Below are 56,512 nucleotides of genomic sequence, written 5' to 3' on the forward strand. Positions count from 1 at the left end.
ACGACGTGCGTAAAGGGCCCTCCGCTGGCAACGCCGGTGCGGACTTATCCGGTCAAGATTGAAGACGGCAGGGTGTTTGTAAGGATCGAGTGAGGCGAGGCTGCGACATGACTCGGGTGTCGCAGTGTGGTCACGGTGGCGGACTGTGGATCGGATAGAGCGCCGGACCGCCTGCTCCCTCCAGTCGAGAGCTGGTTGAGTGCTGCCTGTGTGCCGAGCGATACCCCGTTGAAGGAGAAAATTATGGCTTTACTCCGCAGATGCCTCCTTGAGCTCCGAGCCCGGCAAGGCGACTACGACTCGCATCAGCAATTGAGCTGTGTTTCCAGTATCTATTTGCCTACCGGCATGATGCCTGTCTACGAGGCCGAAACTGGTTGTGCACCCAGCGTGGGCCCAGATTTGTCTACGCGCCAGCGGGCGGCTGAGTGGAAGCGCGAGCAAGCCCTCTTCGGTCATTGACGCTGTTCAGGTGAGGGATGTGGCGGCTCTGCTGGGCCCACACGCCGACTCCTCAGACTCCTTGGGGGAACATTGGGCGCCGGACTCAATTCATCGTGGCCGTCAGCGCAGCGAATCGACGAGGCTGACGAATTGCTGGGACAGCACGGAGATGCGGCGCACGAGCGTGTTGAGCGCGGGCGCGCCGAGCCGCGTCTTGTAGTCGTTGGCCACGAGCGCCTGGTCAACGTCGGGTGGCAGTTCGCTGACCAGGCCGGCTTCGGAATCCTCGTCCGCTTTGCGCGCCGCGTGGTCGACGATGAACTGGATCACCACGGGCACCGGCAGGCGCAGCGCGCGGCCATAGCGCGCGGCGTACCAAGCGCACCCGTAGCGCATGGCCGAGGCGTAGGACGCGCGCGTGTTGGCCGACTCGCCCTCGGGGTAGTAGTATTTTTTCGTCAGATTGACACGGTCGACCCAACAAACACCAATTACCTCGCTCGGCGGCGTGATGTACGAAGGCACCGAGCGCGAGATCGTGATCCAGGAATCGGTCTTCTCGCGCCACGGCACCGACCGCGTGCTGAGGTACGCCTACGAACTCGCCCAGGCGCGCAGGAGAAAGCACCTGACGGTGGCCACAAGAGCAACGGCATCGCGATCAGCATGCCCTGGTGGGACGGCCGCGCCGTGGCGTGCCGGATCGGGGAGGGCAAGCCGGAAGAAGTGATGCGGGCTATCTGGCCCTACATGGCCGCGCTGCTGGTGAGCGTGGTCGTGATCGCGACCGTGCCGTGGCTTTCGACCGTCGCCCTCTAGGAAATATCGTAGTGAAACTCTTCATGACCGGCGCCGCCGGCTACACCGGAGGCAGCATCGCCGCATGCCTCGTCGCCCGGGGCCACACCGTGCGCGGCTTGCTGCGGAACGATTCGAAGGCCTCCGCGCTTCTCGCATGCGGCATCGAACCCGTGATCGGCAGCCTGGACGATGCGCAGGTGCTTGCCCGCGAGGCGCGCGAGGCCGACGGCGTGGTCAATACGGCCAACGCGGATCATCTCCCGTCGCTGCAAGCCATGATCGCGGCGCTGGAGGGCTCCGGAAAGCCGTTGATTCACACCAGCGGATCGAGCGTTGTCGGCGACGACGCCCATGGCGACCGGCTCTCGGAGCGCGTCTTCGACGAAGACACGCCCTTCGTCGTCGCGCCCGCCAAGCAGGCGCGGCACGCGCTGAACGGCACGGTCCTCGCTGCCGCGGCGCGCGGCGTGCGCTCGGTCGTCGTCTGTCCCACGCTGACCTATGGCGTGGGCGCGGGTTTGAACACGCGCAGCATCCAGATCCCGTTTCTTGTGGAGCAGGCACGCGCAAATGGTGTGGTACGCGTTGTCGGCAAGGGCATCAACCGCTGGTCGACCGTCTACATCGACGACTTGGCGGATCTGTACCTGCTGGCGCTCGACAAGGCACCAGCGGGTGCCTTCTACTTTGCCGAGAACGGCGAAGCGTCGTTCGTCGAAATCGGCGAAGCCATTGCCCAGCGCCTCGGACTGGGCCGTGTCGAGTCGCTGCCCGCGGACGAGGCCGCGGCGATGTGGGGTCAGGCTCGTGCCTACTACTCCTACGGAAGCAACAGTCGGGTCCGCGCGACGCGTGCGCGGCGCGAACTGGGATGGTCGCCGCGCCACGAATCGGCGGTTGCTTGGATCCAGAAGGAAATGCCCCTTTGAACACGAGGACGAAACAATGATCTTGGAACTTGCAGATATACGCATCCATCCCGGCCGGCAGGACGAATAGGCCGCGCGACGCGGCTTGGACACCGTGCTTTCCAAGGCACCGGAATTTCGCAACTACGAAGTGCGGCGCAGCATCGAGTCGGCTGAACGCTACGTGCTGCTGATCCACTGGGCCAGCCTGGAAGACCACACGGTCGGCTTCCGGAACTCGCCAGCCTATGGGAAATGGCGCGCCATCGTGAGGCCTTTTTTGCGCAGCCGCCGGTGGTGGAGCACGTTGAGTTCTGCCGGCGTCCAACGCGGTGGGCGAATGAAAAATGCACAGGGGGCTTCCGAAGATCCAAGGATCACGCCGGTCTGAACGGCCCCCGAGCCTAGGCTTTCGATCTCAAGAGTCGTTTTGGTTTTGCGCGAGCATCTGACGCAGGAGGGTTTTCGATTGAAGCGAAAGTGCGAACATTGCACGGGCAACGGAGCACAAGATGAAAGACGACAAGAACGAGGTGGCCATGGTCGCCGAAGCAGAAGGTCGGCTGTACACGGCGCCTGCGCTGGAAAAGAGCCTCGACATTGTCTTTGCAGGTCTGGCGGTGAGGAGCGATTGACACATTTCCTGCGGAATCGCGCAAACCCTTACTGCACGCGACTTTGCCCCCAATCGGGTCTGTGTCAAAAAGACGAGTGACACATTTGCCTGCGCAAGAGTGACACAGTTGGTTTTTGCTACGACCGTCTCGATCTACTGGAGCCGCCGCTTCGAGTCGGATCCGGCACACCAGTGGATGCGGAATCTCTTCGTCGGCCTCTTCAAGGACAAAGGACGCTGATGGCACGGTGATGCGTCCTCGTCGAGGAATACTGCAGCTGTTGCAGGAGCGTTCGGCCAGAGGCGCGAGACCTGCGCGATCGGCGTGCCCATACACCACGAAGTCGGGCCGCGTCAGAACGACGTCCGCGCCCAGTGACTCCAGAAGGCGAACGTAGACGTCGTCCGCAGCCAGCGCACGATCACTGGCCTTGGCTGAGACTTGCCGAAGATTCTGCCGCTACCCATTGCTCCACCAGCCCACGAAAATGCCCAAGCGCGCCATCGAACGGCGGCACGGCATGCATCTTCATTCCCGGTGTTGCCTGCAACGCCCGATATTGCGCCGTGATGGTGTCCTGATCCTCATGGAAGGCCCGAACAAGGGTGGCATACATGCGGTCGACTGTCTCTGGCGCGCGTTCAAAGTCTGCGCTCTGGCAGGACTGTTGGAAGAAGTAGTGGGTGCTGGTCTCGGTCTCCGGCGTGAGGGTCTGGCAACTCAGCAGCCGGACGGTGCGGGCTTCGTCGTCGGGTGCCGCGATGGGACGTCCACCCGAGTCCATCAACAGCGTTCCGGGCAACACGAAGTCATAGTCGAACCACCGCTCGTACATTTCGTCTCGCAGGCCATCGCGAAAACTCTTCCAGTAGGGTGAGGGCGGCACATCGCTGACCCGGCGCGTCACCTTCAACCCGACCTGGCGGCCGTCTGGAACGAAGACCCGATCGATCTTCTGCCGCGATCGCGCGATCTCCGGAGAGCCCCCGAGGGTGTTGGCGTGCACGTAGCTCAGATGCGAGAAATCCAGCAGGTTGTCGCATATCAGCAGGTAGGGGACCTCGTAGTGCATGTAGCCCGGCTTGTTGCACCATTGCGGATCGTCGTTGGCGAAGTTGTCCGGCAACAGCGCCTCGTCTGCGCGCTCCGGGTCACCCATCCAAACGAAGATCCAACGGTTCTTCTCGACCACCGGGTAGCTCTTGATTTTCAGGTACGAGGGCACCCGCTCCATCCCGGGGACCTCGACGCACTGGCCGCCGCAATCGAACTTCAGCCCGTGGTAGCCGCAGCGCACCGCGTCGCCCTCGCGGGCACCGCGCGACAATGGCAGCAGGCGATGGCAGCAACGGTCCTGAAGAGCGCTGAGGCTGCCATCCTGCTTGCGCATCAGAAGAATGGGCTCGCTCAGCACCGTGCGCGTGAACAGCGCGTCGGCGCCTACTTCGTGGGACCAAGCGATGACATACCAGAGGTTGCGGATAAACACGCTCGCTTCTCCTTTGGGTCTTATTGCGGCTCGATGCCGATCTCTCGGATGCGGCGCGTGATGATGTCGAACTCGCCGCGATAGCTGGTGCGGAATTGCACCGGCGTGGTGGCCATCACTTCCAGGCCGCGATCGACGACGGCGGCATCCACATCCGGCAAGGCCAGGATGGTCCGGATCTCTTGAATGAGCTTTTGCAGCACCGGCTGCGGCGTCTTGCCTGGGGCGATGAAGCAGATCCATACCGCTGCATCGAAGATCGGATCGTCGATTCCCTGTTCCCGCAAGGTAGGGACGCCGGGAAGTGCCTTCGAACGCTCCCGTCCCAGAATGGCTAGGGGCGTGATCTTTCCCGCGAGTACGTGCTGCTTGGCCAGACCGGCCGAGCTCAGGCCGAGGCTGATCGTCTTGGACAACAGATCCTGCAGCACGGGGCCTTCGCCGCGCTGGGGAATATGAACCATGTTCGCACCCAGGCGCTGACTCAAGGCCTCGCCGGCAATGTGACCGAGGCTGCCTATCCCCCACGAACCGTAGCTCAGCTGCCCCTTGTGCTGCGCAGCGTATTGGCGCAGTTCGGCGATGTTCTTGACCGGCAGATCCGTGTTGGCGCTGATGAGTGCGGGACTGAACACCGCCTGCGTCATCAGAGCCAAGTCGCGCTGGGGGTCGTATGGAAGCGCCTTGAACAACGCCACGTTGTTGATCAGCGAATCGCCGAGGGTCACGCCGAGCGTGTAGCCGTCGGGCGGTGCCTTCGCCACTTCGGACACACCCAGCGCACCCGATGCGCCGGTGCGGTTGTCCACCACGACGGGCTGGCCGAGTGTCTTGGACAGGCGGTCACCCACCATGCGGGCGATGAAGTCCGAGGCCCCACCTGCAGGATAGGCCACGACGATGCGTATAGGGCGTGTAGGAAAGCTCGGCTGGGCGCTTGCGGCCAGTGGCGCCAGGGCGGCGGCGGCGAGCATCTGGTTCATCGTGCGGCGGTCCATGGGGATGTCTCCTCTTGCCGTCGGAGGGCGGCGTCCCGGAACTCTAGGCGTCGTCACTGCGCGCGTCTGTACCCAGCGATTGGGACGGGGAATCCCCTATATCAAGCCCCCACGCCAAAGTCATCCGACTGTGGACGTTCAGCTTGGCATAGGCGCGCTTTCTCAGCGTGAGCACCGTCGAGGTGGCAATGCCCAGATCCTGGGCGATGCCGTCCGTGCTGAGGCCCGCCGCAATGCGCGCCGCGACTTCCAGTTCGCGTTTCGAAAGTCTGTCCGACTGCTGCCCCAGGCGGATGGACGCCATCGCCACGCGATTCGCATCCGAAGTCCGGGACTTCGAATCCAGCCGCGGCTGCAGCACAGCCCTCACGATCGGCGCCACCGTGCGCAGGCGAGCGAGTTCATCGGATTCGAATTCGCCGGCCGCTGTGTGCCTGTACAGGTTGAGCGCGTAGGCTCGATGGTCAGCCCCTGCGAAGACCAGGCTCACCCGTCCGGCCAATCGTTCGCGCACGAAGATCTCGTTGCGCCAGTCCCGGTTGGGAATGTCGCGCTGGCGGTAGTGGAACATGTCCACTCTAGGCGCTTTCTCGCTCATAGAAGCCAGTTCGCCGGCCAACGCGGTGACCTCGTCTTCACGGAAGAAGGCGAACCGGTACAGCGAAAAGCAACGCGCCGTGGTGTCCTGGACTTGTGAACTCCGCGCATGCCCTTCGAGCTGCCTTGGCGCGCCGCCGCCCGCGTACTCCACCAGCGAGATGTACTCCACCGGCACCAGATGCGCGATGAATCGCAATGCAGCAAGCGCGGGCGGCCCGGCGCGAAGTTGGTCGAGGAGGGCAATCATCGCCGCGGACGGCACCGTGCTGTCTTCGTCGATACCGACTCGCGCCCAGTGCTTTGCCATGTGGCGGCTCCGACCTATGTGAATGTCTTGAGTGCCGTCGCCGGGTTGCAGGCGGCCGCCGGTGCCGGTGAATGTCCTGCCTCGAGCAACTTGCGCGCCGCCATGTGGTCCTGGGGCGCGTTCACGCTCTCCACACAGGCCAGTCGCCCCTGCGGTGTGTAGTGCAGGATGGAGAATGCGTCCCCCCGCGCGCCAGGACGCAGGTGCCGCACCGACTGCGCGGGCATGCAGCCCGCCATCTGCAGGCGCATGCTGCCCTGTTCAGACCAGAACCAAGGAAGCGCTGCATACGGCGCTGGCCGATCAAGCACCGTGGCCACCGCGGTGCGTGCCTGGTCGTGCGCATTCTGTACCGACTCCAGTCGGCGATCGCTCCCTTGTCCCGACAGCGGGAAGCGCGCGCAATCTCCTATCGCCAGGATGCGCGCGTCGCTGCTGCGCATGAACGCATCGACCACGACGCCATCTCGGCAGTCCAGGCCTGCCGCCTGCGCCAGCGTGGTTTCGGGCCTGGCGCCAATGCCGATGATCAGCAGGTCCAGCGGCACCCGCTGCGCGCCCAGATGGATCGCCCGCAATCTCGCCTGAGCAACCTCGAAGTCGCTCACCTTCTCGCCCAGGCGGATGTCCACGCCCGCGGCGCGATGGCTGAGCAGCACATGCTCGGCCATCTCCGGCGACAGCGAGCGCGAGAGCAGGCGCGGCGCGGCCTCCAGCACGGTCACCTGGCGGCCCAGGGCCTGCGCGGTGGCGGCGATCTCCAGACCGATGAATCCGCCCCCCAGCACCACCACCTGCCGGGCCTCGCCCAAATGCGTGCGCAGCGCGCGGGCATCAGCGGCGGTGCGCAACAGCACTACGTTGCTGAGCCCGCTGGGCAGGCCCGGCAGCACGCGCGCACGCGTGCCGGTGGCCAGAACGACCACGCCGTAAGGCAGGCTGCGGCCGCCGGCCAGGCGCACAACACGCGCCTCCCGATCGATCGCTTCAGCGGCCGTACCGAGGTGGAGCTCAATGCCCGCTTCGGGGTACCAGGCTTCGCCGCGAATGGACTGGGCTGCCTCGTCTGGTCGCTTGAGGAAGCTCTTGGATAGCGGCGGGCGCTGGTAGGGCAGGTCCGGCTCCTCGCACACCAGATGCACCCGCGCGCCCTGTCCGGCCTCGGCCATGCCGGCGCAGAACTGCGCCGCCGCATGGCCGCCGCCAATGACCACGATGTCGCGTTCCATGTTAGTTCAGGATTCAGTAGTGGACGACCGCGCGAATCGACTTGCCCTGGTGCATCAGATCGAAGGCATCGTTGATGCCGGTGAGCGGCATCGTGTGCGTGACGAAGGGTGCGAGCTGGATTCGTCCGGCCATCGCGTCCTCCACCATGCCAGGCAACTGGCTGCGGCCCTTCACACCGCCGAAGGCAGTCCCCAGCCACCGGCGGCCGGTCACGAGCTGGAAGGGGCGGGTGGAGATCTCCTGTCCCGCGCCGGCAACGCCGATGACGACCGATTGGCCCCAGCCGCGGTGCGCGCACTCCAGCGCCGCGCGCATCACCTGCACATTGCCGATGCACTCGAAGCTGTGATCCACGCCCCAGCCAGTCATCTCGACGATCACCTGCTGGATGGGCTTGTCGTGGTCCTTGGGGTTCACGCAGTCGCTGGCGCCGAAGGTCCTGGCAAGCTCGAACTTCGACGGGTTGGTGTCGATCGCGATGATGCGGCCGGCCTTGGCCAGCTTGGCGCCCTGGAGCACGGCCAGGCCGATGCCGCCGAGGCCGAAGACCGCGACCGTGTCGCCCTCCTGCACCTTGGCAGTGTTCTTCACCGCGCCCAGGCCGGTGGTCACGCCGCAGCCCAGCAGGCAGACCTGTTCGGGATTGGCGTCGGGGCTGATCTTCGCGAGCGAGACCTCGGCCACCACCGTGTACTCGCTGAAGGTGGAGCAGCCCATGTAGTGATAGACCGGCTGCCCGTTGTAACTGAAGCGCGTGGTGCCGTCGGGCATCACGCCCTTGCCCTGGGTGGCGCGCACCGCGACGCACAGTTCGTCTTGCCCGATTTGCAGAACAGGCATTCACCGCATTCGGCGGTGTAGAGCGGGATGACGTGATCGCCCGGCTTGACGCTGGTGACGCCTTCGCCGACCTCGACCACGATGCCGGCGCCTTCGTGGCCCAGCACGGCGGGGAACAGGCCTTCCGGGTCGTCGCCCGAGAGCGTGAAGGCATCGGTGTGGCACACGCCGGTGTGGGTGATCTTCACCAGCACTTCGCCCTTCTTCGGCGGCGCGACGTCGATCTCGACGATCTGCAGGGGCTTGCCGGCTTCAAAGGCAACGGCGGCTCGGGATCTCATGGGATGGCTCCTGGGAATGAAAAAAAGACGATGGAGTGCCTCGCGAGAACGCTCAGGCCCTGCCGGCCTGAGGTCGCACCCTGCGCTTGATCGGCGCTTGCATGCGTGCCACATAACGGTCGGTCGCAGCTTCGACCTCGGGCAAGTTCTCGTGCAGTCGGCGCAGCAGGGCGATCAGCACTTCGCGTTCCTCACGGTTGAGTACCGAGAGCAGGGCCCGTTCACGCTCCAGCGCAACGCCGATGATCTGGTCATGCAGCGCCCGGCCTTCCTCGGTGAGCGTGGCCACGCGCGCACGGCCGTCCGCCGGATCGGGTGCGATGCGAATCAGGCCCTGCGCCTCCATGCCGGAGAAACAGCGGCTCACGGAGGCCTTGTCCATCCCGATGATGCGACACACCTTGTTGGCCGAGATCGTGGGTTCGATCGCCAGCAGCACCAAGCAGCGCCAAGTCTCGATGCCGACGCCGAAGCTGCGCAGGTAATGCTGCGAGGCGCCGCGCGAGAGCTTGTTGGCGATCCAGGTGAAGAAGGCCGGAACGTAGCGTTCCAGGTCGATGGAAACGTGCTGCGCAGAGCTGGGGCGAGTAGAAGGCATGCGCGTCAGTGTGGCCCATGTCGCGACGACCGGAGCGGAGCGCATTGCTGCGCCTCGGGCAGATGCAGCACGAGTCCGTCCAGCGCGTCGTCCAGCCGGATCTGACAGGACAATCGACTGTTCGGCAGACGCTCGGCGGCGGTGCATTCGAGCATCTCCAGCTCGTTGGAAAGAGCCTTGGGCAGCCGGGCCGTCCAGGCTTCGTCGACGTACACATGGCACGTGGCGCACATGGCCGAGCCGCCGCACTCGGCGATGATGCCGGACAGGCCGGCACCCGTGGCAACCTGCATCGCGGTGTGGCCGACTGGCGCCTGAATATCGCGCTCGCTGCCATCGGCCAGGATGAATCGGATCGTGGGCATGGGATCTCCGTTCGAATGTCTGCGTCAATACGCTCTCAGACCGGGATAAGCCGCAGCGGCAGCGTGTCCAGCGCGCGCAGCGTGTTGTTGAGCCGGCGGGTGTGCGAGCCGGTGATCTCGATCGCCTTGACGCGGCGCGCGAGTGCCTGCAGTACCACCTCGCCTTCCAGCCGGGCGATGACTTGCCCCACGCAGCCGTGGATACCCGAGCCGAAGGCCATGTGCCCGGTGGGTCGGCGACCGATGTCGTAGCGGTCCGGCTCAGGCCACTTGCGCGGGTCCCGGTTGGCCGAGGCGAGCATGCACAGCACCTTGGTGTCGGCCGCCAACGCAACACCGGCAATCTCGCAGTCGCGCGAGGCCGTACGAAAGAAGGTTTGCGCAGTCGATTCCCACCGCAGCGCCTCTTCGAAGGCGGGTCGGGCAAGCTGCGGATCCGCATGCAGTTTGGCGTATTCGGCCGGATGGTGTGCCAGCGCGAACACGGCGTTGCCGATGCCGTTGATGGTCGTGTCCACTCCCGCCGAGAGGAAGGAGCGCACCAGCATCGGCGCCTGTTCGTGAGAGATCTCGCCAGCGTCGGCTGCCTGATAGATCTGGTCGCCAAAGCCGCCCGGACGAAGGTGATCGCGCTGGCAGTGGGCCATGATCCAGTCGGTCACCGCGACGACGCGCTCGGCGCTCTTGGCCAGCAGTTCGTTGCGTGGTCCCATCGAATTAAAGATCATGTCGCCATAAAGCAGGAGGTTCTCGCGCCCGGCTTCCTCCACGCCCACCGCATCGGGGAACACCTTGAGCGGATAGACCTGCGCCAGGTCGTGGATGCCATCGATCTCGCCCTTGGCGACGCATCGCTCTACAAGGGCCTCGGCCTCCTGGGCGAAGCGATCGCGGATCTGCATCACCGTCTTGGGACTGAGGATGCGCGAGAGCACGGTGCGCGTCTGTGTATGCAGCGGCGGGTCGGCCTCCAGGATCAGGCTGCGAGGCCGGAAGGGCGTCTCCTTGTTGAAGTTGGTCAAGCCGACGCCGGCGCCCGAGATGAAGGTGGCGTGGTCATTGAGCACGGCTCGCACTTCGTCGTGGCGCGCACACGCCACCACCGAGGGATATGGTGCCAGGCGCACGACCGGCCCGGCCTCGCGCAGGCGTTCGTGCATCGGATACGGGTCGATCAGGTTCGCCGACGCATAGGGGTCGATGTCGAGAACCGGGATGTCGAGTTCGGAACTGAGGGTCGTCATGTCGGGGGCTCCTTCACGTTCAATGGACTGCCATGCCCACATGGCGCTCCAAGGTGGCTTCGTCCGTGCGCAGGACCGCGGCGGGTGCTTCGTGCACCACGTGGCCGTGGTCCAGGATGAGGGCGCGGTCTGCATAGGCCAGCACCTCGCTCACCTGCTGCTCCACGATGAGCACGGTGACGCTGGATTCGCCTGCCAGCCGGCCAAAGGCCGCGAGCAATTCCTGGCGGATGATGGGCGCCAGGCCTTCCAAGGGTTCATCCAGCAGGAGCAAGCGGGGCCGCCCGAGCAGGGTGCGGGCGACGCAGAGCATCTGCTGCTCGCCACCCGAGAGCTGCGCCCCGCCGTTGTGACGGCGCTCGGCCAAACGCGGGAAGAGCGCGTAGGCTTCGGCCAGCGCGGCGCGCGGTCGTTGCTTCAGGCCCGCCAGCAGGTTTTCCTCCACGCTCAGCGAGGGAAAGATGTCGCGCGTTTGCGGCACGTAGCCTAGCCCGCGCTGCGCGCGCTGGTGTGGCGCCAGGCCGCTCATGTCCTCGCCATCGAACACGATACGACCGGAAGACAGCCGCGCCAGGCCCATGATGGCCCGCAGCGCGGTGCTCTTGCCTACACCGTTGCGGCCGATCATGGCCAATCGCTCGCCGGGCTGGACGGTGAAGCTCAGCCGGTCGAGGATGGTGGTCGGCCCGTAGCCCGCGACCACTTGGTCGAACTGCAGCAGGGGAGAGATCATGGCAGTCCGTGCCCCAGGTATGCGGCGCGCACTCGGGCGTCGCCTCGGATTTGTTCCGGTGTCGCGTCGGCCAGCACAGCCCCTTCGGCCAGCACCACGATGCGGTGTGCGAATCGGAAGACGAGGTCCATGTCGTGCTCGATGATGAGCACGCCCAGCTCTGGCGGCAGCGCGTCCAGTGCTGCCAGAAGCTGGTGGCCGTCGTCTTGTGGCACGCCGGCCATGGGCTCGTCCAGCAAGAGCACACGGGGGCGCAGGGCCAGCGCGAGCGCCATCTCCACCAACCGCTGCTCGCCGTATGCCAGTTGGCCGGTCGGCACGGTTGCATGGTTCGCCAAGCCGAAGGTGGCCAGTATGGCGCGCGCCTCGCCGGCCAGCGCTGGATAGGCTTCGACCGGGCGCCATGCCCGATGGGCCAGGCCCTCTCGCTCGAACAGTGCGAGCTCGACCTGCCGCTGCACCGGAAGGTGCGGCGCCAATGTGGTGATCTGGAACGTACGGACGAGCCCGGAGCGCACGCGTCGCGCCTGGCTTTGCGACGTGACATCCTCGCCGGCGAGGCGCACGCGCCCGGCGGAAGGTGCAATCACGCCGCTGATCAGGTTGACCAGCGTGGTCTTGCCCGCGCCGTTGGGTCCAATCAGCGCGATGCGTTCTCCCGGCGCGATGGTCAGCGAGACGCCGCGCGTGACGTGCAGCCCGCCGAAATGCTTTTCCAGTGATTCGACCTGCAGCAGCGGCGTCATGGCAGAACCTCTTTCGATGAGGCGAGCGGAGCACGACGTCCGGCAGCGCCCAGGCGCGCGCGCAGCCGCAGCCACAGCACGCGAGGCGGCACCAGCACCACTGCCATCAGGGCCAGTCCCACCGCGAACAGCCAGTGGTAGGGGTTGATGGAAGCGGCCGTGTGATGCAGCAGTGTGAAGATGAGCGCGCCGACCAGTGCGCCGTGCAATCGCCCCGCGCCGCCCAGCACGAGCATGACCAGGATCTCGGCGGAGAGGCCGAAGCCGAGGCTGTCCAGCCCGATGATGGCGTTGGTCTGTGCTGCCAGGGCGCCCGCGGCGCCGGCCAGGGCGCCGGCCGCGGTGTAGATGGCGAGCAGCCGCGTGCGAACCGGCGTGCCCAGAGCTGCCATGCGGGCCCGACTCTCATGGATGCCGCGCACCGACAGGCCGAAGGGCGAGGCGACCAGCCGCTGCGCGAGGTACAGCCCCAGCGCGAGCACCCCGATGGCGTAGAAAGCTGCAGTACGTCCTTCCAGGTCGAAGGCGAACAAGCCGAGCAACGGCGCCATCGAGAAGCCCGACAGCCCGTCGTCGCCGCCCGTCCAGTCGCGCCACTTCTGCGCCAGCGCCAGCAGGATCTGGGCGAAGGCCACGGTGAGCATCAGGAAAGTGAAGCCTTGGTAGCGCAGCAGCAAGGCGCCTGATGCCAGCGCTACCGCTGCTCCGGCCGCGATGCCCACCAGCAGTCCTAGCAGAGGATCGGCCTGCACATGAAGCGCAAATAGCGCGGCCGCGTATCCGCCAACGCCGTACAGGGCTGCATGACCCAGCGTAGCGAGCCCGGCCACGCCCACGACCAGGTCAAGTGAGAGCACCAGCAGCGCCATGACGGCGATGCGCACGATCAGGCCTAACTGCTCGGGCAGCAGCAGCCCGACTCCCACGCCCAGGATCAGCACGACCAGGGGAGCACGCCAGGCGGGCGCGGTGCGCAAGGTGCTTGGGGTCATCGCTTCAGCAGCCCACTGGGACGCCAGGCAAGCAGCAGCGCCATGGCAAGGAAGAAGAACAGGCTGCCCCAGTCGGAAGCCCAGTACTTGCTGGCCGTCTCCACCGTTCCCAGAACCAGGGCCGCAGCCAACGTGCCAGCGATGCTGCCCATGCCTCCCACGGCGACTACCACCAGCACAAGCACCAGGTACTTGAGCGCGTAGTAGGGCTCCAAAGGCATCAACTCCGCGCCGAGAATTCCTCCCAGGCCCGCCAGCGCGGCGCCGGCGGCGAAACTCAGGCACTGCACGCGGCGAATCGGGATGCCCAACGTTGCGGAGGTCTCCGCATGGTCCACCGCTGCGCGCAGCCACACCCCAAAGCGAGTGCGCAGCACGGTGTAGGTGGCCCCGCCGGCGACGGCCAAGCCCGCAGCGATGACCAACAGCCGCTGTGCTGGCAGGGTGCGAAAGCCCAGATCCACCGGTTGCGCAAGCAGTGGCGGCAGCGCGATGAGCTGTACCTGCGGGCCGGCGATGGCATTGGTGGCGGCGATCAGGAAGAAGGTCAGTCCGATGGTGAACAGTACCTGGTCCAATTCCTTGCGGCGATACAGGTGGCGCAGCACCAGCATCTCCAGCAGCGCTCCCAAGGCGCCGGCGGCCAGCACGGCCAGCGGCAGAGCCAGCCAAAAGCTCCAGCCCACGTCGCGCGTGAGCCATGCCGCCGCATAGCCACCCACCATCGCGAAGGCGCCGTGCGCGAGATTGACAAAACGCATCAGCCCCAGCGTGACGGACATGCCCACGGCGATGACGAACAGCACCATGCCGTAGGCCACACCGTCAATGCCGACGTTCAGGATCGTGCTCACTCGAAGCCTCCGGGTTGCTTCGCTACTTGGTCTCGAGGCCGAGGTCGGGCTGCGGGCCAAAGCTCTGCAGTTCGCGGTTGACCAGCATGCCGCCTGCTTTTTCAACCTTGCGCAGATACACGTTCTGCACGATATGGCGTGTCTTTGGATCGATGCTCACCGGACCGCGCGGACTGTCCCATTGAAGTGTCTTGGCGGCGGCAAGCGCCTTGGGGCCATCCCTGCGGCCGCCCGTGGCTTCGATCATCTTGTGTATCACGTGCATGCCGTCCCATGCACCCACCGAGGCGTAGTTGGGGATTGCCTGCGCATCGGCGGCCTTGAGGGCGGCGACGAACTTCTGGTTGGCCGGCGAATCGTGCGTGCCAGAGTAGTGGAAGGCGGTGGTCAGGCCCAGCGCAGCATCGCCGAACTTCTGCAGATCGAACTCGTCTGTCTCCGCTGTCCCGAGGAACTGAACGCCGGCCTTCGCAAGCCCGTTCTCGTTGTAGGCCTTCACGAAGCCCAGGTTCGGTGGCCCACCCGGCAGGAAGGTGTAGACCGCCTGCGCGCCGCTGGCCTTGATCCGCTGAACAAAGGGTGCGAAGTCGGTGGTGGCGATCGGCATGCGAATGCTCTCCACCACCGTTCCGCCCTGGCGGGTGAACTCGGCCTTGAAGGCTGCTTCTCCGTCCAGTCCGGGGGCGAAGTCGGTCACGGCGGTGACCACCTTCTTGAGTCCCTGCCCAGCCGCCCATCTGGCCAGGGGCACCGTCACCTGCCAGAGCGTGTAGGAGGTACGGATGAAGTAGTCGGACTTCTCCGTTATGGCCGAAGTGGCGGCGTTGAAGATGACCGTGGGCGTTTGCGACTGCTGGATCAGCGGCGCCACTGCCATCGCGTTCGGCGTGAACACGAAGCCGCCGAGGTAGTCCACCTTGTCCTTGACGATGAGCTCCTGAACCAGGCTCTTGGTCAGGCCCGGGTTGGGGCCGCCCGTATCACGGTAGATGAACTCGATGGACCGGCCGTCCAATTTGCCGCCTTGGGCATCCACATAGGCCTGAGCGCCCGTCTTGAACAGCGTGCCGTAGTGGGCGAAGGGCCCGGAGAACGGGCCAACGATGCCCACCTTGATGGCGGATTGCGCCAGCGCCGGCAGCGCTGTCCCGCCGAGTGCCAACGCCGCGCACCATGCCGCCGCGCAACGCCGTGTGGTCTTGCTCATGCCTTGTCTCCTGTCTTGTGGAATGGACCGTCACTGACCTTCGAAGCGACGTGACGACCAGACGGAGTCTCCGAGCAGATAGTTGGTATGTCAACCAACAGGGCGATCAACCAAATGCATGGTTTTCCCGAGCCCGACTTCGCAAAGTAGGGTCGGATCGTCATGAAAGAGGGGCTTCAAGCCCGAATGAGAGAGAGGCCCCCGGCGATGTCCAGCATCGTGACACCACCGACCCGCGCGTTTGAACCAATTCGTGCGCCTGCGGCGCGACGAGAGCACGGCCGACCGCGATCGGCGGCGCGCCGCGCTCGACCGGCTGGCCTATCGTCATGCGAGGGAGAGCGGCGCCGGGTCATGCGCCAGCACAACCGCATGCTCGAGAGCCGGGCATCCCCCAGTCGGCCTTGCCCCAGCTTGCAGCTTCGGTGTCAGCTCAACGCGGCTCGACCCGTGATGCACGACCTCACGGTCGCACGGGAATGACGGCGAGCGAAGAGGTCGCGTTCGCGATCAGGCGGGAGCGCTGCGCGTCATAAAGTTTCGCGTGCGCGAAGGCGACCTGCCGACCGACTCTATCCACCCCCGCTACCGCAATGTAATGGCCTTCCTGCCCAGCGCTCTGCATGTTTACGGTCAAGCTGATGGTGGAGCATGTGTAGCCGGGTGTGAGCCGCGAAAGGACCGCCATCGCCATGCCGATGTCCAGCATGCTCGCCAAGGTGCCCCCGCCAACGACGCCGTTTCCCTGCGTCGCAGTTCGCGGTGCGGTGAAGCGGATGACAAGTTCGCCGTCGCCACTCTCCACTAGAAAGGCCGACAGGCTCGCCAGTGCTGGATTGACCTCCAGGGGGACGTTCCGGCGGCCGGAAGACACCGCCTCTGCCACGTAAGCCCGGGTCGGGTTGTCCCCTTCCAACAAACGTTCCGACATCTGCTGTCGCTCTGAGACTCAGGCCAGCAGCGTGGCCCGGGCGTGTTCGGGGGTGGCGACCTCGTAGCCGAGGTCTTCGATGATCCTGGCCGCCTTGGTGACGAGCTCAGCGTTGTCGCGCGCGAGCTGGCCTGGCGAGAGATACAGGTTGTCCTCGAGACCCACCCGCACGTGCCCGCCGAGCACCGCCGCGATGGCGACCATCGGGAACTGGTCGGGGCCAATGCCGAACGCGCTCCAGCGCGCGCCTGTTGGCAACAGGCGCTGCATCTCGTCCACCACTGCAGGCGTGGCTGGCGCGCCCCAGGGCACCGACATGCACAGCTGGAAATAGGCGCTCTTCGGGATGGCACCGGTGGCGATGAGGTGACTCGCCAGTCGTACATGACCGAAGTCAAAGACCTCGAGCTCCATTGTGACGCCGCAGGCGGCAATCTCCGCGGCCATCTCGCGCAGGTGGTTCGCCGGATTCACGAAGGCGGCTTCGCCGAAGTTCATGGTCGCGACGTCAAGGCTGCAGATGTCGGGCTTCAGCTTCACCACATGCGCAACCCGTTCGTGCGGCGTCATGAGCTCGGCATCCGGGATGGAGACGACCCGGAACGGCGCATCGGTAGGCACCGTCAGCATGGCGCCCGGACCGGTCGTGAGATTGATCAGGACGTCGCAGCGGGAGGCGCGGATGTGCTGCACGACCTCCTCATAGTATGCGAACTTCGTCGAGGACTTGCCGGTCTCGGGATCTCGCACATGGATGTGGACGATGGATGCGCCGGCACGTGCGGCGGCGATGGCCTGGTCCGCGATCTCACGAGGCGAGGCAGGGACGGCGGGATTCTTCGCTCGGGTGTCCCCCGCTCCGGTCAGGGCGCAGGAAATGATGACGGGAAGGCGCTTGCTCATGGTAGGGGTTGGAATAAGGTGACAAGGACCAGCTGGAGCGGTATCGCGCAATGCAGCAAAGCCCCCATTAATTACAATACGACTCGTCTCGCCGCGTATACTAGGTGACTGCCGGGGGCTGCGTCAATCGAAAGCGACGCTTCTTCTGCCTCCAAGGATTAGGGGTAAACACTTATTTGATTGAAATAAAACCGAGACGTATAGTATCGCAACTATCTTTGTATTGGAGTATCAATGAAGCTCGGAAGGTTTGTGGTTCAGGGTCTTGACGGTCCGGTTCAGCGCATCTGCATGGTGCTGCCCGAGCAATCCCGCGTCATCGATCTGCGTGCGGCAGAGGTTGTGCGACAACAGTCGCGCGGGGCGAGCCGCGAGGCTGCGCTGCGATACGCCTCGGTCGTTTTCCCCGAAAGCATGTCGGCGGCCATCGCGCTCGGAGAGGAGTTCCTCGAGACTGCGAACGAGGCGGCAACCCGCCACGGAGACGATGCGTCGCTGCCCTTCGAAGGGCTGCATTGGGCACCGGCTTGCGATCCGTCCGTCGTGCGCGACGGTCTCACTTTCGTGAAGCACATCCGGCAATTCCACGAGCGAATGAAGTTGACGCCCGCGCCTGCGTTGCTGCAGGTCCCGGGTTACTTCAAGGGTTCGCCTTGGACGGTGATCGGTCACGACGCCGAGGTGCCGTGGCCGGCGCGCGCCGAGAAGATGGACTATGAGTTGGAGATCGGCTGGGTGATCGGGCGAGTCGCCCACAACATCACTCCCGACACCGCCCGCTCCCATCTCTTCGGTGTAACGATCTTCAATGATTTCTCGGCCCGTGACCTGCAGGCCAATGAATTTGCGATCGGCATGGGGCCGACGAAGAGCAAGGACTTCGCCTATGGCATCGGGCCGTGGATCACGACGATCGACGAGTTCCCGCGGCTGGATCAGATCCGCATGGCCGTGCGGGTGAACGGCGAGACCTGGGGCGAGGGCGACACCTCGGAGATGCTCTGGAGCGTCGAGGAGCTGATCGCCTACGTGTCTTTGGGCGACCACGTGCAGCCGGGCGACGTGATCGGCTCAGGCACCATGGGCAATGGATCGGCCTTGGAGTTGGGGCGCAGCCTCAACCCTGGCGATGTCGTGGAGCTGGAGGTGGCGGGCGTCGGCGTGCTGCGCAACCGCATGGGGCAGCGTGAGGAGGGCACATGGTGGCCGACCCCGCGCAAGCCTTTCATGTAGGAAGACAGACGTGAAATTCTCTCTGGGAACCTTCTCGCAGGACGGCGGCGAACGATTCGCTGCCTTGTGCTTCGGCGAACATGTGCTTCCTCTGCGTTCGCTGCATGCGCAGGCGGCGCGCTTCGGCGCGCGGTGGTCGGAAGGCGCATCCGTCTTCGACCTCCTGCAGGACTGGGACCGAAACCTGGCTGTGCTGCGCGCCATGGCGGAGCAACTTTCTGCCCGGCACGAATCGAGCGTGCCCATGTCCAGCCTGCAGGTCCATGCCCCCGTGGACCTGCCGCGACAGGTGCTTTGCACGGGGGCCAACTATCGCAAACACGTCGTCGACCTCACACTCGACATGGGTGTCGGGCCGGAGGGCCTGAAGGGCGCGGCCCTGCGGAAGTGGGCCGAAGACATGATGGACGAGCGGGCGGCACAGGGAGAGCCCTACGTCTTCCCGAAGCTGCCTTCGGCCATCACGGGCGCCTTCGATCCCCTCGTGCTCCCTGCCACCACGCAGAAGCCGGATTGGGAACTGGAACTCGCCGTCATCATGGGTCGGCCGGCCCGTAAGGTGCGCCGCGAAGAGGCGCTTGACTACGTCGCCGGGTACTCGATCGTGAACGATGTGTCGGCGCGGGATCTTATCGCTCGCACGGACTACAAGATGCTGGGCACCGACTGGCTGAGATCGAAGTCTCCGCCGAGCTTCATGCCTTTCGGTCCCACCCTGGTGCCCGCGTGCTTTGTGCCGGATCCGCAAAAGCTGCAGATCACCTTGAAGCTGAACGGCCAGACGATGCAAGACGAATCCACGGCCGATATGCTGTTCGACGTGGCACGGCAGATCGAATACATCACGGCGCATGTGCAGCTCTGGCCTGGCGATCTCATTGCGACCGGATCGCCCGCGGGGAATGGCACGCACTACAACCGCTTCCTTCGGGAAGGCGATGTCATCGACTCGGAAATCGAGGGCCTGGGCAAGCAGCGCAATGCGTGTGTGCAGTAGCGGCGAGGCTGATCGCGCACAATGGAATACGGAACGACTCGAAATATACCAACCAGGAGGTCCCCGGCGTGAATACTGAAGCAACTATCCAAGAACAACGTGGAAAGACCCCGGTGCGTCCGCGATCGGTGCGCCGCATCGTCACTGGCGAGAACGAGCACGGCAAGTCCGTGTTCGTGTCGGACGGACCGGCCCCGAACCACACCACCGATCCGGCCACACCGTTGGCCCAGGTGCTCTGGGCGACGGGCGAGGCAGCTGCGTCCGGTGCCGATCCCGCTCCTGCAGGTCATGCGTTCGGCTTCCACTCGAAGGATGGCTCGCTGCTGCGCGTGGTCGACTTTCCGCCCGACGAGAACTACGACGTGTCGCACCTGGCGCGGTTCCTGGACGAGCACGGGGTGCGCGACAAGGGCGAAGCCCGGCATTTCTGGTTCCACAAGACACAGTCCCTGGACTACGCGATCGTGCTGGAGGGCGAGATCTATGCGCTGATGGATGAGGGCGAGACGCTCATGCGCTCCGGCGACATCCTGATCCAGCGGGCGACCAACCACAGCTGGTCGAACCGCTCCGGCAAGCCTTGCCGCATGGCCTTTGTGCTGCTGGACCTGGAGCCTGGCGCCAAGACCTGAGCTCGCCCCGGCGCGGGTGGAACAGGTGTGTGCAATGCTCGGCCGGCTGCCTCCTCTGCGCGGTGCAGCTGTGCGCATGGGGGCCCGGATAATGGAGCCGTCTTACTAGCATCGGGATTTCCTTGCCTACCGACAGTTCTTCCAAGGGGGCCGCAGCCAAGGCTCGCGCCCGTTCTTCTGCATCGACCACGGCAAGACTTGCTGTGGGCACGGGCCCAGGCGCGCTGCGCCCGCGCTCGCCCGGGCGGGTGCGCAGCGACGCATCGCGCGTGGCCATCCTCGATGCGGCGCTGAAGCTGCTGGAGACGACACCCTTGCAGCAGATCTCGATCGAGTCGATCGCGCGCGAGGCGGGGGTAGGCAAAGCCACCATCTACCGGTGGTGGAACTCGAAGCTTCATTGAGCGCTGAGTTCAAGGCCGCGATCGCATCGTCAGGCGTTCCCTTCGGCCAACACGGCATACACCGATGCCGCAACGAACTGCGGCAGACCTTCCTCTGCAAGGGTCGGCACGTCCGGCGGGATGGTCAACCGCTGCCGGCTGGACACTCAGATCGCAGCGATGCAGCCTGCGCCGGGGTCGATCAGGGCAGCCGGCGACGTGGTCACCAAGATCTGGATCTCGCCGGAGCACAGATCGGTCAATCGCGGGCGCGGACCCTTGTAGGGAACACGTAGAAGATCAATCCCCGCCTGCTGCCCGAACCATTCGGCGACGATGTGCTCGGTGGATCATGTTGTTTGGCCCGTGCGTCCAGGTCCGCATAGGCGCCAATGCCGCTTTGCTTTGAAACGAGCATGACCAGCGGGCGTTTGCCGACGGCGGCCACCGGCTTAAACATCCTTTGCGACCTCGTATCCAGCAGCTTCGGCGCCAAACGTCTTCTCTGACATGGCGTTGGACGTCATGGGCGCCATGAGCAGTGTGTAGCCGTCCGGCGTAGAGGGCCTCACGAACCGGGCGCCGATGGCGCGATTCGGGAGTCGGCCCTGCCTGAACCCGTGAGTTGCTGCCGCGGCTGCGGCAGCAGCGCTAAGCGGCCTTAAACGAAGGAGGGGACGGAAACGACATCGCGTCATACCTTCAGCAGGTCGCGCGTCACGGCGGTCGGCCCTGCGTAATGCTTTCGCGCGGCGTCAGTGCCATTGCGAGCAACGGCCGCAGGCAGGAGGAAGCACGCGAGAGCCGGCAGAAGCACCAAGGCGCCGAGCATGTTCCAAAGAAACATGAACGCGAGGAGCACGCCCATATCGGCTTGGAACTTGATCGGACTCGCCATCCACGTCACGACGCCCAGTGCGAGGGTCAACCCGGTGAGCATCACGACTTTGCCGGTGAAGAGCAGAGCCTTGTAGTAAGCCTCTGACAACGACTTGCCTTCGCGCAGCTGCGCGAGCGTCACGGAGAGGATGTACAGCGCGTAGTCGACGCCGATGCCGACGCCCAGGGCGATGACGGGCAGGGTGGCCACCTTGATGCCCATGCCCAGCGCCACCATCAAGGCTTCTGCCAGGATGGAGGTGAGCGCCAGGGGCAGAACAGCAACCACCACCGCTCGCCAGGAGCGGAATGTGACGAAGCACAGGAGGATGACAGCGCCGTAGACGAGCAAGAGCATCTGTCGCCACGCATCCTTGACCACGATGTTGGTAGTGGCCTCGATGCCGGCATTGCCTGCGGCCAGCAGGAAGCGCACGTCAGGCGTGTCGTTCTCCCGGGCGAAAGCTTCCACGTGCTCCCGCACGCGCGTCAGCGTGTCGGCACGGTGGTCCTTGAGGAACACGTATATCGTCAGCAGGTTGCACGCGTCGTTGTAGAGTCCCCGCGGGGCGCCCGCCGTCACAGTGTTCAGCATGTCCTGGTTCGGAAGGAATTCGAACCACTTCGGATTCCCCTCATTCAAACCGGTGAGTACGCGCCTATTCAGCAGTGAGAGCGTGTTAGTGCTTTCGACGCTTTCCAGCTGGCGCAACTCCCATTCCAGCGCGTCGATCTTGTTAAGGGTCTCGTACGCGGAACACTGGCCGTCCGGCGTCCTTACCATGACGGCGAGGACGTCGCTCGATGCGCCATAGGCAGCATTCATGAAGGCGACATCCCGGTTGTAGCGGCTGTCCGGGCGCAGCTCCGGGGCGCCCGGGTCGAGATCGCCGATCTTCAGCTGCGTACTTGCAAGAAACCCTGCCGCGGCCATGATCATGGCCGCAATCAGCGCCAGAGTGGCGTACCGCTTCTGCGTGAACAGGTCGAGTGCGGTCCAGACGGGGTGTTTGGCCGTACCGACTTGCTGCGACTTCAGGCTGCGTTGTGCCGCCTTTGCGCTGACGCCGGTGTAGCTCAGAAGCACCGGCAGCAAGATCAGGTTCGTGAAGATCAGGGCGCCGACCCCCAGGCTGGCTGCGATGGCCAGTTCGCGGATGGCCTGAATGTCAATCACCAGCAGCACGGCGAAGCCGACGACGTCGGCCAGCAGCGCCGTCAACCCCGCGAGGAAGAGGCGTCGGAAAGTGAGCCGTGCGGCGACGAGCTTGTCCATGCCCCGGCCGACATCCTGCATGATGCCGTTCATCTTCTGCGCGCCATGGCTCATGCCGATCGCGAAGACGAGGAAGGGCACGAGGATCGAGTATGGGTCGAGCGCGAACCCGAGCGTTGGCAGGAGTCCAATCTCCCACACTACGGCAGTCAGGGATGCGACCAGCACGAGCGCGGTCGAACGGACGCATCGCGTAAACCAGAACACCATGCCTGCCGCGATCACAACGGCGAAGCCGAAGAACAGCAGCACGGAGCGCACGCCCTCGATCAGATCGCCGACAATCTTGGCGAAGCCGGTCACATGGATGGTGACACCCTGCGCCTCGTACTTCTCGCGCAGCTCCTCGAGCCTGTTGGCTAGTCGGGCGTAGTCGGTAGGACGCCCCTCGGGGTCTTTCGCCAGCAAGGGAACGTAGATGACGCTGGAGCGAGCGTCCAAGGCCACCAACTGGCCGATCTCGCCGGACCGTGCGATATTGGCCTGCAGCTGCGCGAAGCTTTTCGCCGAGCCGTCGTAGCCGTCGGGAATCACCGGTCCGCCTTCCAGCCCTTCCTCCGTGACACCAATCCATCGTGTTGTGGGCGTCCACAGCGACTTCATCTGGTTGCGTGCCACGCCGGGGACGAGGAACACTTCGTCGCTTAAGCGGCGCAGCGCGTCGAGGTACGTGGCCTCGTAGATCGTGCCCTTGGGGTTCGCCACCGCGATCCGCACGGCATTGCCGAGGCCGCTCAGGTCCGCCTGGTGCTTGAGATAGTTCTGGACGTACGGATGATGGACCGGGATCGTCTTTTCGAAACTCGCATTGAGTTGCAGCCGCGTGGCCTGCCAGCCGAGCACGAGGGTGACGAGCGCGCACAGCAGCACGATGATGCCGCGGTGATTGAAGATCGCGCGCTCGAGAAATGAGCCGGAAGCCGGGTTCAATTGCGACCCCGAATCGGGTGCGCTGTCTGCCGAAGGATGCATGGAGGATCAGTTGGTGTTTTTGAGGGCGACCACGGGAGGCAGAAGATGCACTCCCTCGACGCTCAGCGCGAGAAGTGCTTTGCCGGGAAGGGGCAGCACGCCCGTGAGCGGCGGCAGTGAGGGAGTCTTCAGCACCTCGAGAGATGCGCCCGTGCTGGAGAGCAACTGGCCCGCCTGACTCGCTAGGACGAAGCTGCCGTCCTGGCGCAAGGTGGAGGCAATGATGGCGGCCGGGGAAGGCGATGAAAGCTGCTGCCAGCTGCTGCCCGCGTCGGCGGAGCGCCAAACATTCCCGCGCATGCCTGCCGTGATGATGTCCCTTTCGGAGGGCAGTTCGAGGGTGAAGAAGCTGCCTTGGTAGGGCAGGGTTAGCTTGCGGAAGCTATGACCTCCGTCGTCGGAGCGCAGGAAGAGGCCCTGCTCACCGGCGATCGCGATGACCTGGGCGCGGCGTCGTACAGCGTAGAGATGCAAGTCTTTCGGATTGTCCAACAGGCCTGAGCGCACCGCCCATGTGTTGCCGCCATCAGCGGTGGCCAGTGCCATGCCGAAAGCGCCCACGACGAACACCTCCGACGGGCTGGACACGACGAGATCCAGCAATGGCTTGTCGGGGCCGTCGGCCACCATTCGGTCCGCCGCCTTGCGCTGGGCCGCGTCTCCTCCGCGCATGGCGGATTCCTGCATCATCGTGGCGATCGCACGTCCGTCCAGCTGGCGCGCCCAGGTCAGACCGCCGTCAGTTGTGCGGAGGACGGTGCCACCATGGCCCGTTGCGTAGCCATGTCGTTCATCGGCGAAAGCGACGGCAGTCAGCGACACGCTGACCGGCACCTGCGCCTGGCGCCACGTGCGGCAGCCGTCGTCCGAAACCACGGCAAGGCCCCTCTCGCCCACTGCCACAAAGCGCTCGCCCGCGAGCGCTGCCCCCAGCAATACCGCGCGAGAGGGGGCCCGCACCGTCACCGCTCGTCGATCCAGGGCCGGACTCACAGGGGCCGACCAGGCACTTCCGCATGTTGCCAGCGACAAAAGAAGCGTACGTCGCTTCATGTCGCAACCTCGTTCATGCGCGAGCGTTCTTCCGGCAGGGGATCGCCTTGCTCGCACGCCATTTGCAGCGCGGTGCCTAGTCGGGGGCTCAATTTCAACTTCTCCATTGTTTTGCAGAGCGGCTTTCGAAGGGCGACCATCGACGTCCCATGCGCCAAGCGAACTGATACGGACCGTATCGTCGTCGAATGCTAGGTGCGGGTGGCTGTGACGTCAATGGGGAAAACCGGCGTCTTGCGTGACTGGGAGATCGGGGTAAACACCGAATAACTTGTAGTAAATCGAGACGTACAGTTTCGCATTCGGTTCGATCTTGTCGGAGTCACAGTGAAGCCTGCTTCTGTTCCAAGCCCCCAGCGTTCGGCGGCGTTGCTGCTGCAGACCTACCAACGCCTGGGTCATCCCACGTGACCGCCCGATAGGAACCGGGAATGCTCTCGAGTGCAGCGCTCGACGCATCCAGGCGCGTCAGCCCATCCTCTTCAGCACCTCGCAGCTGCGGAGCATCGGGCCGTGCTGCCTTAGTGCCGACGAGCGAGACCCCGCGCATTACCACCAACGATTACATCAACGAGGAGAACAAGGTGAAAAGAAACCGTCTACCGGGGTCCGCCAGACTGCGGCGGCTTGCGCTGGGGGCAACGGCATGTGTGGCCGGAGCCAATGCGTTCGCCATCGAGTTCGACACGGGCAACCCCGATCTCAGTGTGCGCTGGGACAACACGATCAAGTACAGCGCGGCCGCGCGGCTGCGAGGGCAGGATTCAGCCTTGCTGCGCCGACCGAACAACGATGACGGAGACCGCAACTTCAACAAGGGCCTGATCTCCAACCGCCTGGATCTTCTTACTGAGCTCGACGCCGTCTACGCCAAGCGTCACGGCCTGCGCTTCAGCGCCGCCGGCTGGTACGACAACGTCTACAACCAAACCAACGACAACCCTGGTTTCGCCGGCGGAGCCTTTCCCAATCAGGTCTCGGTTCCTTTCAATGCGTTCACGGATGCGACACGCCGGTTGCATGGGCGCAAGCTCGAGGCGCTGGACGCATTTGTGTTCGGCGGCTTCGACATGGGGTCCACGCGGGGCACTGTGAGGCTCGGGCAGCACAGTTTGGTCTGGGGTGAAAGCCTATTCTTCGGAAACAACGCCATCGCGGGCGGCATGAACCCGGTCGACGTAACCAAGCTCGTGTCCGTGCCGAATACGCAGTTCAAGGAGGCGATTCGCCCGGTTCCCCAGGTCTCGGCTCAGTTTCAGATCACTCCAACGTTCTCGATCGGCGCGTACTACCAGTTCAAGTGGCGACCCAATCGCCTGCCGGCGGTAGGCAGCTACTTTTCGGGGGTCGATGCCAATCCTGAAGGTGCCGAGCGGCTCCTCCTCGCAGGCCCGGGCAGCCCTTTCGCAGCCAACGCGCCGCGCCTTGATGACCAGCGCGCCCGCGACAGCGGCCAGGGCGGCGTTCAACTGCGGCTGCGCTCGGACGAGACCGACTATGGCCTGTACCTGATCCGCTTTCATGAAAAGACCCATCAGCAGATCATCTCCGTTGGATTGGCGCCTGCGGCCTTTGGTGGTGTCATTCCCGGGCCGGTCAGCTACCGGCTGGTGTACCCCCAGAACATCACGGCATTCGGCGCCAGCGCTTCGCGCACGTTCGGCGACGTCAACGTCGCTGCCGAAGGTTCGATTCGCCATAACCAGGATCTCGCCAGCAGCAGCCGTGCCGTGGATGCATCCTTTTTCGGTGGACTGCCCAGCAACAACAGTGGCAACCCCGCCTATGCAGTCGGCAAGACGGCGCACCTCAACTTGAACGCGCTGTGGACCGTTCCGCGCACACCGCTCTTCAATGAAGCGACCTTCCTGGGCGAGATCGCCTGGAACCGTGTCCTGTCGATCAGCAAGAACCCCGGCGCGGTGGACGCCAACTCCACTCGCGATGCTGTCGCGCTGCGCATGCAGTTTGAACCGCTGTATCGCCAGGTCGTGTCCGGGCTGGATCTCGGTGTTCCCATCGGCATTGGTTACAGCCCCAAGGGCTCGCGTTCGCGTGCGCTGGGCATCGCCATGCCTCCGGAGAACGGCGGAGACCTCACCCTGGGTCTGAACGGCACTTACCTTGGCGTGTGGAAGTTCAGTCTTGCCTACACGCGGTTCTTCGGCTCCAAGGGGACGCTGTTGGACACTAATAACAATTTCTCCTACCGCCAGTTTCTGCGCGACCGCGATTTCGTCGCGCTGTCGGTAAGCCGCACCCTGTGACATTCGCCAGTGAGGACATTTCCATGACATCCACCACGATCAAGTGCAGCGCCGCTATCCTTGCCGCACTCTTCACCGCCGGGGCCGCCCACGCCGGCGTGAGCGCCGCCGAGGCGGCCAAGCTCAAGGACGAACTGACGCCCTTGGGCGCCGAGCGGGCCGGCAACCGTGACGGCACCATCCCGGCTTGGAATGGCGGCCTGACGGCGGCGACGCAGGGATTTCGCAATGGCGACCGCAGGCCGGACCCGTTTGCGGCAGAGAAGCCAACGCTGCAGATTTCCGCGAAGAACATGGATCAGTTTGCGGACAAGCTGACCGAGGGCACCAAGGCCATGCTTCGGAAGTACCCGGACAGTTTCCGGGTCGATGTGTATCCCACGCACCGCACTGCTGCGGCACCGCAGTGGGTGTATGACAACACCTTCCAGAATGCGACACGGGCCACAGCGCAGGACACGTCCGCCGGTCCCGTCACCAAGGGCGCGTTTGGCGGCATTCCGTTCCCCATCCCGAAGAACGGAGCCGAAGTCATGCTGAACACCCAGGTGCGCTGGCGCGGCGCCGCATGGAACCAGCAAAGCAGCGGCTACCAGGTGACCGCCGATGGCCGTCCGGTTCTGGTGCATACGGTGAACGTCGACAACATCGCCCCCTACTATTACCGCGAGGGTTCGGCGGAGAACTTCGATGGCGCCTACTGGATGGTGCGAGTTGCCACTTCGGCTCCAGCTCTGCGGGCTGGCGAAGCGATCCTGGGGCACCTGTTCGTCGATGAGAGCAAGACCGCGACCTGGGTCTACCTGACGGGACAGCGGCGTGTCCGCAAGCTGCCCAATTCCTGTTGCGACACGCCGCATCCCACGTCCGCGGGTATCGTGACGTTCGACGAGATCGAGACTTTTGCCACCCGCCTGGAGCGATTCGACTGGAAGCTGGTGGGCAAGAAGGAGATGTACATCCCATACAACTCGAACCGGCTGCTCGTGCCCACCAAGGACACGGATGTGTTGGGTCCGCACCATCTTCATCCTGAGCATGTCCGCTGGGAACTGCACCGCGTCTGGGTGGTAGAAGCCGAGCTGAAGCCTGGGCAGCGCCACACTTCCACGAAGAGTCGCTACTACGTCGATGAGGACAGCTGGTGGCCGGTTGTTGCGGACCGCTGGGACGCCAATGGACAACTTTGGCGCATGCCTTTTTCCATTCCGGTTGCGATGCCCGATATTCCCGCGGTCGTCGGCACCGCATGGGGCACCTATGACCTGCTCTCGGGGACCTATTTCGTTGCCGAGCTGATGAATTCTTCCAAGGAGCAATATCGACTCCTGCCGAAGCCTTTGCCCGAGAAGCATTTCTCGCCCGACGCACTGGCTGGCGACAGCGTGCGCTGAGTACCTTGCAGTTCCATCTACGGTATGGACGATCTGGAGTCGTCCACCCCATTTCCACCGGGACTTCGGTCGCGACATTGTCGGATGCACGGACGCGCAAACCCGCTTCCGCTTGGAAGAGGGTTCGTATCGTGCTGAAACGCCGGAGACATCGCCGGCGTAGTGCGAGTCCTTTGATCGGCCACATCGTGTGGCGAGTCAAGAACTTCGAGAAGTTGAGGGTCTTTTCTCGCAACAAGTTCGACTTCTGCGTCGGCGACATCCAGGTGTGAGCCGCCTGCCAGGTCACTTTCCCGGCTGAAGCACGACACGGTCCACTTTCCAGCGCGGCGATGCACTCGGCCGTCGCCGCACACGACCGGCTTCGGCCCCATCTGCTTCGGTGTGTCGGATATGAACGAGGTGTTCGTTGACTGGAACTGCGTGTGGTGTCTCTGCTGGAAGGACTTCCTAGGGGCATCAGACGTCGCCATCGGTTCGGCGTTCTTCCGCCAGCTCGATGCACCCTTGCGACGGCAACGCCGAATACGGGTGCCATTGTCGACTGGGACATCGAAGGTTCGGGCAAGTAGCGCAATACGCGTGTGCGGTAGCGGCGAGGCTGATCTCGCGTAATAGAATACGGGACGACTCGATACATTCCAACCAGGAAGGTGCCAGGCGTGGATACTGAGGCAACTATGCAAGCAGAACGCGAAAGAGCCCGGCGCGTCCGCGAACGGTACGCCGCATCGTCGCTGCAATGCCCGGCCGGCTGCCTCCTCTGCGCGGTGCAGCTGTGCGCATGGGGGCCCGGATAATGGAGCCGTCTTACTAGCATCGGGATTTCCTTGCCTACCAAAAGTTCTTCCAAGGGGGCCGCAGCCAAGGCTCGCGCCCGTTCTTCTGCATCGACCACGGCAAGACTTGCTGTGGGCACGGGCCCAGGCGCGCTGCGCCCGCGCTCGCCGGGGCGGGTGCGCAGCGACGCATCGCGCGTGGCCATCCTCGATGCGGCGCTGAAGCTGCTGGAGACGACACCCCTGCAGCAGATCTCGATCGAGTCGATCGCGCGCGAGGCGGGAGTAGGCAAAGCCACCATCTACCGGTGGTGGAACTCGAAGGCTGCGGTGGTCATCGAGGCGTTCCTGCATGCCCACGTGAGCCACACGCCCATGCCGAAGGGCATAAGCCCTCGCGAGGCACTCATACGCCATATCCATCTGCTGGTGGAAGAGTACAGCGGCTGGTCGGGTCGGATCGTTTCGCAGATCATGGCGGAGGGGCAGGGCGACCCGGACGTGCTGCGCGAATTCCGCGAGCGCTTCTGGTACGGGCGGCGCGCCGTCGTTCGCGAAGTGGTGGAACAAGCGCGCCTGCGCGGCGAGTTCCGCAGCGACATCGACACGGAACTGCAGATGGATGTCATGTATGCCCCGATCTACTTCCGACTGCTCATGGGGCACCTGCCGCTGGACAAGAAGTTCGCGGATGCGCACTGCGCCGCGATCATGCAGGTGCTGGCTCCTTCGCAGCAGGAGCCCGCTGCGGCGCCGGCCAGGCGGCGCAAGGCCGCCTAGGCTTCTGGCCAGCTCCGGGGCGAGGCGGCTTCAGTCCTCGGGCAGAACCGAGGGATTCACCAGTTCCTCGTAGACCGTATCGGCGCCTGGCAGGCCGACAAGGCGGCGCTGCTCGATGAGCAGCTCGACCCCGGCGCGATCCGGGCGCAGCGAGACCGGCGCGGAGCGGACCATGGCTTCCACGGCCGTAGCGGGGAAGCCTGCAAAGGCCAAGGCTTGGCGTGCCGCGTCGGGGTCGCTGCCCATGCGCTTGCGCGCGCTCTCCAGGCCGCGCAGCCATGCGAAAAGGGTGGGGCGCAGCCGCTCCAGCGCACCCGCGCTCACCACGAGGCCTTGTCCAGGGAAAGTGGGGTAACGCTCCTGCACGCTCACGATGCGGCTGAGGCCTGCCTGAAGTGCCATCGCGTCGAACGGAGGGCCGAGGAGAGTGGCATCGCCGCGCCCGGCCACGATCGCGTCATAGCGTTCCGTCACCCCGCCAACCGGTTCCAACGCATATGCATCGGGACTGATCCCCTCCTCGGCCAGCATCGCGCGCAACGCCACGATAAAGCCGTTGTGGGGTGCGTCGACGAGCAGGGTGGCGCCGCACAGATCCTGGAGCTTCCTTCGGACCTTCTTTCCAACGAGGGTCAACGGGGTGGTGCGCTCTAGCTGTGCGACGACGCGGAGATCGTGTGGTCCCGGGCGCAGGTTCCAGTCCATCACGTTGTCCATTGCCGTGACTACGGCATCCACTCGGCCGGTGGCGAGCGCCTCGAACTGTGCGTCGGAAGATGGGTTGCGCTCCGCGTGCAGAGTCACATCTGCTGTCACCTTCAACGCGTCGGCGACTACGGCCAATGGGGAAGGAACGAACCAGAGAACTCGCAGTGTGTGCATTTTGAAGGGGAGAAGTCTCAGAAGCATGGAGCCGGGATCAAAGGTCCAGGACCAGCTCGTCGTCGAACGCGCGTGAGACGCAAAGGATGACGGACGTGTTCGCGACGCGCTCTTCCTCGCTCAGCACGAAGTCGCGATGGTCCGCCTTGCCGGCGAGCAGCGGCGCTTCACAGGTGCGGCACAGGCCCTCGCGGCAGGAGCAGGGGTGCGCAATGCCGTTCTCCTCCAGCGTCTCGAGGATCGATCGCCCGGGCGCCACCACGTAGGTCGTCCCCCGGCGGCGCAGCGTCACCCGGAACGCCCTGTCCGTTGCTGCATCGGCTGGAGCGGCGTCGGCGGAGAAGCGCTCGAAGTGGACGGCCTGCGCGGGCAGGCTGGCTGCCGCCGCCTCCCGGCCCACCGCGTCCATCAGCGGCGCGGGCCCGCAGCAATAGACATGGGCCGTGCGCGGGATGGCGCGCAGGAAGCCGGCCACATCGGGAAGCGCGTTCTGCTCTTCGTCCACGTGCAGCTGCACGCGGGCATGGTGGGCACCCAGCCGCCACAGGTAGGCCGCGCGGGCGCGCGAGCGCACGCAGTACAGCAGTCGCCAGCGTTGGCCCGCAGCCTGGCAGGCCTCGATCATGCTCAGGATCGGCGTGATGCCGATGCCGCCGGCAATGAAGACGTGCTCCGGGGCGTCGGAGGCCAGGCCGAACAGGGAGCGCGGCGCGCTGACCTGCAGTCGATCGCCGGTGCGCAGGCGTTCGTGCAAGTGCCGGGAACCGCCCCGCGAGTGGGGGGCGAGCCCGACCCCAAGGCAGTAGCGGTCTGCCTGCGCAGAACCGTTGGTGAGGGAGTACTGCCGGCACAAGCCGCCGGGAAGATGCACGTCCACGTGCGCTCCCGCCGTGAACGCGGGCAGCGCGCCGTCGTCCGCCGCGCGCAGTTCGATGCCGAGCACGCCTTCTGCCTCGTGCGTGAGGCGGGACACGACCACGTCATGCATGGTCAGGCGGGCTGTCGGTACAGGGTGACGGGCTGGGGCCCGCCGGCCGCGACGGTGGCCGCGGCTTCGGCCGCTTCCTGCTCCAGGCGCCGCGCCACGACCCAGCGGAACTGCGACAGCGCCGCATCCATCGCGAAGGGGGTCATCTTGAATTCGGCATCCAGCGCGAGGTTCTTCTGCTGGGCCGTGATGATCGCCCGATCCTCCTCGAACGCAGTCACGATGTTCTGGTGAATGGACTTCGTCACCTCCGGCTTGTCGATGGAGAAGTTGTGCGGATGCGCAAAGAAGTAGTGCGTGGAGTTTTCCGTCTCCGGCGTGATCGCCTGGCATCCTCTGAATTCCACGGCATCGACACGGTTGCCCTCCGGCGCGCCCGTGCCGGCCGGCGCATTGCCCGAGTCCATGAGGAGAACGGCCGGGATGGTGAAGTTGTAGATGTTCCAGCGGTCCACCTTGCCGGGCCAGTCCTTCACTGCCTTGACGAACGGCGGAGCTTCCGTGTCCAGTGCCCAGCGCGTGATGCGTACGCCGTTATCGAGACGCTCCACCTTGGGCGGGAACGAGGCATAGTCGGCGCCGCCGCCGAGGGTGGTCGGGTGAACGAACGGCAGATGCGAGAAGTCGAGAAGGTTGTCGCAAATGAGGAGATAGTTGACGTCGTAGTGGATGTAGCCGTCGAGGCTGCGCCAATCCGGATGGTCCAGCCATGGTGTTTGCGGAATCAGGGCAGGGTCTGCTTTCGCGGGCTCTCCCATCCAGATCCAGATCCAGCGATGCTGCTGGACTACGGGGAAAGTGCGCACCTTCGCTTGAGGCGGAATGCGGGGCTGCGCCGGGGCCTCGATGCATTGGCCGTTCGAGTCGAACTTGAGGCCGTGGTACATGCACCGCACGCAGTCGCCCTCGCGCCTGCCGACTGAGAGCGGCGCCCCGCGATGGCAACAGCGGTCCTCCATGGCGACCAGCGTTCCGTCCGCAGTGCGGTACATGAGGATCGGCACGCCGATGATGGTGCGCGCGAAGAGGCCGTCCCCGGTGACTTCCTTTTCCCAGGCAGCGACGTACCAGGTGTTCTTGATGAACATGCGTGCCTCCACTTGCTTCAGCTCAGTTCGAGCTTGATGCCCGAGCGCTTGACCACTGGAATCCATTTGTCGCGCTCAGCGCGGATATGGGCTGAGAACTCCGCCGGTGTGCTCCCGACCGGCTCGCCGCCATAGTCGTAGTACCGCTGTGCGACCTCGGGCTTACGCGCGATGGTGGCGCATGCAGCGGCCAGCTTGTCGAGCACGGCCTGAGGCGTGCCTGCGGGGGCGAGGAGTCCGAACCATGTCGAGGCGTCGTAGTCCCTGATGCCAAGTTCCTCGAACGTCGGCACGTTGGGAAGAAGCGGGTGACGGCTCTTGCCCGTCACCGCCAGCGCCTTCAGCTTGCCGCCGCGCACATTGCTCATGGAGGCCGCGAGTGCATCGAACATCACCTGCGTCTCGCCCGAAAGCAGCGCCGTGTAGGGACTGGTGGTGTTGTACGGCACGAACTTGTAGTTCGTCCCCGTGATCGCGCCGAACCACTCGCCCAGCAGATGCTGGAAGGTGCCCACACCGACGGTTCCTGCGTTGATGCTCCCGGGATTGGCCTTGGCCAACGCGACGAGGTCGGACGCCGTGGACGCGGGCAGGCTGGGGTGGGCAACGATCACGCTGCGCAAGGTCGTGAGTTGGCTGATGGCGTCGAAGTCCGAGGGCTTGTACGGCAGCTTCGTGTACAGCTCGGACATGTAGCACAGGGAGCTCGGAATCCCCATGAGCAAGGTGTAGCCATCCGCAGGTGCCTTGGCTGCCAGCGAGGTGCCGATCGTCGTCGCTCCGCCCGGGCGGTTCTCGACAAATACCGACTGGCCCAGGACGGCTGTGAGCCCTGCGGCCCAAAAGCGCGAATCGGCGTCGAGGCCGGACCCGGGTGGGTTCGCGACGATGAGGCGCACGGGCTTGCTGGGGTAGTCCTGCGCCAGTGATTTGCCGGCAACGCCGGTCATCAGCATTGCGGCCGCAGCGCCCAGCGCCTGCCGTCTCGAGATCATCATGAATCGTCTCCGTGGATCGGGCGTCGGGTCGATTTCAGCGCCCGGAGTTTGATGGTGAATAATACAATACGCACCGTATTGAAATATACCGGGAAAACCCCGAAGACGCTCGATTTCAATCGCCGGGACTGGATCTCCGACGTGAATCGCCGTCACGGGTGAGCCTTCCATACGGAACAGGTCATCAAGGGTTTATCCCTAAATCATAACGAGACGTAGCGTATAGGATTGCACCGGTTCACATGTCGGCCTCGGGCCGTTTCACTGTCGAAAAAAGGAAAACCGGATGAACATCCTTGGACCTGATTCCCTGGTCTTTGGCGTCGATGATGTCGCCGCTTGCGTCCAGTACTTCACCGACTACGGCCTGACGCCGATCGGTGTGAGCGATTCCGGCGGGCGCTTCGAGGCTGTCGATGGCACATCCATCGTCATTGCACGCCGCGACGACCCCTCGCTGCCTGCGGCGATGGAAACCGGAACGATGCTGCGCAAGACGATCTACGGCGTCGCAGATCGCCAGACGCTGGACGCTATTGCGGCCGAACTCGGCCGCGACCGCGAGGTCAAGCGCTTGCCCGATGGTTCGATCGAAGCTTCCGACGACATGGGCTTCGTTCTCGGCTTCCAGCTGTCGGTGCGGCGCAAGATCGACGTCCCGGGTGAAGCCGTCAACTCGCCCGGCAACAAGCCCGGCCGCGGACCCAACACCCTGGGAGCCAACGCCGATGCCGAGTTCCGGCCGCTGACCCTCTCGCACGTGGTGTACTTCGTGCCCGATCTGGCCGAGGCCTCGAAGTTCTACACGGAGCGGCTCGGCTTCCGCTGCACCGACCGGTTCACGAACGCCGGCAGCTTCCTGCGTCCCGCTGGCACGCTGGATCACCACACGCTCTTCCTGATCCAGACTCCCGCCTTCATGAAGGGCGTGGAGCACTTCACCTTCCACCTCTGCGGCCCCACCGCGGTGCTGCAATGCGGCTATCGCTTTGCCGCCAAGGGCTATCAGACCTTCTGGGGTCCTGGGCGGCACAAGTTCGGATCCAACTGGTTCTGGTACTTCAACAGCCCCGTGGGCTGCCACGTGGAGTACGACGCGGACATGGACCTGCACGACGACGCCTGGGTCGCCCGCGAAGCGCCCATGCAGGTGGATGAATCGCAGATCTTTCTGCTCCAGCACCGTGAGAAGTGGGCGCCCGGTGGTCCGCCGCCGTCCGGTCAGGCGAGTTGAAGAGCAGCCATGCGAACGTACCTGTGCAGGGTCGACGAGCTCCCCGACGGGGCAGCGCGCGGATTCGACCCGCGAGGCGTGTTGCGGGACACGATGTTCGTGGTCCGGCGCGGTGATGGCGTGAGGGGATGGCTGGACGCCTGCCCGCATGTCGACGGGGCGCCGCTGGCCTGGCGAAAGGACGCGTACCTGAGCGCCGACGGGCAATCGATCGTTTGCTACGGGCATGGCGCGGTGTTCGACATCGACACCGGGTTCTGCACGAAGGGCCCGTGTGTCGGGCAATCGCTCACGCCTGTCATGGTGGAGCGCGATGCGGCAGGTGCGCTATGGATCAGTGCACCAGCCATTGATGAATGACAACCTTTCCAAGGGGCTTGCAATGAATTCGACGGACAACCTGCGCACGCGAATTGCACTCATGGCGGCTCACTGTGCGGGCATGGTGGACATCGTCGCGCTGCCGGTGTGGGTCGGCACATTGATCGCGCGCTTTGGTTTCGACCCCCAGCAGGCGGGGGCGCTGGCAACCTTGTTCCTGGCGGGCGCCGTCATGGCGAGCATGATCGTGGCGCCACGCTTCCACCGCTTGCGCGGGCGCTGGATCGTCCCCGTTGCCTACGCCGCTGCAGGCGCCGCATTCCTGGCCTGCACGCGCACCAGCCAGTTCGAAACGCTTGCCGTCCTGCATGCGGTGGGTGGTATTGCCACCGGGGTCGGGTTGAGCGTCACGCACGGCACTGTCGCCCTCACGAGCAACCCGCATCGGCTTTTCGGCTTCATGCAGGTGGCGGTGGGGTTCTTCGGCATCGCCTACATGGTGTGCGCACCCCAGATCATCGTCGCGGTCGGGGGCCCGGGGCTCTTTGCCGTCTTCGGGGGAATCATGCTCGCCGCGTGCGGCATCACGGCCTTGGCGTATCCGAACGTACAACCCATCTCGGCCGCAGCAGCGGCGCGCGCTCCAAGCGCGGGTCCGCTGCCGAATGCGGCATGGTGCGCAATGGCCGGCATCAGCCTGATGAACGTGACGCAAGCCATGGTGTTCAGTTTCCTGGAGCGAATGGGCGCCGACCGCGGGTACACAGCTTCCAATCTGCATTTGCTGTTGATCGTCGTCGGGGTGGTCAACCTCGCACCCGGTGCGATCGCTGCCATGCTGCAGCACAGGCTCGATGCCCGCAAGGTCGTGCTCGCCGGCGTGGTGGCGCAGGCGGCACTGGCGTTGACCCTGGTATCGAGTTCAGCATTCCCTGTCTATGCAGCCGCAGGCGCCTTCTTCGTCTCCACGGTCATCTTCACGCACATCTTCACGTTCGGCGTACTGGCGAAGCTGGACCCGTCCGGGCGCGCCGTTTCCGCAACGCCAGCGATGCTGATGATGGGTTCGGCCACTGGCCCGATCCTGGGCGGGACTTTGGTCAAGTTCTATGGCCACGGGGCCATTGGCTGGGCCGCCGTCGCCATCGGCGCCGTCGCCTTCTGCTTCTTCCTGCAATTGCGCAGCCGCAAGGCGCAACTCCATGCGCAGAGCGCGTGAGTTCATGCGGATCGAGTCGACGGTGGACGTGATCTTTCTTTGAATCAGCTCTCGAAGGCGATGGACCGCCTCGTCAGAACCAGGAACAGGAGACAAAACATGAGTAGAGCCAAACGGGCGCTTGTGGTTGGAAGCGGCATTGGCGGCGCCACGGCGGCCTATGCGCTGGCCAAGGCAGGCGTGGAGACACATTGCATCGACATCCAGCCGGTCAGGTCTACGGTCGGCTCGGGCATCTGCCTGCTTCACAACACGATGCGGGCGCTGTCGGAGATCGGGCTGGCCGAGCCGTGCCTGGCAAGCGGCCTGCGTTTCGAGGTGTTCAAGCAGCACGACGCTGCCGGAAACCTGTTCATGTCGAACCCGACGCCCCCCGGCATCGGTATCCGCCGTCCGGAGCTCGCCCGGATCCTCGAGTCCGCGGCCAGCGAGGCAGGCGCGACCGTGGAGCGCGGCCTCACCGCGACGACCGTGAGCGATCGCGGCGACCGGGTCGACGTTGTGTTTTCCGATGGACGCGAGGCCGCGTACGACTTCGTCGTCGCGGCAGACGGTGCGTATTCCAAGCTGCGGGAACAGTTCTTTGGCGCCGAGCATCGGGTGCGGTTCGCCGGCCAGAGCGCGTGGCGCTTCAACGCGCCGCGGCCTCCGGAGGTCGATGGCTTCTGTCTTTACCGCTCGCCGGACGGCAAGCGCGTCGTGGGCGCGCTGCCGACATCGAAGGAGACATGCTATTTGTTCTTCCTGGAGAACAGTGCCGAACACCTTCACTGGCCGGACGACCAGTTGCATGTCCTCGTGCGCGAGCGGCTGTCCGGCTTCTCCGCCCCCGTGATCCAGGATGCACTGGCGCTCGTGACCGCGCCCCAACAGGTCCTGGTCCGCCCCTTCGACATCACGCTCGTACCGGCCCCGTGGAACCAGGGCCGCATCGTGCTCCTGGGCGATTCGGCGCACTCGCCGACGCCGCAGATGACTTCCGGCGGCGGCATGGCCATCGAGGATGCCGTGGTCCTCGCACAGTGTGTGAAGGACCAGGTCGATCTGCAGGAGGCATTGGCTGCTTATACGAAGCGACGGTTCGAGCGAGTGAAGACGGTCTGGAGCGCGTCGCTGCAACTGTGCAAGTACGAGCAGGAGCCGGTTCCCAACCCGCAGAGATCTGCAGCCCTCCTGCTGGAGACATACCAGTACCTGGGCCAGCCCATGTAGACCATGCCGGTCTTCCCGCATTCCCCGCGGCGCTTCATGAAGGCGCCATCCATCCCTCAACAAGCGAATCGATACCAACCATGATCCCCTACAAACGCGCAGACGCCCGGGCCTGGGCCCGGGAAAACATGATCGGCTGCTCGGCCGTGACGATCCCCAGCTACTCGGCGGATCTTAAGAGACTGAATGAGCGCGGCATTCGCCATGACGTCGCACTGGCCAAGGAGCTCGGATTCAAGTACACGCTGCTGTGCACCGAGGTCGCCATCACGCCGGAGGAGAACGCCAGGTTCACGGCGTTGGCGGCGGAAACGGCAGGTCCCGGCTTCGGGCTGTTCTTCCATGCGGCCTTCAACTCGCTGGCGGAGAACATCGAGGCGGTCAAGCTGGCGGAAGCCGCCGGGGCCACCATGGTGCTGCTCTCGTATCCCGCGCAGTTCTGGCCCACCACGGAGCAGGAGGTCTACGACTACACCAAGCAGTTCTGCGACGCGACCAACCTGGCTGTGATGCTCTTTCCCTTGCCTGCCTGGGGGTTCGAACGCATTCATCCTGCGGGCATGTCGGTCGCCCTGGTGCGGCGACTCCTGCAGGCGTGTCCGAACATCGTGGCGATCAAATCCGAGCAGGGCTTTCCACTGCCAGCAGGCATTTGCGAGATGTACCACCACTTCCGAGACGAAGTGGTCATCAGCTGTCCGATCGAGGGTGACGCCATCCCGCTCATGAGCGTGATGAAGATGCAGTTCTCCGGCACCAGCAACACGCAGTGGATGAGCGACTACTATCCCCGCGCCTTCGAACTCGCCCGCAAGGGCGAGTGGGAACAGGCCATGGAGATGTACTGGAAGGTCAACCCGGCACGCGGTGCGAACGGAGCGGCGACCCAGGCCTACATCGGCGGCACCTCGGTCCTCAACCGCACCATGTGGAAGTACCAGGACTGGCTGGCGGGCTTCAACGGCGGCCCGCTGCGAGCGCCGGCCATGCGCATTCCGGACCGCTTCATGAAGCTGTTCCGCCAGGGATTGGCCGCCTCCGGTCTTCCAGTGACATCCGACCCCGACAGCGCGTTCATGGTGGGGCGGCATCCCTGCTGAAGCGGTCACGGAGACAAGACCATGAAATCCCTTGCGCGCCGCGCGCTTCTCGGCGCACTCGGCTGCTTGCTGATTTCATCGGCCAGCGCCGCCGAGGTGCTTCGCGTGATCGTGCCCTATGCGGCGGGTGGGATCACCGACATCGGCGCGCGGGTCATTTGCGAGCAGCTGGGACAGGTATTGGGGCAGCCGGTCTTGGTCGAGAATCGGCCAGGCGGTGGGACGCGTATCGGAACGGCTGCTGCGCTCTCGGCGAAGCCGGACGGCAACACCGTTCTGCTCACGAATATCGCCTACAGCATCCTCCCGCTGGTCGACCCATCGGTGAAGTACGACGCACTCACGGCGGCTGCGCCCCTGGGCATCGCATCGGTGTACCCGGTCGCGGTGGTTGTCAACGCGGCGCTGCCCGTGAAGACTCTGCAGGAGTTCATCCAATACGCCCGCAAGAACCCCGGCAAGCTGACCTACGGCAGCGCCGGCCCAGGCAGTGGCGCGCACCTGGGCGGTGAGCTCTTCAAGTCCTTGACGCGCACCCACCTCGTCCACATTCCCTATCGATCGACGTCCGGCGCGCTGACCGAAGTGGCGGCAGGCCGCATCGACCTCACCTTCGACGCCACTGCCACCCAGCTGGCGAACGCAGGGAAGGTGAGGATTCTTGCGGTGTCTGGCAACCAACGGGATCCCCGCATCCCAGACGTCCCCACGGTCGCCGAGGCGGGCCTGAAAGGACTGGAGACGACCTCCTGGCTCGGCATGTTCGCGCCGCTGGGCACCCCCCAACCCGTCATCGATCGCCTGAACCACGCGCTGAACGTCGCCTTGCAGAACGAGGGGCTGAAAGCGCGCTTCCGCGAACTCGGGATGATCCCTCGTTCCGGGTCTCCGCGCGAGCTGATCGAGCAGGTACGTTACGACACAGACCTCTACCAACGCGTCATCCGCGACGCCAACCTCAAGTTCGAATGAGCACCTCTAACGTGAATCCCTCCGTGAGCGCCGCGGCCGGCGCGCCCCTGTTCGTCTCTTCCGAGACTGCCGCTGCCGTTTTCCAGTGGCTGCCCGCGGTGCGGGCCCTGCAGGAAACCTATGCACGGCCCATGGGACCCCATGCCGTTCCTCGACGCACGATTGCCGCAGGGGTGGCGGAACGCGCTTCGCTGCGCACCATGACGGCGGTGCCGCCGGGATCCCGCTACTACGGCGCCAAGCTGATGGGCATGGCTTTCGGGCAGGAAGGTCGGCAGCTCGAGTACGTCGTGGTGCTGTTCGACGCGACGACGGGCTCGCTCGCTGCGATCCTCGACGGCAACCTGGTGACCGCGTACCGCACGGCGGCAACGTCCGCGGCCGCCCTGGATCATCTGGCGCCGCAAGGAGGTGCCCGCCTTGCCGTCCTGGGGAGCGGTCTGGAAGCACGCATGCACACGCTGGCGATTGCCGCAGTGCGCGAGCTCCACGAGATCCGGGTCTACAGCCCGACGCCCGCGAAGCGGGCTGCGTTCGCCGAGGGCATTGGCGCAGAGTTGGGCGTCCATGTGCGTGCAGTCGATTCGGCTGCCGAAGCAGTGGGTGGCGCCGACATCGTGCTGGCCGCGGCCCGCTCCTACGGGGAAAAGCCCATCCTGCAGGGCGCCTGGTTGGAGCCCCACGCCACCGTCGTGTCCATCGGGTCGACGCTTCCCGACCAGCGGGAGGTCGACAGCAGCGTGGTGGCGCGCGCCGAGCTGATCGTGTGCGACAACGTCGAAGAGGTGCTTGAGGAGTCAGGAGACATGCTGGCCGCCCGGCAGGCGGGCATCGAACCCGATACGAAGTGCGTCAGCCTCAACGAGCTGATGTGCGGCAAGGTGAAGCGAACCAGCGGCGAGGGCGGGGTGGCGATGTACAAGTCGGTCGGTTCCGGCCTGCAGGATGTGGTGGTCGCGGGGATGATTCTCGACCTCGCCCGCTCCGCCGGCCTGGCGACGCCCCTGCCCATCCGGTTCGAACCGAAGCGCATCGGTTGATGCAGCTCGCAAAGCGACACACCATGAACAACCTGCTGAAAGACCCCGAACTGTTGCGCAACGCCGCATTTGTTGGAGGCGAGTGGATCGCTGACACACCGCACGGCAAGTACACCCTGCGCAACCCTGCGACCGACGAGCCGCTCGCGGACCTGCCTCGCTTCAGGCAGGACGAGACGGCACACGCCATCGAAGTTGCGCACCGCGCGTTCCTTGCGTGGCGACGGACAACGGCCAAGCATCGATCCGAGATCCTGCGCCGCTGGTATGACCTGATGATGCTTCACGGCGACGACCTGGCGACCCTGATCACGCTGGAGGAAGGAAAGCCGCTGGCCGAGGCGAAAACCGAGATCCAGTACGCGGCGTCGTTCCTGCAATGGTTCTCCGAGGAAGCAAAGCGCGTCCGCGGGGATGTGATCCCGGCGCCGAAGGACACCCAGCGCATCGTGGTGCTGAAGGAGCCGATCGGGGTCTGCGCTGCCATCACTCCCTGGAATTTTCCCGCGGCGATGATCACGCGCAAGGCGGGCCCGGCGCTGGCCGCCGGCTGCAGCATGGTGGTCAAGCCCGCGAGTCAGACGCCGCTCACCGCCCTGGCGCTAGCCGAACTGGGACGGCGCGCCGGCGTCCCGGCGGGGGTGTTCAATGTCCTCACCGGAAACGACACGCGCGACATCGGGCACCAGCTCACATCGCATCCTCTCGTGCGCAAGATCACCTTCACCGGTTCGACCGAAGTCGGCCGCGTATTGCTGGCGCAAGCGGCCGGAACCATCAAGAAATGCTCGATGGAGCTGGGGGGCAATGCACCCTTCATCATCTTCGATGATGCGGACCTGGACGCTGCCGCGGATGGCGTGGTCGCGGCGAAGTTCCGCAACACCGGCCAGGCGTGCATCAGCGCCAACCGGGTGCTCGTTCAGGCTGGCGTGTACGAGGCGTTCTCCGCCAAGCTGGTCGAGCGTGTTCGGAATTTGCGGGTGGGCAATGGCCTGGAAGCTGACGTGCAGCTCGGTCCTTTGATCGACGATGCCGCTGTCCGGAAGGTGGAGGAACACATTGCAGACGCCATCGAGCAGGGAGCGACGGTGCTGCACGGCGGGCGCCGCCATGCGCTCGGCGGTCGCTTCTTCGAGCCGACGGTCGTTGCTGGCGCTACGTCTAACATGGCCCTGGCGCGGGAAGAAACCTTCGGACCGCTCGCGCCGCTCTTTCGTTTCGAGCAGGACGAGGAAGCGTTCGCAATCGCCAATGCGACTGAATTCGGACTTGCCGCCTATCTGTACAGCCGCGACGCCGCACGCATCTGGCGCGCGTCGGCGGCCATCGAGTCCGGGATGATCGGGATCAACTGCGGCCTGATTTCCAACGAAGTGGCACCCTTCGGAGGGGTGAAGCAGAGTGGACTGGGTCGCGAGGGTTCACACCATGGCATCGAAGAATTCCTGGAACTGAAGTACTTGTGTTGGGACGGTCTCGTACCCGCCTTCAGTTGAAGTGATCCGGCCGGCCGGATACTGAACCCTATCTCACATCAACCACCAACTGCCGAGGTGCCGATCCATGAAAGCTGCCCGTCTTCATTCGTACGGCGACATCGATCAATTCGCAATCGATGACATCCCCATTCCCGAGCCGGCAGCCGGCGAGATTCTGATCAAGATCGAAGCTTCCGCGGTCAACCCTTTCGACCTGATGGTCCGCAAGGGCGACATGGCCCAGTTCATCCCGTTGGAGCTGCCGGCGGTGCTGGGCGGCGACGCTGCCGGTGTCGTGGCGGGCGTTGGGAGTGGCGTGAGCGGGTTCTCAATCGGCGATCGGGTGATCGCCGACTTCGCGCTCAATGGCAGGGGCGCCCATGCGGAGTATGGGGTGGTGCCTGCCACGGCCGTCGCCAAGCTTCCGGTCCATCTCAGCTTCGAGCAAGGCGCTACGTTGCCGAAAGCCGGTCTGACGGGGCGCCAGTCGGTCGATGCGCTTGGTGTGGGCGCGGGTGCCCGTGTGCTGATTGCGGGTGGTCTCGGGGCGGTCGGTCGCGCCGCGATCCAGTATCTGCAGGAAATCGGTGCGAAGCCGGTGGCCGGCGTTCGACCCGATCGGATAGAAGAGGCGCGCCAACTGGCCGGCGAAGCGCTCGACATCACCGCGCCGCCGGCGGGCGCCACCTTCGACTACGCGATCAGCGCTGCGGCCCCGGTGGCGCTCAATCTCATACGGCACGTGCGCGACGGTGGCGAGGTCGCCAGCATCGTTCCGGTGCCCGAGGGGGCCAACACCGGCAACCGCGTGCGCATTCATGAGCTCTACCACCGCGCCGACGCGGGCACGCTGGCGGCGGTGGCCAGCGCCGCTTCGCGCGGCGTGTTGATCATTCCCATCGCCAAGACGTTCCGGCTGGAGCATATCGGTGCGGCCCAGGCGACCGTCGCCGCCGGCAGTCCGGGCAAGGTCGTTCTGAAGCACTGACTTGTGGGCGCCGACCGAAATCTGATCACCCAAAGCGGAGTCTGCCGACTAAAAAAAATGACCAGGGTGCCCAAGAGCTGGGCTGCCACGGGCTAGCAATCGTCAGGTCCGGGCGTCGTGGGTCATGTTTGCGACTGGCGTGCCGGTGCTCTCCACCCAGCCGCCACCGAGTGTCTTGTAGAAGGTCACGAGATTGGTCAGGCGCGAAAGGCGAGTGGTGATCAGGTTTTGCTGCGCCGTGTAGAGCGAGCGTTGCGAATCCAGCACGCTCAGGTAGCTGTCCACGCCACGCCGGAAGCGCGCGTCCGACAGCCTGTAGCTCTCAGCCGTGGCGTTCACCAGCGACTGTTGCGCCTCGAGCTGGCGGCCGAGCGTGCTGCGTTGTGCCAACGCATCCGAGACCTCGCGGAAGGCTGTCTGGATCGCCTTCTCGTACTGCGCCACCGAGATGTCGCGGCTGACGGTGGCGATCTGGAGGTTGGCGCGGTTGGCGCCGCCGTCGAAGATCGGTAGCGTGATCTGCGGCGCGAAGCTCCAGCTGCCCGAGCCGCCCTTGAAGAGGCCCGCGAGCTCGCTGCTGGACGTGCCCGCCGATGCCGTAAGGCTGATGCGCGGATAGAAGGCCGCGCGCGCCGCACCGATGTAGGCATTGGCGGCCTTGAGATCGCGCTCGGCCTGCAGGATGTCGGGCCGGCGCTGCAGCAACTCGGAGGGCAGCCCCGACGGAATGCTGGCCAGCGGGCTCGTGGCCGCCGCGGCGCCGTCGGGCAGGGCTTGCGGCAGCAGTTCGTCCGGCAGCTCGGCACCCACGAGCAGCATCAGCGCATTGCGGTCCCGCGCCACCTGGGCGGTGTAGCGTTCGACGTCGACGCGGGCGGTGTCGACGCTGGTCTGCGCCTGGCTCAGCGTGAGCGCCGAGGCCGCACCCAGCTCGAAGCTGCGCTGGTTGAGACGGTAGGAGTCACTCTGGCTGCGCAAGGTGTCGCGCGCGAGCTTCAGCTGGTCCAGGTCGGCGGCAAGCGTGAGATAGCCGGTCGCGACTTCCGCCACCAGGCTGATCTGAGTGCTGCGACGCGCCTCGGCGGTGGAGAGGAATTGCTCCTGCGCCTGTGCGCTCAGGCTTCGGACGCGGCCGAAGAGGTCGATCTCGTAGGCGCTGAAACCGAGCGTCGCGCTGTACTGGTGCGCCGTGAGGGCCTCGCCGGTGGACGACAGGTCGGCCGGCGTGCGGCTGCCGCTGCCGCCGGCGCTGGCACTGACGGTTGGGAAGAGCGCCGCATCCTGCACCCGGTACTGGGCGCGGGCCTTCTCGATGTTCAGCACCGCGACGCGCAGGTCGCGATTGTTGGCGAGGCTCATCTCGATCACGCGCTGCAGCGACGGGTCATTGAAGACATCGCGCCAGCCAAGGTCGGCCACCGGCGTGGCGGCGGCGGCGCCGGCGTCGCCTGCAAATTTGCCGGGGACGGGCGCTGCGGGTTGCTGGTACGCGGGCATCAGGCTGCAGCCGGCCATCAGGGCGGCGAGCGCGAGCGGAGCAAAGCGGAATGGATTCATGGCAGACACCTCAGGAAGCGGCCACGGCCGGTTGTGCATGCGATGCCGGCGCGGCGGACTGCCCCTTGAAGAGGCCGCGCACCAGCACGAAGAAAAGGGGTACGAAGAAAATGGCGAGCACCGTGCCTGATAGCATTCCTCCGATCACCGCGGTGCCCAGCGCATGCTGCGCTCCAGCGCCCGCGCCGCTGCCCAGCACCAGGGGCAGCACGCCCAGGATGAAGGCCAGCGACGTCATCAGGATCGGGCGCAGCCGCAGGCGGGCGGCTTCCAGTGCCGATTCCACCAGGCTACTGCCGCGTTCATGCAGATCTTTGGCGAACTCGACGATCAGGATGGCGTTCTTCGACGCCAGGCCGATGGTCGTGAGCAGGCCGACCTGAAAGTACACGTCGTTCATCTTCCACGTCAGGATCGCGCCGACCAGCGCGCCCAGCACGCCGAGCGGCACCACGAGAATGACGGAGAACGGAATCGCCCAGCTCTCGTACAAGGCCGCGAGGCAGAGGAACACGATCAGGATCGATAGCGCGTAGAGCAGGCCGGTCTGGCCGCTGGATGCCTTCTCCTGGCGCGACAGACCGGTCCATTCGTAGCCGATGCCTGCGGGCAGCTTCGCCACCGCTTGCTCGACGATGGCCAGCGCCTCGCCGCTGGAGGCGCTGCCCGGCATCGCCATGCCCAGGATCTCGACGGAGGGCACGCCGTTGTAGCGCTCCAGCCGTGGCGAGCCCGAGATCCAGCCCGCCTTCGAGAACGAGGTGAAGGGCACCATCGCGCCGGCGCTGTTGCGCACATACCAGCGGTCGATGTCCTCCGGCAGCATGCGGTACTGCGCATCGGCCTGCAGCATCACCTTCTTCACCCGACCCTTGTCGATGAAGTCGTTGACGTAGCTGCTGCCCCAGGCGGCTGAGAAGGTGTCGTTGATGTCCGCCATTGAAAGGCCCTGCGCCTGGGCCTTGTGCGGATCGATCTCGAGCCTGAACTCGGGCGTGTCCTCCTGGCCGTTGGGCCGCACGGCCACCAGCCGCTTGTCCTTCGACAGTTCGCCGAGCAGCTGGTTGCGCGCTTGCATCAGGGCCTCGTGGCCGAGGTTGGCGCGGTCCTGCAGCATCAGGTCGAAGCCGGATGCGTTGCCGAGTTCCGCCACGGCGGGCGGCGCGAAGGCGAACACCTTCGCGTCGCGGATGGTGTTGAAGAAGGCGCCGGCCCTCGCGGCGACGCCCGTCACGGCGAGCGCCTCGCCCTTGCGCTCGTCCCAGGGCTTGAGCTTGACGAAGGCGAAGCCGGTGTTCTGCCCGCTGCCTGCGAAGCTGAAGCCGGCCACCGTGAAGAGGCCTGAAACCGCATCCTTCTGGTCGACCAGAAAATGGTGCTCTACCTGGCGGACCACATCTTCAGTGCGTGCATTGGTGGCGCCCGGCGGCAACTGGACCAGCACGAACATCGAGCCCTGGTCCTCCTCGGGCAGGAAGCCGACCGGCAGCTTCATGAAGCCGAAGACCACCGCGGCCAGCAGCACCGCATAGACGACCATGTAGCGCCATCCCTTGCCCAGCATGTGGCGCACCACGCCCTGGTAGCGGCCGTTGCCGCGGTCGAAAGTGCGGTTGAACCAGCCGAAGAAGCCGGTGGTCGCCATCGCATGCCCCTTGGCGACGGGCTTGAGCAGCGTCGCGCACAAGGCGGGCGTGAGCACCAGCGCCACGAGTACCGACAGCGTCATGGCCGAGACGATCGTGATGGAGAATTGACGGTAGATCACGCCGGTGGAGCCGCTGAAAAAGGCCATCGGCACGAACACCGCCGCCAGCACCAGCGCGACGCCGACCAGTGCGCCGGTGATCTGGCCCATCGACTTGCGCGTCGCCTCCTTCGGTGATAGGCCTTCTTCCGTCATCACGCGCTCGACGTTCTCGACCACCACGATGGCATCGTCCACCAGCAGGCCGATCGCCAGCACCATCGCGAACATGGTCAGCGTGTTGATGGTGAAGCCAAAGGCCGCGAGCACGCCGAAGGTGCCGAGCAGCACCACCGGCACCGCGATGGTCGGGATCAGCGTCGCCCGGAAGTTCTGCAGGAAGAGATACATCACCAGGAACACCAGGACCACTGCTTCGATCAGCGTCTTGACGACCTCCTCGATCGAGATCCGCACGAAGGGCGTGGTGTCGTAAGGCTTCTGGACCTTCATGCCCTGCGGGAAGAACTTCTCGAGCTCGGCCAAGCGGGCGTCGATGCCCTTGACCGTATCGAGCGCGTTGGCCCCCGTGGCCAGCTTGATGGCGAGGCCGGCAGCCGGCCTGCCGTTGTAGCGGCCGACCGTGTTGTAGGACTCGCTGCCCAGCTCGATGCGGGCGACGTCGCGCAGGCGGACCTGGGCGCCGTTGGTCTGCGTGCGCAGCAGGATGTCTTCGAACTCCTGCGCGGTCTTCAGGCGTGTCTGCGAGGTGATCGTTGCGTTGAGCTGCTGGCTGCCCGCCGCAGGCAGGCCGCCCAGCTGGCCGGCCGAGACCTGAGCGTTCTGCGCCTGGATGGCGGTCTTCACGTCCAGCGGCGTCAGGCTGAAGTTGGCGAGCTTGTTCGGGTCGAGCCACACGCGCATGGCGTACTGCGAGCCGAAGAGGGTGGTGTCGCCCACGCCCTCGACGCGGCTGATCGCCTCCTGCACGTTGGCGGCCACATAGTCCGACAGGTCGGACGCGTTCATGCTGCCGTCCTCGGAGGTGAAGGCCAGCACGTTCAGGAAGTTGGTGGCCGACTTCGTCACGGTGACGCCCTGCTGCTGCACCTCTTGCGGCAGCAGCGGCGTGGCCAGCGAGAGCTTGTTCTGCACCTGCACCTGCGCGGTGTCGGGGTCGGTGCCGTTCTCGAAGGTCAGCGTGATGGTGACCTGGCCGGAAGACTCGCTGGTCGAGGCCATGTAGCTCAGCCGGTCCAGCCCCTTCATCTTCTGCTCGATGACCTGGGTGACGGTGTCTTCCAGCGTCTTGGCGGAAGCGCCGGGGTAGTTGGCGGTGATCGCGACGGCGGGCGGCGCGATGCTCGGGTACTGCGCGATCGGCAGCGCGAAGATGGAGAGAGCTCCTGCCAGCATCACGATGATGGCCAGGACCCAGGCGAAGATGGGGCGGTCGATGAAGAAGCGTGCCATGACGGTCTCTCGCGATCAGTTCGCCGTGTTGCCGGAAGCGGGGAGCGCCGCCTTGGCCGTTTCGGCGACGGGCTTGACGCCGGGGTTCCATTGCACCGTCTTCACCTCGACGCCCGGCGCTGCGCGCTGCTGGCCGTCCACCACGAGCTGGTCGCCCGCCTGCAGGCCGCGGCGCACCAGCCATTGGTCGCCGATGGCCCGTTCCGTCTCGAGCATGCGCCGCTGCAGCTTGTGCTGGGCATCCACGACGAAGGCCGTCGGCTTGCCGGTGCTGTCGCGCGACACGGCCTGCTGTGGCACCAGGAGCGCCTGCTCCTTCACGCCCTCCTGCAGCACGGCGCGCACGTACATGCCGGGCAGCAGGTCGGCGTTCGGGTTGGGGAACACCGCGCGCAGCGTGATGGCGCCGGTCGTCTGGTCCACAGTGACATCCGAGAACTCGAGCTTGCCTTCGAGCGGATAGGCGCTGCCGTCTTCCAGCAGCAGGCGCACCCGGGCCGCATTGGCGCCGCTCTTCTGGAGATCGCCGCGCGCCATGGCCTGCTTGAGCTGGAGCACCGCGGCGCTGGGTTGCGTCACGTCGACGTAGATCGGATCGAGCTGCTGGATGGTGGCCAGTGCGGTCGCCTGGCTGGCCGTGACCAGTGCGCCGGGCGTCACCGTCGATTTGCCGATGCGCCCCGAGATCGGCGCGTCGATGCGCGCATAGGCGAGGTTGATGCGGCTCGTCTCGACATTGGCCTTCGCCGCGGCGACGTCGGCCTCGCCCTGCTGCAGCGAAGCGGCGGCATCGTCGTAGTCCTGCTGGCTCACCGCCTGGATGGCCACCAGCTCCTTGTAGCGCTCGGCCTTCAGCCGCGTGGTCTTCAGGCTGGCCTGCGCCTTGGCGAGCGCGGCGACATTGCTGTCGTAGGTGGCCTTGTAGGTGGCGGGATCGATCTGGTAGAGCGTCTCGCCGGCCTTCACGTCGCTGCCTTCGCGGAACTTGCGCGTCTTCACGATGCCGCCGACCTGCGGGCGGACGTCGGCGATGAGGAAGGGCGTGGTGCGCCCGGGCAGCTCGGCGGTGATGGCCACGCGCTGCGGCTGCACCGTGACCACGCCGACGACGGGCGTGCCTTCTGCCGGCGGCGGACCGCCGGGCGGCTTGCCGCACGCGGCGAGCAGGCAGGCGGACGCGAGGGCGGCCGCGAAGGTCAGGCCGAAGGTGAGGGGTGGACGCATGGCGAATCTCCTGGATGACGAGGGATGGATTCGTCTTATTAAACGAACCGTACGGTACGGAAATGTAGATTGACTTCCTGCGGATGTCAATCAATAATGAACACATTGGTTCGGATATAAGGAGGCAACGAGATGCGGGTCAAGACGGAAGCCAAGCGCGATGCGATCGTCCAGGCGGCGTCGGAAGTCTTCGGGGAAATGGGATTCGAAGGCGCCTCCATGTCGGAGATCGCCGCGCGGGCGGGGGGTTCGAAGGCGACGCTGTACGGGTACTTCGGCTCCAAGGAAGAGCTCTTCGTCGCGGTCATCCTCGGAGCTGCCGGGACGCACTTCGACCCGATCTTCGCGGCCCTCGGGAAGGACAGCGACGACCTGGAGCGCGTGTTGCAGCGCTATGGCGAAAAGATCATGGCCGTGGTGTCCTCGCAGGAAATCATCGAGGCGATGAGGGCGGTGATCGCGGAGTCCGGGCGAAGCGACATCGGACGGCAATTCTTCGAAGGCGGGCCCAAGAAAGGCCTGCTCGAGCTGGCAGGGTTTTTGGAGCAGCAGATGCAGGAAGGACGCTTGCGCAAAGCCAATCCGCTTGTAGCGGCGCGCCACCTGACTGCGTTGCTGGACTCGGAGGTCACCATGCCGCTCCTGCTCGGCATCGAAGGGCCCCCGTCAAGGAAGGATTTGCGCGAGGCCACCCGCCGCGCGGTGCAGGTTTTCCTCGGTGGCTATGCACCCGGGAGCGACAGGATCTCGTAGCCGGCGGATGCACCATCGTTGAAGATCGGCATCACATTCAAGCTCTTCCTGTTCGTTCTGCTCGCCTGTGCTGCCGTGGTCGTTGTCCAGGGAGCGGCCATCCGGTTCGTGATGGAGCGCGGCTTCCTGGGGTACCTCAATCAGCAAAGTCGAATACGGATGGAGGAGGTCGTGCCTCGTCTGGGGGAAGCCTACGATGTTCGCGGCAGTTGGGACTTCCTGCGTTCAGACTTCAGGGAATGGGTGGACCTGGTGTTGCCTTTTCTCCGAGAGGCGGGACGCGACCCGGCACCTCGCCTGGCGTCCTCCGACCAGACGGGCGCGCTTGCACGGATGGGCCTGCTGGATGAGAAGATGCGCCGCGTCGTCGGCAACCCGGATATAGACGCGAGTTCGTTCCGCATTCCCATCGTCGTCGAAGGACGCACGGTGGGGTGGGTCGCGATGGTGCCATTCGAGGGCGGTGCTGCCGAAGAATGACGAGCGCTTTCTCGAACAGCAGTTCAAGGCCTTGACGATGGTCGGCCTTGGATCGATCCTTGTGGCAGCCCTGCTGACATTCTTCCTCGCGCGCGCCCTGTTGCGACGCCTTCGCGACATGGCGCAGGCCACGCACCAACTGGCCGCAGGGGACTACGCTTCGCGAATCGCGGCCGTTGCGAACGACGAACTCGGAGCGCTGGCGGGGGATTTCAACCGCATGGCGCAGACACTGGAACATGCCGAGCGGGCACGGCGCGGTTTCATGGCGGACATTTCCCATGAATTGCGCACGCCGTTAGCGGTGTTGCGCGCGCAGCTCGAGGCGATCCAGGACGGGATTCGCTCACCCACGGTCCAGTCGACGAACGCCATGCACCTGCAGGTCGAGCGCCTGGGCAGGCCAGGTGAGGCGGAGCCGGTGCAGGTGCCCAACCAGTTCCTCGAGCGCATGCTCGGACGCCGTTCCAAGATCATGTGCGCCTGGCTGCAGGAGCATCGTCAGCAATTCTTCCAGTCGACGCAGGGCTGAGGGACACTTTGGAACGACACCATTTCTCATCCCTTACTCCCCGTTCACCATGACCCTTTGTCGGCGCAACGCGCTCACGACGAGGCTTAGCATCCGCGGAACTGTGGCGCGCGCTTGGCCAGAAAGGCTGCCGTCCCCTTGCGGAAATCCTCCGTGTGCGACGACGCGATGAAAGCCTCGCGCTCCGCATCGAGTTGATCCGTCAGCGACGATTCGAACGAATGTCGCATCATAATCCGACCGTCCTGCCTGGAGCAGTTTGACCGGCCCATAAGTGGAGCAGTTTGGGGTGGCCATCGGGGGCCGAAGGAACAGTGCGTGAAGCAATGGTTCTCTTGTCGACGAGGATGCGCTTTTACGATCCGATTTGGCCGCGACGAGCTGGGCTCTCAAGAGGTGCGCACGCCGCGCGCGGAGATCGGTACCGCCGCAGCAAGCATGCTCCTGGCCCTGATGCGGGGTGAATCCCCGCCTTTCTCTTCCGTGGACCTTGGCTACCAGGTGATCGTGCGGCAGAGTGCCTGATGGTCTGTCTGTCCGTGGTCGGCGAGCTCCGCGGAAATCGTCGAGTGTGAGTCCGGCGCTTCACTCCTCATCGAGCATCCGGCTGACCTTGCTGCCCAACGCGCTCTCGGCGCGGAAGTAGCCCATCACGGTCGCCACGCTCTGGTGCCCGGTCATCGCCATCGTCTCGGGCAGCGACATGTTCTGTCGGCCGGCTTCCGTCACGAACCCGGCCCTCAGCGAGTGCGCGCTAAAACTTCCCTCCACCCCCGCCATCGCACACCGCTCCTTCACGATGTCGCGCACCGCTGCAGCCGCCAGCGCCTCGCCGAGATGCCCGCCCTTGCGAATGCGGCGGAAGAGGGCGCCTTCCTTGATGCCGCTGGCGGCGAGCCACGCCTGCATGGCCTGCGCCGCGCTGCCCACCAGGGGCTTGACGTCCTCGGGGCGCTCGGCGCCGGCCTGGTTGGTCTTGGAGTGCGCGAGCGTGTAGAGGTAGGAGCGGGCGCTGTCCCCACCCACGCGCTGAAGGTTCTCGAGCGTGGCCGAGGCGACCTCGGAGCGCCGCCGCCCGCCGGTGGCCCAGGCGAACAGGAGGAGGGCGCGATCGCGTTTTCCGCGCAGGGTGTCGTCGCAGGTCGCCAGCACCGCTTGCAGCGGATCCTTGGTGAGCGCGCGCTGCTTGCGCGGCCGCGCGCCGCGCTTGGCGTAGGCGCGGCGCGTGCGGGCCAGCAACTCGCGCACCAGCGGGTCTGCGCACGGGTTCGGCTCCTTGGCCAGCTGATGCGCCTTGGACAGCACCGCGATGCGGTGCACAAGCGTGTTGAGCGCGGGTGCGCCGAGCCGCGTCTTGTAGCCGTTGGCGACCAGCGCCTGGTCGACGTCGGGCGGCAGCTCGGTCACCAAGCCGGTTTTTAATCCCGTCAAGAGGCCGGCTTCGCCGTCCGGGTCTCGCGCGTCCGCTTTGCGCGCCGCGTGGTCGACGATGAACTGGATGACCACCGGGACCGGAACGGGCATGCGCAGCGCATCACCGTAGCGCGCGGCGTACCAGGCCGCCCAGTACCGCATCGCCGAGCCGTACGACGCCCGGGTGTTGGCCGATTCGCCTTCGCGCAGCAGCGCGCGCGCGGCGTCCTCGGCCATGGCGTTGAGCCGCGCCGGGTCGAGCGCGGGCCGGCGCTCGGGTGCGGGGATCAGCTGCGATTCGCGCGGGACTTCGTTTTCCATGAAGTTGTTCTAGTAATTCCTTTGCACTGTCGTCAATGTCGTGCGGGCGTCGCCGCTGGAATGGCCAATGGAAGCTTCCACGCCAAGCCGTTGTCCCAAGCAAATCCATTGCGGCAACGGCAAGCAATCCATTTGGCGATCATCGCCTCGAAGCAATCACTTTGACGAACATAGCGCAGTGTCTCAAGCAGTTCGACGGGTCCGGAGCCGTCCAGGCCCGCGACCCGACTGGACATCCAGGGCTCAGCTTCTTGCTTGCCGCCAAAGACTTCCTCCGGCCTTGACCAGCGTATCAGCGAGGGGGATGTCGCCCGGGTCGCAATGCCCTGTGCCAGTTTCGTCAATTCCCACAATGTTGAGCGAGCACCGGGCTGGGGCCACGACGCAAGGCCAAGAGCGCAAACGATCTGCTTGGGGACACGCAAAAAGAATTACTAGAACCGCATTTTATCTTACATACGACGTATGATTCGCTACATCATACATCGATAAGTCACGATAACATTCTCTTATCGATGGTAAATATTTGACGGGGCAGGGCGGTCGTTTACGGAAAGTACGAGGGTCATATGGCTGAGATTCGACAAACACTCTCCCGCGGGATCCAGGAAGACGACGTCTGGGGCGCGGCCGATCTGCTGCTTCACGAAGGCCTGCGGCCCACGATCGAGCGCGTGCGCCAGAAGATCGGGCGCGGCTCGCCCAACACCGTCAGCCCGATGCTCGAGCGCTGGTTCGCGTCGCTCGGGCAACGGCTCGCCGGCGGTGCGAACCCTTCGGCGAACCTATTGGCGGGCAACGATGCGGACGGCGTACCGGTGAGCGTTCGCAACGCGACGCGCCTCTTGTGGGAAACGGCTCGCCGCGAGGCCGAAGAGGTCCAGCGCCAGGAGCTGGATGCCGCGCGCGCGGAGCTCCAAGAACGCAGGAACGAGCTGGTCGAGGCCCAGGCAGCGCTCGCGCAGCGCGAGGATGCCTTCGCCCAGGCGCGGGTGAGCCTCGATTCGGCGCTGGCCTCCTCGCAGCAGGCGCGTGAAGCCCTGGAACGGCAGCTCAAGGAGCACGCCGTCGAGGCACACCGTGTGCGCACGAGCCTGGACGACGACATCAAGCGGCTGACCGCCCTGCTCTCTCAGGCAGGTGAATCCCAGGAACGGACGCGTCGGGACCACGCCGAGGCGATGGCGGTGCGCGATCAGGACCTGCGCCAAGCCGAAGAGCGGCACGCTGTACAGGAGCGGCGGATGCTGGCGGAGGTGGATCGGGCGAGGCAAACGGCCAAGACACTCGAAGCCGAGTTGGCCAAGGAGCAGCAGCGGCGAGCCAAAGGCGAGGAAGCGGCCGTCAAGCGGCTGGATGCAGAGCTGGAAAAGCTTCAGCAGCTTCGTGAAGACACGCGGCAAGCCGAGGCCGGGCTACGCGAGCAGCTGGCAGTCCAAGGCATCGAGCTGGCGCAGGCGCGAACGCAGGCCGAAGCGCTCGGAGCGAGCGTCGAAGCGCTCGAGAGCCGGGTCGGCGATGAAAAGGCCTCGCACGAGCAAACGCGGCGGATGTTGGCCGAGGCCCTGATCAGCAAATCAGCTGCGAAGGGCGATACCTCCGTTCGTCGACGGCGGAAGCCTTGAGGCGGGAGAGTGAAGGAGGTTGGGCGGCAGCTCTACAACTGTCAACCTCCCTTGGTCGGCCATCGCTTGTAAGGTCGCACTATCTAAGAAAGCTTCGTGCACGTCACGCTCAGTAGTGAGTCGTCACGTCAATGCTATGGTTCTGGAGAAACCAAACAAGCTGCCAAACGCGGCTCAATCGTTACCAGCCAGCAGGGCTTCCCCTGGATCGAAGTCCAGTCGCGGCACGTCCTTTCGCGGTACCGGAAACGCCCGCTGCCAGTGGCTCGATTGGGGCGGACCGGGGACTGCCGACCGGACCAGAACAATTCGGGCTTTTTGACCTCGTTCCGTCATCGAGAACCACACCTCCGGCACATCTCGTGTTTCGACCGCGGGCGATGCTTTAGGCTGAGTCATGCCATTTGGCGTCGCGTCTTCGTAGCGCACCTATTGTTCATGTAGACCATTCAAAGAATATATGTCGCGCATGATTTTCGGGATCACTCATCGTCCGGTGCCAGTGGCTCGCGGCAGCGGCTTGGCTATCAGTCCTACGAGTGCCTTGCGGACCGCGTTCAGCGTCTGTTCCGATGCTTCGGCGCCGAGCTTCACCACTCCCACGTTCGTCAAGATCATTTTTGAACGGCTAGCGCCCGCCAGTGTGAGTTGAACCTTCTCAACCGCGTGCTTCCTGCCAGCGACAAGAGTAGTCGCCGCGTCTAAAACATCCGTCGAACCCTTCAGTACCGCCTTCGCCGTGACTCCTGCTGTCAGGGCCAGGTCACCTACCTGAAGCGAATCAACGATTCCTCGCACATTGAGGTTCTTCTGCACAGCCGCAGCCCACGCTAAGACGTCGATTGACACTGCGCTTATCGCGAGCGAAAAATCAGAAACTTCTATCAAACGACTGACCATCGTATTGGTGCCACGCGGAGCATTAAGCAGTTCAAGCCCCGGGCCATCTTTAGAGGCACGAAATTCACATTGGCGGTATTCGATCCGGTGAAAGACCTGGTCCTTTCCGAACGGATCGGTCACGGTATCGTCGTACTCAACGCGTTCTACGAAGCGAGCATGAACAAAGTCATCTCGTACCCTGTCGATGACGAAGCCATCTGCCAGGTCGGCATCAAACGCCTTTGTCTTGAGTTTCTTGGCGAGGATGCGCATCGAGAAAGGCCACTCAACGGCAAGCCAACGATGGCGCGTCATGGCTCGACTTCCTCGGGGGGTACGATTGGGAGTGGAGCAGCCACTTCGGGAGCGAGCAGCGCCGCCAAGACTTTCCGAGCTGTGGTTTCGACCATTGCAAGCAAATCAGCCTTCTCGCCGTCTTCCGCCGGCCGCAGATTCTTTGTGTACTTGCCGCTGTTGAACCGAAGTACACCACGAACAGAGTATCGAAACTTCCTCGCAGCCAAGCGATCTTCGAACCCCGCGTCGAACTCGACAATGGCGTACGGTGATGTATTTTGCTTCGCGCGCCAAGTAATCGAGGTGATGAAAAATCCAGCCGCCTTGAGTTCCTGGTACATCGGTGACGCAACCAAGTTGTCACCTGCCAAAGCAACATTGCGGACCACACTCAGCATTTTCTGCTCCGCGTCCGCATCTCCTTCATCCTCCAGATCGACAGCGTCCTCGTGCTGCGCGTCCGCGTGCGCGACGCGAAGACGCGACACGTTGTCCAACGGGAAACTCGGCAACGAAGAGATTAGTTTAGTGAAAAACATGGTCCTGTCCTCCGCGGCAGGCAGGCTACTCAGCTCGATCTCGTCAACCTTTATCTGAATTTTCTTTTTTGCCTCAATCTCATTCGTCAGCTTGTCGATGATAGATCTGGCTTTTTCTGTAGCCGGAATGCGAATTTCGGTCCATCCATCTTTTTGTATGAAATTAATGGATGCATCTCGCACTTGCCTTTGCACCAACTTTGTCTTTGAATAATCGTACTCGGAGTACTCAACATTCATTACAAATTCATTCTCGCTTTTTTTGAAAGAGTTGACCTTTTCCGTCGAGGCATCAGCTTGGTACGCTGCGACAACCGCCTTTAGTTCTTCTGCATCAAGGGCCACATTGAGTCGGACAGAAGCCGTTTTTTCACCACGGCGACCGTGCTCTCTCGCCTCAATAAGGCCGCAAATATCTTTATAGTCATGCGAGAGCATCGAAATGCTTTCGACAAGTACTTCCCTTGTCT

The 56,512-nt window shown here is 64.7% G+C and carries 53 protein-coding genes and 2 pseudogenes (1 of these 55 cut by a window edge); 25 read left to right on the forward strand and 30 right to left on the reverse strand.

Features of this window, described 5'->3' with window-relative positions; translation table 11 throughout:
• Window positions 1–564: 564 nt before the first annotated feature.
• A complete protein-coding gene (locus ACSQ89_RS37860) occupies window positions 565–1,017 on the reverse strand; it encodes a hypothetical protein (protein ID WP_436297855.1) in 453 nt (150 codons plus the stop codon).
• On the opposite strand from ACSQ89_RS37860, the pseudogene ACSQ89_RS37865 reads away from it, so the two are divergent.
• The 4 genes and pseudogenes from ACSQ89_RS37865 to ACSQ89_RS37880 all read left to right on the forward strand — a co-directional run.
• Window positions 935–1,140: pseudogene (locus tag ACSQ89_RS37865) on the forward strand (tartrate dehydrogenase); the annotation flags it as partial. The gene ACSQ89_RS37860 and the pseudogene ACSQ89_RS37865 sit on opposite strands and share 83 nt — an antisense overlap.
• 146 nt (window positions 1,141–1,286) lie before the next feature.
• Window positions 1,287–2,174: an NAD-dependent epimerase/dehydratase family protein gene (locus ACSQ89_RS37870; RefSeq protein WP_436297294.1), complete on the forward strand. Its 888-nt coding sequence runs from the start codon at window positions 1,287–1,289 to the stop codon at window positions 2,172–2,174.
• 94 nt (window positions 2,175–2,268) lie between these two features.
• A complete protein-coding gene (locus ACSQ89_RS37875) occupies window positions 2,269–2,544 on the forward strand; it encodes an antibiotic biosynthesis monooxygenase family protein (protein WP_436297839.1) in 276 nt (91 codons plus the stop codon).
• 121 nt (window positions 2,545–2,665) lie between these two features.
• Complete coding sequence (locus ACSQ89_RS37880; RefSeq protein ID WP_436297295.1) at window positions 2,666–2,788, forward strand: hypothetical protein; 123 nt, start codon at window positions 2,666–2,668, stop codon at window positions 2,786–2,788.
• A gap of 403 nt (window positions 2,789–3,191) precedes the next feature.
• On the opposite strand, the gene ACSQ89_RS37885 is transcribed toward ACSQ89_RS37880, so the two are convergent.
• The 15 genes and pseudogenes from ACSQ89_RS37885 to ACSQ89_RS37955 all read right to left on the reverse strand — a co-directional run bounded on the left by ACSQ89_RS37885 (window position 3,192) and on the right by ACSQ89_RS37955 (window position 17,088).
• Window positions 3,192–4,259 (reverse strand): Rieske 2Fe-2S domain-containing protein, encoded by a 1,068-nt coding sequence (locus ACSQ89_RS37885; RefSeq protein WP_436297296.1) that lies wholly within the window; start codon window positions 4,257–4,259, stop codon window positions 3,192–3,194.
• A 20-nt stretch (window positions 4,260–4,279) separates the two neighbouring features.
• The gene (locus ACSQ89_RS37890; RefSeq protein WP_436297297.1) at window positions 4,280–5,257 is read right to left on the reverse strand and encodes a Bug family tripartite tricarboxylate transporter substrate binding protein; all 978 of its coding nucleotides are present in this window, start codon (window positions 5,255–5,257) and stop codon (window positions 4,280–4,282) included.
• A 43-nt stretch (window positions 5,258–5,300) separates the two neighbouring features.
• Window positions 5,301–6,119, reverse strand: coding sequence for a helix-turn-helix transcriptional regulator (locus ACSQ89_RS37895; RefSeq protein ID WP_436297298.1), 819 nt, complete (start codon window positions 6,117–6,119; stop codon window positions 5,301–5,303).
• Between the two features lie 59 nt (window positions 6,120–6,178).
• On the reverse strand, window positions 6,179–7,393 hold the full coding sequence (locus ACSQ89_RS37900; protein WP_436297299.1) for an NAD(P)/FAD-dependent oxidoreductase: 1,215 nt from the start codon (window positions 7,391–7,393) through the stop codon (window positions 6,179–6,181).
• A 13-nt stretch (window positions 7,394–7,406) separates the two neighbouring features.
• Window positions 7,407–8,515 (reverse strand): annotated as a pseudogene (locus ACSQ89_RS37905) (S-(hydroxymethyl)glutathione dehydrogenase/class III alcohol dehydrogenase).
• Window positions 8,516–8,567: 52 nt separating this feature from the next.
• Entirely contained in the window at window positions 8,568–9,113 is a 546-nt protein-coding gene (locus tag ACSQ89_RS37910) for a MarR family winged helix-turn-helix transcriptional regulator (RefSeq protein ID WP_436297300.1), read from the reverse strand.
• A 5-nt stretch (window positions 9,114–9,118) separates the two neighbouring features.
• Window positions 9,119–9,478, reverse strand: coding sequence for a 2Fe-2S iron-sulfur cluster-binding protein (locus tag ACSQ89_RS37915; RefSeq protein WP_436297301.1), 360 nt, complete (start codon window positions 9,476–9,478; stop codon window positions 9,119–9,121).
• Window positions 9,479–9,513: 35 nt separating this feature from the next.
• Entirely contained in the window at window positions 9,514–10,722 is a 1,209-nt protein-coding gene (locus ACSQ89_RS37920) for a cytochrome P450 (protein WP_436297302.1), read from the reverse strand.
• 19 nt (window positions 10,723–10,741) lie between these two features.
• Window positions 10,742–11,455, reverse strand: coding sequence for an ABC transporter ATP-binding protein (locus tag ACSQ89_RS37925; protein WP_436297303.1), 714 nt, complete (start codon window positions 11,453–11,455; stop codon window positions 10,742–10,744).
• Window positions 11,452–12,201, reverse strand: a complete 750-nt coding sequence (locus tag ACSQ89_RS37930) for an ABC transporter ATP-binding protein (protein WP_436297304.1) — start codon at window positions 12,199–12,201, stop codon at window positions 11,452–11,454. The genes ACSQ89_RS37925 and ACSQ89_RS37930 overlap by 4 nt, the downstream gene beginning before the upstream one ends.
• Window positions 12,198–13,193 (reverse strand): branched-chain amino acid ABC transporter permease, encoded by a 996-nt coding sequence (locus tag ACSQ89_RS37935; protein ID WP_436297305.1) that lies wholly within the window; start codon window positions 13,191–13,193, stop codon window positions 12,198–12,200. The genes ACSQ89_RS37930 and ACSQ89_RS37935 overlap by 4 nt, the downstream gene beginning before the upstream one ends.
• Complete coding sequence (locus ACSQ89_RS37940) at window positions 13,190–14,047, reverse strand: branched-chain amino acid ABC transporter permease (RefSeq protein WP_436297306.1); 858 nt, start codon at window positions 14,045–14,047, stop codon at window positions 13,190–13,192. Before ACSQ89_RS37940 ends, ACSQ89_RS37935 begins: the two co-directional genes overlap by 4 nt.
• A gap of 22 nt (window positions 14,048–14,069) precedes the next feature.
• A complete protein-coding gene (locus ACSQ89_RS37945; protein WP_436297307.1) occupies window positions 14,070–15,254 on the reverse strand; it encodes an ABC transporter substrate-binding protein in 1,185 nt (394 codons plus the stop codon).
• A 463-nt stretch (window positions 15,255–15,717) separates the two neighbouring features.
• The gene (locus ACSQ89_RS37950) at window positions 15,718–16,185 is read right to left on the reverse strand and encodes a PaaI family thioesterase (protein ID WP_436297308.1); all 468 of its coding nucleotides are present in this window, start codon (window positions 16,183–16,185) and stop codon (window positions 15,718–15,720) included.
• 18 nt (window positions 16,186–16,203) lie between these two features.
• Window positions 16,204–17,088, reverse strand: a complete 885-nt coding sequence (locus tag ACSQ89_RS37955; RefSeq protein WP_436297309.1) for a 3-keto-5-aminohexanoate cleavage protein — start codon at window positions 17,086–17,088, stop codon at window positions 16,204–16,206.
• A gap of 291 nt (window positions 17,089–17,379) precedes the next feature.
• On the opposite strand from ACSQ89_RS37955, the gene ACSQ89_RS37960 reads away from it, so the two are divergent.
• The 4 genes from ACSQ89_RS37960 (at window position 17,380) to ACSQ89_RS37975 (ending at window position 20,357) form a co-directional block, all read left to right on the forward strand.
• Window positions 17,380–18,321, forward strand: a complete 942-nt coding sequence (locus ACSQ89_RS37960) for a fumarylacetoacetate hydrolase family protein (protein ID WP_436297310.1) — start codon at window positions 17,380–17,382, stop codon at window positions 18,319–18,321.
• A gap of 64 nt (window positions 18,322–18,385) precedes the next feature.
• Window positions 18,386–19,318 carry a fumarylacetoacetate hydrolase family protein gene (locus tag ACSQ89_RS37965; RefSeq protein WP_436297311.1) on the forward strand — a complete coding sequence of 311 codons (933 nt, stop codon included), beginning with the start codon at window positions 18,386–18,388 and terminating at the stop codon, window positions 19,316–19,318.
• Window positions 19,319–19,431: 113 nt separating this feature from the next.
• Entirely contained in the window at window positions 19,432–19,953 is a 522-nt protein-coding gene (locus ACSQ89_RS37970; protein ID WP_436297312.1) for a cupin domain-containing protein, read from the forward strand.
• Between the two features lie 203 nt (window positions 19,954–20,156).
• Complete coding sequence (locus tag ACSQ89_RS37975; protein WP_436297313.1) at window positions 20,157–20,357, forward strand: TetR/AcrR family transcriptional regulator; 201 nt, start codon at window positions 20,157–20,159, stop codon at window positions 20,355–20,357.
• A gap of 146 nt (window positions 20,358–20,503) precedes the next feature.
• Here ACSQ89_RS37975 and ACSQ89_RS37980 read toward each other — a convergent pair whose 3' ends face one another.
• From ACSQ89_RS37980 to ACSQ89_RS37990, 3 genes are all read right to left on the reverse strand, one after another.
• Window positions 20,504–20,674 carry a hypothetical protein gene (locus ACSQ89_RS37980; protein ID WP_436297840.1) on the reverse strand — a complete coding sequence of 57 codons (171 nt, stop codon included), beginning with the start codon at window positions 20,672–20,674 and terminating at the stop codon, window positions 20,504–20,506.
• Between the two features lie 356 nt (window positions 20,675–21,030).
• Window positions 21,031–23,463 carry an efflux RND transporter permease subunit gene (locus ACSQ89_RS37985; protein ID WP_436297314.1) on the reverse strand — a complete coding sequence of 811 codons (2,433 nt, stop codon included), beginning with the start codon at window positions 23,461–23,463 and terminating at the stop codon, window positions 21,031–21,033.
• A 6-nt stretch (window positions 23,464–23,469) separates the two neighbouring features.
• Window positions 23,470–24,516, reverse strand: a complete 1,047-nt coding sequence (locus ACSQ89_RS37990; RefSeq protein WP_436297315.1) for a WD40/YVTN/BNR-like repeat-containing protein — start codon at window positions 24,514–24,516, stop codon at window positions 23,470–23,472.
• A 584-nt stretch (window positions 24,517–25,100) separates the two neighbouring features.
• Here ACSQ89_RS37990 and ACSQ89_RS37995 point away from each other — a divergent pair.
• The 3 genes from ACSQ89_RS37995 to ACSQ89_RS38005 all read left to right on the forward strand — a co-directional run bounded on the left by ACSQ89_RS37995 (window position 25,101) and on the right by ACSQ89_RS38005 (window position 29,736).
• Window positions 25,101–26,783, forward strand: coding sequence for a DUF1302 domain-containing protein (locus ACSQ89_RS37995; protein ID WP_436297316.1), 1,683 nt, complete (start codon window positions 25,101–25,103; stop codon window positions 26,781–26,783).
• A 23-nt stretch (window positions 26,784–26,806) separates the two neighbouring features.
• Window positions 26,807–28,177, forward strand: a complete 1,371-nt coding sequence (locus tag ACSQ89_RS38000) for a DUF1329 domain-containing protein (RefSeq protein WP_436297317.1) — start codon at window positions 26,807–26,809, stop codon at window positions 28,175–28,177.
• Between the two features lie 911 nt (window positions 28,178–29,088).
• A complete protein-coding gene (locus ACSQ89_RS38005) occupies window positions 29,089–29,736 on the forward strand; it encodes a TetR/AcrR family transcriptional regulator (protein ID WP_436297318.1) in 648 nt (215 codons plus the stop codon).
• Window positions 29,737–29,766: 30 nt separating this feature from the next.
• Here the strand turns inward: ACSQ89_RS38005 and ACSQ89_RS38010 are convergent, their stop codons facing one another.
• The 4 genes from ACSQ89_RS38010 to ACSQ89_RS38025 all read right to left on the reverse strand — a co-directional run bounded on the left by ACSQ89_RS38010 (window position 29,767) and on the right by ACSQ89_RS38025 (window position 33,848).
• On the reverse strand, window positions 29,767–30,579 hold the full coding sequence (locus ACSQ89_RS38010) for an ABC transporter substrate-binding protein (RefSeq protein ID WP_436297319.1): 813 nt from the start codon (window positions 30,577–30,579) through the stop codon (window positions 29,767–29,769).
• Between the two features lie 76 nt (window positions 30,580–30,655).
• Window positions 30,656–31,606 carry a PDR/VanB family oxidoreductase gene (locus tag ACSQ89_RS38015; RefSeq protein WP_436297320.1) on the reverse strand — a complete coding sequence of 317 codons (951 nt, stop codon included), beginning with the start codon at window positions 31,604–31,606 and terminating at the stop codon, window positions 30,656–30,658.
• Window positions 31,607–31,608: 2 nt separating this feature from the next.
• Entirely contained in the window at window positions 31,609–32,694 is a 1,086-nt protein-coding gene (locus ACSQ89_RS38020) for an aromatic ring-hydroxylating dioxygenase subunit alpha (RefSeq protein WP_436297321.1), read from the reverse strand.
• Between the two features lie 17 nt (window positions 32,695–32,711).
• The gene (locus tag ACSQ89_RS38025) at window positions 32,712–33,848 is read right to left on the reverse strand and encodes a Bug family tripartite tricarboxylate transporter substrate binding protein (RefSeq protein WP_436297322.1); all 1,137 of its coding nucleotides are present in this window, start codon (window positions 33,846–33,848) and stop codon (window positions 32,712–32,714) included.
• A 130-nt stretch (window positions 33,849–33,978) separates the two neighbouring features.
• On the opposite strand from ACSQ89_RS38025, the gene ACSQ89_RS38030 reads away from it, so the two are divergent.
• From ACSQ89_RS38030 to ACSQ89_RS38070, 9 genes are all read left to right on the forward strand, one after another.
• Window positions 33,979–34,926, forward strand: a complete 948-nt coding sequence (locus ACSQ89_RS38030; RefSeq protein ID WP_436297323.1) for a VOC family protein — start codon at window positions 33,979–33,981, stop codon at window positions 34,924–34,926.
• Window positions 34,927–34,935: 9 nt separating this feature from the next.
• Window positions 34,936–35,286 carry a Rieske (2Fe-2S) protein gene (locus tag ACSQ89_RS38035; protein WP_436297324.1) on the forward strand — a complete coding sequence of 117 codons (351 nt, stop codon included), beginning with the start codon at window positions 34,936–34,938 and terminating at the stop codon, window positions 35,284–35,286.
• On the forward strand, window positions 35,240–36,466 hold the full coding sequence (locus ACSQ89_RS38040; RefSeq protein ID WP_436297325.1) for an MFS transporter: 1,227 nt from the start codon (window positions 35,240–35,242) through the stop codon (window positions 36,464–36,466). The genes ACSQ89_RS38035 and ACSQ89_RS38040 overlap by 47 nt, the downstream gene beginning before the upstream one ends.
• 99 nt (window positions 36,467–36,565) lie before the next feature.
• The gene (locus ACSQ89_RS38045) at window positions 36,566–37,678 is read left to right on the forward strand and encodes an FAD-dependent monooxygenase (protein ID WP_436297326.1); all 1,113 of its coding nucleotides are present in this window, start codon (window positions 36,566–36,568) and stop codon (window positions 37,676–37,678) included.
• A gap of 80 nt (window positions 37,679–37,758) precedes the next feature.
• Window positions 37,759–38,778, forward strand: a complete 1,020-nt coding sequence (locus ACSQ89_RS38050; protein WP_436297327.1) for a dihydrodipicolinate synthase family protein — start codon at window positions 37,759–37,761, stop codon at window positions 38,776–38,778.
• A 21-nt stretch (window positions 38,779–38,799) separates the two neighbouring features.
• Window positions 38,800–39,750 carry a Bug family tripartite tricarboxylate transporter substrate binding protein gene (locus ACSQ89_RS38055; RefSeq protein ID WP_436297328.1) on the forward strand — a complete coding sequence of 317 codons (951 nt, stop codon included), beginning with the start codon at window positions 38,800–38,802 and terminating at the stop codon, window positions 39,748–39,750.
• Window positions 39,747–40,790: an ornithine cyclodeaminase family protein gene (locus tag ACSQ89_RS38060; protein ID WP_436297329.1), complete on the forward strand. Its 1,044-nt coding sequence runs from the start codon at window positions 39,747–39,749 to the stop codon at window positions 40,788–40,790. The genes ACSQ89_RS38055 and ACSQ89_RS38060 overlap by 4 nt, the downstream gene beginning before the upstream one ends.
• A 23-nt stretch (window positions 40,791–40,813) precedes the next feature.
• Window positions 40,814–42,289, forward strand: coding sequence for an NAD-dependent succinate-semialdehyde dehydrogenase (locus ACSQ89_RS38065; protein ID WP_436297330.1), 1,476 nt, complete (start codon window positions 40,814–40,816; stop codon window positions 42,287–42,289).
• 67 nt (window positions 42,290–42,356) lie between these two features.
• A complete protein-coding gene (locus ACSQ89_RS38070; protein WP_436297331.1) occupies window positions 42,357–43,259 on the forward strand; it encodes an NADP-dependent oxidoreductase in 903 nt (300 codons plus the stop codon).
• Window positions 43,260–43,361: 102 nt separating this feature from the next.
• On the opposite strand, the gene adeC is transcribed toward ACSQ89_RS38070, so the two are convergent.
• Genes adeC through ACSQ89_RS38085 form a run of 3 tightly spaced genes read right to left on the reverse strand, consistent with a single transcriptional unit; the run spans window position 43,362 to window position 49,200 of the window.
• Complete coding sequence (gene adeC, locus ACSQ89_RS38075) at window positions 43,362–44,816, reverse strand: AdeC/AdeK/OprM family multidrug efflux complex outer membrane factor (RefSeq protein WP_436297333.1); 1,455 nt, start codon at window positions 44,814–44,816, stop codon at window positions 43,362–43,364.
• Window positions 44,817–44,826: 10 nt separating this feature from the next.
• Entirely contained in the window at window positions 44,827–47,976 is a 3,150-nt protein-coding gene (locus tag ACSQ89_RS38080) for an efflux RND transporter permease subunit (protein ID WP_436297334.1), read from the reverse strand.
• 15 nt (window positions 47,977–47,991) lie between these two features.
• Entirely contained in the window at window positions 47,992–49,200 is a 1,209-nt protein-coding gene (locus ACSQ89_RS38085) for an efflux RND transporter periplasmic adaptor subunit (RefSeq protein WP_436297335.1), read from the reverse strand.
• Between the two features lie 132 nt (window positions 49,201–49,332).
• Here ACSQ89_RS38085 and ACSQ89_RS38090 point away from each other — a divergent pair, with 132 nt between their 5' ends.
• The 4 genes from ACSQ89_RS38090 (at window position 49,333) to ACSQ89_RS38105 (ending at window position 51,490) form a co-directional block, all read left to right on the forward strand.
• Complete coding sequence (locus ACSQ89_RS38090) at window positions 49,333–49,953, forward strand: TetR/AcrR family transcriptional regulator (RefSeq protein WP_436297336.1); 621 nt, start codon at window positions 49,333–49,335, stop codon at window positions 49,951–49,953.
• Window positions 49,954–49,971: 18 nt separating this feature from the next.
• Entirely contained in the window at window positions 49,972–50,433 is a 462-nt protein-coding gene (locus ACSQ89_RS38095; protein ID WP_436297337.1) for a hypothetical protein, read from the forward strand.
• A 37-nt stretch (window positions 50,434–50,470) separates the two neighbouring features.
• On the forward strand, window positions 50,471–50,965 hold the full coding sequence (locus ACSQ89_RS38100) for a HAMP domain-containing protein (RefSeq protein ID WP_436297841.1): 495 nt from the start codon (window positions 50,471–50,473) through the stop codon (window positions 50,963–50,965).
• A gap of 318 nt (window positions 50,966–51,283) precedes the next feature.
• Window positions 51,284–51,490 carry a hypothetical protein gene (locus ACSQ89_RS38105; RefSeq protein WP_436297338.1) on the forward strand — a complete coding sequence of 69 codons (207 nt, stop codon included), beginning with the start codon at window positions 51,284–51,286 and terminating at the stop codon, window positions 51,488–51,490.
• A gap of 60 nt (window positions 51,491–51,550) precedes the next feature.
• Here ACSQ89_RS38105 and ACSQ89_RS38110 read toward each other — a convergent pair whose 3' ends face one another.
• Window positions 51,551–52,699: a site-specific integrase gene (locus ACSQ89_RS38110; RefSeq protein ID WP_436297339.1), complete on the reverse strand. Its 1,149-nt coding sequence runs from the start codon at window positions 52,697–52,699 to the stop codon at window positions 51,551–51,553.
• 32 nt (window positions 52,700–52,731) lie between these two features.
• Window positions 52,732–53,043, reverse strand: coding sequence for a hypothetical protein (locus ACSQ89_RS38115; protein ID WP_436297340.1), 312 nt, complete (start codon window positions 53,041–53,043; stop codon window positions 52,732–52,734).
• A 225-nt stretch (window positions 53,044–53,268) separates the two neighbouring features.
• On the opposite strand from ACSQ89_RS38115, the gene ACSQ89_RS38120 reads away from it, so the two are divergent.
• Window positions 53,269–54,324, forward strand: a complete 1,056-nt coding sequence (locus ACSQ89_RS38120) for a DNA-binding protein (protein ID WP_436297341.1) — start codon at window positions 53,269–53,271, stop codon at window positions 54,322–54,324.
• Between the two features lie 486 nt (window positions 54,325–54,810).
• Here the strand turns inward: ACSQ89_RS38120 and ACSQ89_RS38125 are convergent, their stop codons facing one another.
• Together ACSQ89_RS38125 and ACSQ89_RS38130 are read right to left on the reverse strand one after the other, a co-directional pair.
• A complete protein-coding gene (locus ACSQ89_RS38125; protein WP_436297342.1) occupies window positions 54,811–55,521 on the reverse strand; it encodes a hypothetical protein in 711 nt (236 codons plus the stop codon).
• Window positions 55,518–56,512, reverse strand: the 3' portion of a protein-coding gene (locus tag ACSQ89_RS38130) for a hypothetical protein (protein WP_436297343.1). The gene runs 136 nt beyond the window's last position; 995 of the gene's 1,131 nt are visible here — the last part of the coding sequence; its start codon lies off the right edge, out of view; it ends in the stop codon at window positions 55,518–55,520. Before ACSQ89_RS38130 ends, ACSQ89_RS38125 begins: the two co-directional genes overlap by 4 nt.

The organism is Variovorax sp. LjRoot175 (assembly GCF_964253805.1).
In the GTDB taxonomy this organism is placed as follows: domain Bacteria; phylum Pseudomonadota; class Gammaproteobacteria; order Burkholderiales; family Burkholderiaceae_C; genus Variovorax.

Bases quoted from the DNA above. Each gene is read 5' to 3' on its own strand.
- ACSQ89_RS37915 (WP_436297301.1), bottom strand. From the start codon at position 9,478: ATGCCCACGATCCGATTCATCCTGGCCGATGGCAGCGAGCGCGATATT.
- ACSQ89_RS38030 (WP_436297323.1), top strand. From the start codon at position 33,979: ATGAACATCCTTGGACCTGATTCCCTGGTCTTTGGCGTCGATGATGTC.
- ACSQ89_RS38000 (WP_436297317.1), top strand. From the start codon at position 26,807: ATGACATCCACCACGATCAAGTGCAGCGCCGCTATCCTTGCCGCACTC.
- ACSQ89_RS38120 (WP_436297341.1), top strand. From the start codon at position 53,269: ATGGCTGAGATTCGACAAACACTCTCCCGCGGGATCCAGGAAGACGAC.
- ACSQ89_RS37880 (WP_436297295.1), top strand. From the start codon at position 2,666: ATGAAAGACGACAAGAACGAGGTGGCCATGGTCGCCGAAGCAGAAGGT.
- ACSQ89_RS38085 (WP_436297335.1), bottom strand. From the start codon at position 49,200: ATGCGTCCACCCCTCACCTTCGGCCTGACCTTCGCGGCCGCCCTCGCG.
- ACSQ89_RS38100 (WP_436297841.1), top strand. From the start codon at position 50,471: ATGGTCGGCCTTGGATCGATCCTTGTGGCAGCCCTGCTGACATTCTTC.
- ACSQ89_RS38050 (WP_436297327.1), top strand. From the start codon at position 37,759: ATGATCCCCTACAAACGCGCAGACGCCCGGGCCTGGGCCCGGGAAAAC.
- ACSQ89_RS37985 (WP_436297314.1), bottom strand. From the start codon at position 23,463: ATGCATCCTTCGGCAGACAGCGCACCCGATTCGGGGTCGCAATTGAAC.
- ACSQ89_RS37890 (WP_436297297.1), bottom strand. From the start codon at position 5,257: ATGGACCGCCGCACGATGAACCAGATGCTCGCCGCCGCCGCCCTGGCG.
- ACSQ89_RS37925 (WP_436297303.1), bottom strand. From the start codon at position 11,455: ATGATCTCTCCCCTGCTGCAGTTCGACCAAGTGGTCGCGGGCTACGGG.
- ACSQ89_RS38015 (WP_436297320.1), bottom strand. From the start codon at position 31,606: ATGCATGACGTGGTCGTGTCCCGCCTCACGCACGAGGCAGAAGGCGTG.
- ACSQ89_RS38040 (WP_436297325.1), top strand. From the start codon at position 35,240: ATGCGGCAGGTGCGCTATGGATCAGTGCACCAGCCATTGATGAATGAC.
- ACSQ89_RS37920 (WP_436297302.1), bottom strand. From the start codon at position 10,722: ATGACGACCCTCAGTTCCGAACTCGACATCCCGGTTCTCGACATCGAC.
- ACSQ89_RS37955 (WP_436297309.1), bottom strand. From the start codon at position 17,088: ATGAGCAAGCGCCTTCCCGTCATCATTTCCTGCGCCCTGACCGGAGCG.
- ACSQ89_RS37935 (WP_436297305.1), bottom strand. From the start codon at position 13,193: ATGACCCCAAGCACCTTGCGCACCGCGCCCGCCTGGCGTGCTCCCCTG.
- ACSQ89_RS37930 (WP_436297304.1), bottom strand. From the start codon at position 12,201: ATGACGCCGCTGCTGCAGGTCGAATCACTGGAAAAGCATTTCGGCGGG.
- ACSQ89_RS38065 (WP_436297330.1), top strand. From the start codon at position 40,814: ATGAACAACCTGCTGAAAGACCCCGAACTGTTGCGCAACGCCGCATTT.
- ACSQ89_RS37960 (WP_436297310.1), top strand. From the start codon at position 17,380: ATGGTGCTGCCCGAGCAATCCCGCGTCATCGATCTGCGTGCGGCAGAG.
- ACSQ89_RS38045 (WP_436297326.1), top strand. From the start codon at position 36,566: ATGAGTAGAGCCAAACGGGCGCTTGTGGTTGGAAGCGGCATTGGCGGC.
- ACSQ89_RS38035 (WP_436297324.1), top strand. From the start codon at position 34,936: ATGCGAACGTACCTGTGCAGGGTCGACGAGCTCCCCGACGGGGCAGCG.
- ACSQ89_RS38055 (WP_436297328.1), top strand. From the start codon at position 38,800: ATGAAATCCCTTGCGCGCCGCGCGCTTCTCGGCGCACTCGGCTGCTTG.
- ACSQ89_RS38070 (WP_436297331.1), top strand. From the start codon at position 42,357: ATGAAAGCTGCCCGTCTTCATTCGTACGGCGACATCGATCAATTCGCA.
- ACSQ89_RS38125 (WP_436297342.1), bottom strand. From the start codon at position 55,521: ATGACGCGCCATCGTTGGCTTGCCGTTGAGTGGCCTTTCTCGATGCGC.
- ACSQ89_RS38090 (WP_436297336.1), top strand. From the start codon at position 49,333: ATGCGGGTCAAGACGGAAGCCAAGCGCGATGCGATCGTCCAGGCGGCG.
- ACSQ89_RS37870 (WP_436297294.1), top strand. From the start codon at position 1,287: ATGACCGGCGCCGCCGGCTACACCGGAGGCAGCATCGCCGCATGCCTC.
- ACSQ89_RS38020 (WP_436297321.1), bottom strand. From the start codon at position 32,694: ATGTTCATCAAGAACACCTGGTACGTCGCTGCCTGGGAAAAGGAAGTC.
- ACSQ89_RS37910 (WP_436297300.1), bottom strand. From the start codon at position 9,113: ATGCCTTCTACTCGCCCCAGCTCTGCGCAGCACGTTTCCATCGACCTG.
- ACSQ89_RS38110 (WP_436297339.1), bottom strand. From the start codon at position 52,699: ATGGAAAACGAAGTCCCGCGCGAATCGCAGCTGATCCCCGCACCCGAG.
- ACSQ89_RS38080 (WP_436297334.1), bottom strand. From the start codon at position 47,976: ATGGCACGCTTCTTCATCGACCGCCCCATCTTCGCCTGGGTCCTGGCC.
- adeC (WP_436297333.1), bottom strand. From the start codon at position 44,816: ATGAATCCATTCCGCTTTGCTCCGCTCGCGCTCGCCGCCCTGATGGCC.
- ACSQ89_RS37945 (WP_436297307.1), bottom strand. From the start codon at position 15,254: ATGAGCAAGACCACACGGCGTTGCGCGGCGGCATGGTGCGCGGCGTTG.
- ACSQ89_RS37990 (WP_436297315.1), bottom strand. From the start codon at position 24,516: ATGAAGCGACGTACGCTTCTTTTGTCGCTGGCAACATGCGGAAGTGCC.
- ACSQ89_RS37950 (WP_436297308.1), bottom strand. From the start codon at position 16,185: ATGTCGGAACGTTTGTTGGAAGGGGACAACCCGACCCGGGCTTACGTG.
- ACSQ89_RS38060 (WP_436297329.1), top strand. From the start codon at position 39,747: ATGAGCACCTCTAACGTGAATCCCTCCGTGAGCGCCGCGGCCGGCGCG.
- ACSQ89_RS37900 (WP_436297299.1), bottom strand. From the start codon at position 7,393: ATGGAACGCGACATCGTGGTCATTGGCGGCGGCCATGCGGCGGCGCAG.